This is a genomic window from Microvirga sp. GN3, from assembly GCF_055792825.1.
Window position 1 is genome coordinate 1 of the sequence record NZ_JBVVAK010000071.1, and the last position, 43,288, is coordinate 43,288.

Annotated in this window: 32 protein-coding genes and 5 pseudogenes; 17 read left to right on the plus strand and 20 right to left on the minus strand. The window is 60.8% G+C overall.

The window, feature by feature from the left end; all coding sequences use genetic code 11:
* The first annotated feature begins 623 nt into the window (after positions 1-623).
* Positions 624-1,592 carry an IS5 family transposase gene (locus ACS5Q1_RS27625; protein WP_473101185.1) on the plus strand — a complete coding sequence of 323 codons (969 nt, stop codon included), beginning with the start codon at positions 624-626 and terminating at the stop codon, positions 1,590-1,592.
* Positions 1,593-1,757: 165 nt separating this feature from the next.
* On the opposite strand, the gene ACS5Q1_RS27630 is transcribed toward ACS5Q1_RS27625, so the two are convergent.
* Entirely contained in the window at positions 1,758-3,140 is a 1,383-nt protein-coding gene (locus tag ACS5Q1_RS27630; RefSeq protein ID WP_473101186.1) for a peptidoglycan-binding domain-containing protein, read from the minus strand.
* A gap of 120 nt (positions 3,141-3,260) precedes the next feature.
* Here ACS5Q1_RS27630 and ACS5Q1_RS27635 point away from each other — a divergent pair, with 120 nt between their 5' ends.
* Together ACS5Q1_RS27635 and pbpC are read left to right on the plus strand one after the other, a co-directional pair.
* Complete coding sequence (locus ACS5Q1_RS27635; RefSeq protein WP_473101187.1) at positions 3,261-8,495, plus strand: alpha-2-macroglobulin family protein; 5,235 nt, start codon at positions 3,261-3,263, stop codon at positions 8,493-8,495.
* Positions 8,496-8,497: 2 nt separating this feature from the next.
* Entirely contained in the window at positions 8,498-10,600 is a 2,103-nt protein-coding gene (pbpC, locus tag ACS5Q1_RS27640) for a penicillin-binding protein 1C (protein WP_473101188.1), read from the plus strand.
* A gap of 71 nt (positions 10,601-10,671) precedes the next feature.
* Here pbpC and ACS5Q1_RS27645 read toward each other — a convergent pair.
* The 8 genes and pseudogenes from ACS5Q1_RS27645 to ACS5Q1_RS27680 all read right to left on the minus strand — a co-directional run.
* Positions 10,672-10,836 (minus strand): annotated as a pseudogene (locus tag ACS5Q1_RS27645) (IS6 family transposase); the annotation flags it as partial.
* Between the two features lie 213 nt (positions 10,837-11,049).
* Positions 11,050-11,187, minus strand: a pseudogene (locus ACS5Q1_RS27650) (IS6 family transposase); the annotation flags it as partial.
* 79 nt (positions 11,188-11,266) lie between these two features.
* On the minus strand, positions 11,267-12,040 hold the full coding sequence (locus ACS5Q1_RS27655) for an SDR family NAD(P)-dependent oxidoreductase (protein ID WP_473101189.1): 774 nt from the start codon (positions 12,038-12,040) through the stop codon (positions 11,267-11,269).
* A gap of 140 nt (positions 12,041-12,180) precedes the next feature.
* Positions 12,181-13,035, minus strand: coding sequence for a sugar phosphate isomerase/epimerase family protein (locus tag ACS5Q1_RS27660; protein ID WP_473101190.1), 855 nt, complete (start codon positions 13,033-13,035; stop codon positions 12,181-12,183).
* Positions 13,036-13,066: 31 nt separating this feature from the next.
* Positions 13,067-14,098 carry an ABC transporter permease gene (locus ACS5Q1_RS27665; RefSeq protein WP_473101191.1) on the minus strand — a complete coding sequence of 344 codons (1,032 nt, stop codon included), beginning with the start codon at positions 14,096-14,098 and terminating at the stop codon, positions 13,067-13,069.
* A complete protein-coding gene (locus tag ACS5Q1_RS27670) occupies positions 14,095-15,102 on the minus strand; it encodes an ABC transporter permease (RefSeq protein ID WP_473101192.1) in 1,008 nt (335 codons plus the stop codon). The genes ACS5Q1_RS27665 and ACS5Q1_RS27670 overlap by 4 nt, the downstream gene beginning before the upstream one ends.
* Positions 15,095-16,612 carry a sugar ABC transporter ATP-binding protein gene (locus tag ACS5Q1_RS27675; protein WP_473101193.1) on the minus strand — a complete coding sequence of 506 codons (1,518 nt, stop codon included), beginning with the start codon at positions 16,610-16,612 and terminating at the stop codon, positions 15,095-15,097. The genes ACS5Q1_RS27670 and ACS5Q1_RS27675 overlap by 8 nt, the downstream gene beginning before the upstream one ends.
* Before the next feature lie 106 nt (positions 16,613-16,718).
* Positions 16,719-17,723, minus strand: a complete 1,005-nt coding sequence (locus ACS5Q1_RS27680; protein WP_473101194.1) for a substrate-binding domain-containing protein — start codon at positions 17,721-17,723, stop codon at positions 16,719-16,721.
* Positions 17,724-17,901: 178 nt separating this feature from the next.
* Here ACS5Q1_RS27680 and ACS5Q1_RS27685 point away from each other — a divergent pair, with 178 nt between their 5' ends.
* From ACS5Q1_RS27685 to ACS5Q1_RS27695, 3 genes are read left to right on the plus strand one after another with little or no spacing between them, the layout of a single operon-like run.
* The gene (locus tag ACS5Q1_RS27685; RefSeq protein WP_473101195.1) at positions 17,902-18,939 is read left to right on the plus strand and encodes a LacI family DNA-binding transcriptional regulator; all 1,038 of its coding nucleotides are present in this window, start codon (positions 17,902-17,904) and stop codon (positions 18,937-18,939) included.
* Between the two features lie 38 nt (positions 18,940-18,977).
* Positions 18,978-20,426, plus strand: coding sequence for an FGGY-family carbohydrate kinase (locus ACS5Q1_RS27690; RefSeq protein WP_473101196.1), 1,449 nt, complete (start codon positions 18,978-18,980; stop codon positions 20,424-20,426).
* Positions 20,427-20,439: 13 nt separating this feature from the next.
* The gene (locus tag ACS5Q1_RS27695) at positions 20,440-21,138 is read left to right on the plus strand and encodes a class II aldolase/adducin family protein (protein WP_473101197.1); all 699 of its coding nucleotides are present in this window, start codon (positions 20,440-20,442) and stop codon (positions 21,136-21,138) included.
* Between the two features lie 344 nt (positions 21,139-21,482).
* Here the strand turns inward: ACS5Q1_RS27695 and ACS5Q1_RS27700 are convergent, their stop codons facing one another.
* The 4 genes and pseudogenes from ACS5Q1_RS27700 to ACS5Q1_RS27715 form a co-directional block, all read right to left on the minus strand.
* Complete coding sequence (locus ACS5Q1_RS27700; RefSeq protein WP_473101198.1) at positions 21,483-21,941, minus strand: SgcJ/EcaC family oxidoreductase; 459 nt, start codon at positions 21,939-21,941, stop codon at positions 21,483-21,485.
* Positions 21,942-22,155: 214 nt separating this feature from the next.
* A complete protein-coding gene (locus ACS5Q1_RS27705; RefSeq protein ID WP_473101199.1) occupies positions 22,156-22,422 on the minus strand; it encodes an outer membrane protein in 267 nt (88 codons plus the stop codon).
* A complete protein-coding gene (locus ACS5Q1_RS27710) occupies positions 22,401-22,820 on the minus strand; it encodes a hypothetical protein (RefSeq protein ID WP_473101200.1) in 420 nt (139 codons plus the stop codon). Before ACS5Q1_RS27710 ends, ACS5Q1_RS27705 begins: the two co-directional genes overlap by 22 nt.
* Positions 22,821-22,960: 140 nt before the next feature.
* Positions 22,961-23,931, minus strand: a pseudogene (locus ACS5Q1_RS27715) (IS5 family transposase).
* A 69-nt stretch (positions 23,932-24,000) separates the two neighbouring features.
* On the opposite strand from ACS5Q1_RS27715, the gene ACS5Q1_RS27720 reads away from it, so the two are divergent.
* The 3 genes from ACS5Q1_RS27720 (at position 24,001) to ACS5Q1_RS27730 (ending at position 26,348) form a co-directional block, all read left to right on the plus strand.
* Positions 24,001-24,594: a DUF1612 domain-containing protein gene (locus tag ACS5Q1_RS27720; RefSeq protein WP_473101201.1), complete on the plus strand. Its 594-nt coding sequence runs from the start codon at positions 24,001-24,003 to the stop codon at positions 24,592-24,594.
* A gap of 339 nt (positions 24,595-24,933) precedes the next feature.
* The gene (locus ACS5Q1_RS27725; RefSeq protein WP_473101202.1) at positions 24,934-25,452 is read left to right on the plus strand and encodes a hypothetical protein; all 519 of its coding nucleotides are present in this window, start codon (positions 24,934-24,936) and stop codon (positions 25,450-25,452) included.
* 266 nt (positions 25,453-25,718) lie between these two features.
* Complete coding sequence (locus tag ACS5Q1_RS27730) at positions 25,719-26,348, plus strand: NAD(P)-dependent oxidoreductase (protein WP_473101203.1); 630 nt, start codon at positions 25,719-25,721, stop codon at positions 26,346-26,348.
* Positions 26,349-26,621: 273 nt separating this feature from the next.
* Here the strand turns inward: ACS5Q1_RS27730 and ACS5Q1_RS27735 are convergent, their stop codons facing one another.
* The 7 genes and pseudogenes from ACS5Q1_RS27735 to ACS5Q1_RS27765 form a co-directional block, all read right to left on the minus strand.
* Entirely contained in the window at positions 26,622-27,590 is a 969-nt protein-coding gene (locus ACS5Q1_RS27735; protein WP_473101204.1) for an IS5 family transposase, read from the minus strand.
* Positions 27,591-27,808: 218 nt separating this feature from the next.
* Positions 27,809-30,088, minus strand: a complete 2,280-nt coding sequence (locus ACS5Q1_RS27740; protein WP_473101213.1) for a xanthine dehydrogenase family protein molybdopterin-binding subunit — start codon at positions 30,086-30,088, stop codon at positions 27,809-27,811.
* A gap of 29 nt (positions 30,089-30,117) precedes the next feature.
* Positions 30,118-31,104: an FAD binding domain-containing protein gene (locus ACS5Q1_RS27745; protein WP_473101205.1), complete on the minus strand. Its 987-nt coding sequence runs from the start codon at positions 31,102-31,104 to the stop codon at positions 30,118-30,120.
* A complete protein-coding gene (locus tag ACS5Q1_RS27750; protein ID WP_473101214.1) occupies positions 31,101-31,661 on the minus strand; it encodes a 2Fe-2S iron-sulfur cluster-binding protein in 561 nt (186 codons plus the stop codon). Before ACS5Q1_RS27750 ends, ACS5Q1_RS27745 begins: the two co-directional genes overlap by 4 nt.
* Positions 31,662-33,592: 1,931 nt before the next feature.
* Positions 33,593-34,132 (minus strand): annotated as a pseudogene (locus ACS5Q1_RS27755) (transposase); the annotation flags it as partial.
* Between the two features lie 328 nt (positions 34,133-34,460).
* Positions 34,461-34,568 (minus strand): annotated as a pseudogene (locus ACS5Q1_RS27760) (sugar dehydrogenase); the annotation flags it as partial.
* An 18-nt stretch (positions 34,569-34,586) separates the two neighbouring features.
* Entirely contained in the window at positions 34,587-35,303 is a 717-nt protein-coding gene (locus tag ACS5Q1_RS27765) for a GntR family transcriptional regulator (protein ID WP_473101206.1), read from the minus strand.
* Between the two features lie 551 nt (positions 35,304-35,854).
* On the opposite strand from ACS5Q1_RS27765, the gene ACS5Q1_RS27770 reads away from it, so the two are divergent.
* From ACS5Q1_RS27770 to ACS5Q1_RS27805, 8 genes are all read left to right on the plus strand, one after another.
* A complete protein-coding gene (locus tag ACS5Q1_RS27770; RefSeq protein ID WP_473101207.1) occupies positions 35,855-36,664 on the plus strand; it encodes a FadR/GntR family transcriptional regulator in 810 nt (269 codons plus the stop codon).
* The gene (locus ACS5Q1_RS27775) at positions 36,661-37,644 is read left to right on the plus strand and encodes a sialic acid TRAP transporter substrate-binding protein SiaP (protein ID WP_473101215.1); all 984 of its coding nucleotides are present in this window, start codon (positions 36,661-36,663) and stop codon (positions 37,642-37,644) included. Before ACS5Q1_RS27770 ends, ACS5Q1_RS27775 begins: the two co-directional genes overlap by 4 nt.
* A gap of 97 nt (positions 37,645-37,741) precedes the next feature.
* The gene (locus ACS5Q1_RS27780; protein ID WP_473101208.1) at positions 37,742-38,314 is read left to right on the plus strand and encodes a TRAP transporter small permease; all 573 of its coding nucleotides are present in this window, start codon (positions 37,742-37,744) and stop codon (positions 38,312-38,314) included.
* 38 nt (positions 38,315-38,352) lie between these two features.
* Positions 38,353-39,759 carry a TRAP transporter large permease gene (locus ACS5Q1_RS27785; protein ID WP_473101209.1) on the plus strand — a complete coding sequence of 469 codons (1,407 nt, stop codon included), beginning with the start codon at positions 38,353-38,355 and terminating at the stop codon, positions 39,757-39,759.
* The gene (locus ACS5Q1_RS27790; protein WP_473101210.1) at positions 39,756-40,805 is read left to right on the plus strand and encodes an L-idonate 5-dehydrogenase; all 1,050 of its coding nucleotides are present in this window, start codon (positions 39,756-39,758) and stop codon (positions 40,803-40,805) included. The genes ACS5Q1_RS27785 and ACS5Q1_RS27790 overlap by 4 nt, the downstream gene beginning before the upstream one ends.
* Positions 40,806-40,896: 91 nt before the next feature.
* Positions 40,897-42,429 carry a UxaA family hydrolase gene (locus tag ACS5Q1_RS27795; protein WP_473101216.1) on the plus strand — a complete coding sequence of 511 codons (1,533 nt, stop codon included), beginning with the start codon at positions 40,897-40,899 and terminating at the stop codon, positions 42,427-42,429.
* A gap of 34 nt (positions 42,430-42,463) precedes the next feature.
* Positions 42,464-42,748 (plus strand): hypothetical protein, encoded by a 285-nt coding sequence (locus ACS5Q1_RS27800; RefSeq protein ID WP_473101211.1) that lies wholly within the window; start codon positions 42,464-42,466, stop codon positions 42,746-42,748.
* Positions 42,749-42,981: 233 nt separating this feature from the next.
* The coding region (locus ACS5Q1_RS27805; RefSeq protein WP_473101212.1) for an HWE histidine kinase domain-containing protein at positions 42,982-43,288 on the plus strand (307 nt) is incomplete at its 3' end.

The following is a 43,288-nucleotide window of genomic DNA, read 5'->3' on the forward strand; positions in this document are numbered from 1 at the left end:
CAACTCCTGCCAACGCGTTCCCCATATTCCAGACCTCATCGCGATGAAACAGACGCAACGAGCGCCCGCGATCGCAGTCCAGAACGGCAAACATCAACATGTCTCATGAATAGGGTGGGCTAGAATGCTCCTTGGATGCGAGCTGCGCAATTCACTCACCGCATCCTTAATCTGTTCGAGATCCACGGGAGAAACTGTCGCCCTCTGATCACCTCTGGGCCCCTGTGCCAATGTCATTCGTCGTCTCCAAGTATGCCGACGATGCGGCGGAAAAGCCCCAGCCCAACAGTCATCTCAAGATAGGAATGGCACTTGGCGGTTTCTATTGAGCGCAGGATTACGAATTCGTTATCTCGCCGGCTCACCTCGGACATGCGCACGATAGCCAAGGGCCACAGTGGCGTCGATTACATCACAAGTAATGGAATATGGTTGATCGCAGCGGATCAATTAACTGGATGTACAAGCAGGGCATTTTAGCGGGCCCACGCAGCAACGGAATGGATCACGACCCCAAGGGCGAAGAACACTGTAATCAGAACGCTTTGTTGCACGAATAGGCGAGTTGGTAATGGGAGCCGGATGCCATAGGAGGACTGTACCCTTCATGTTGGATATCTGCCGTGCCGTTCAAAGCCAATGCCACTCATCGGCACCGAATTCCCAAGCAGCGGTACCGGGTGACGAATTGGGCCGAGTACGACAGCGCCCTGCGCCAGCGCGGCAGCCTCACGGTCTGGTTCTCTGACGAGGCGATGGTCGCCTGGCGAGCCGAACCGCGCCGAACTCGCGGTGGTCAGCCGCATTACTCCGCCCTGGCGATCAGGACAGCCCTGACCCTGCGGGCGGTGTTTCGGCTGGCACTGCGTCAGACGGAGGGCTTGATCGGCTCGATTCTAAGGCTTCTGGGCCTCGATCTCGCGGTGCCAGATCACTCGACCCTGAGCCGCCGCGCCCAGATCTTAGAGGTGCCAGGACCATGTCCGTGCTCCAGAGGACCTGTGCACCTGCTGGTTGACAGTACCGGCCTGCGGCTGTGCGGCCCTGGCGAGTGGCTGGTCGAGAAGCATGGAACCCGGAGACGCCGGTCCTGGCGCAAGCTTCACATCGGAGTCGATGCCGTGACCGGACAGATCCTCGCGACTGAGTTGACGACCAGTGATGTCGATGATGGCTCACAGGTCGAGCCCTTGCTCGACCAGATCACGGCCCCACTCGCCTCTTTCATCGCTGATGGCGCTTACGATCAGGCTGACATCTACCGCACTGTGGCCGAGCACTATCCTGATGCTGACGTGATTGTTCCTCCACGCTCAACAGCGGTGCCAAGTGATACGGCAGGGAGCACTCCGACCCAGCGTGATCGTCATCTTCAGAGCATCAACGAGCATGGACGCATGGGCTGGCAGAAAACATCCGGATACAATCGTCGAGCCCTGGTGGAGACCACCATCAGTCGACTTAAACGAGTGATCGGCACGAGCTTACGCTCGCAGACGGACTCCCGGCGCGCGACTGAGACTGCCATCGCAGTTCATGTCCTCAACCGCATGCTTGAGCTTGGACACCCGAAGTCTGTTCGCATCGCTTGAATGCAGGCCTGGGAGCATTCAATCCGTCTACAGTCCGATCCATGCAACAAAGCCTCTCCATGCCCCATATATGCTTGGCTGGCAGTGAACTGTAAGGACTGCTTCTGCTCCCCGCTTCGACGTCTCAGGCTGCCCTCCTGCTAATCAATTTCTGCGATTGAAGATTTACGACCCACATGAAATCGCTACTAAAGCCGGCTGCACCGACCTAACAATATCGGCCATTTTGGGATTTTGCGTCTCGGATTCACCTTGCCGCCCGAGACGATCCCATACCGTCCCGGTCAGATCGGTGATCGGAACGACCGGATAGCTCGAAGCTGGTGTGATGCCCGCGATCGTTCGCCGTTCCATCGGAATGGGGCCGACCAATCCGACAAGTGCGCCATGCAGGTCGAGAACGGGCGCTCCGCTCGTTCCAGGCTGCAGAGGACCCGAGAGCAGACCCGCGGCCAGGGCCTGCGCCGGCAGGGCGACGAGGCTTGCTTCCCCGCCTTCGTCGACGAAGCCGACCACAAGCAGAGAGGCACCCTCGACAAGCTTCCCGCGCTTGGCCTTCAACGGCTGCGCCTTCACAGTATCGGCGAAGTCCAGCACGAAGGGGCCTCGGCCGGTGATCTGACGAGGCTTGAGGCCGGACACCTGCCCATCCTTGCAAGATGCGACGGGGGCCATGGTCACGATCTGCGAGTCGCCGGTTGCGATCCCTGTTCCGATGACAATCCGCGCCTGGGGCTTGTTCTGACCCTGTTGCTGCGCAGGGACCGGATTCTGGGCAATCGGCGCTGGGGAAGCCTGGGCCGGGAAGGGCGTGAAGCTGTTGGCGATGGCAACGACAAGCCGGTCGAACTGAGCGGCGACCGCTTTGTCGTAACCGATCGCGAAGCCGCGCAGGCCTTCAGGACCGCTGCCGTAGCGGGTATAGAATTTTCCTCCTGCCGTCTCTCCCGCGACGACGAAGAAATCGGGACGCAGCACCTTGTAGCTCACCACACGGCCGGGAGACTGAGTCGCGATGCTGCGATCGTAGAGCGATTGCAGGGTCGCATCCGGCGGCGCCGACCGCGTATCAAGCGTCACCCGATCATCCGCACTCTGCCAGCGGCCGCCACCGCTTGGATTCACACTCCGCTTCGGAAGGATCTTCGTGGGAATGCCAATCCGTATCCCGGTTTTCGCATCGTCGACCAAGGTGAACCCGGCTGCACTCCTGGCCTGCTGGGCGGCGGCAAGCAAGGCGGCGCGGGCCTGAAGCGCCAGAATTCCATTCGGCGGTTGCTGCACCCGTGTTTGGTAGGCCGCAATGGCCGCAAAGGTCTGACGCCCGAAAGTTCCGTCCGCCACGCCGCTGTAATCTCCGGTCCAGATCAGAGCGTCCTGGATCGCCTTGCGATCTGTCTCGGCCAGAGCCTCGAAGGCGCTCCGCGCGGCATCAACGGTGGCATCGGGGGAGGGCGCTTGCGCCCTGACAGGCGGGGGACTGATCGCCAGGAGGGCGGCGAGCATGAGAGACGACAGCACCAATGCTCGCGAGCGGGGATGGTCCATCAGCGAAACCTCCGAAATCGGATCATTTTCCCAAATTCTGTTGCGCTGCGCTAGTGTGGGCTAGGTGGCCTGGTGCTAAGATCGAAGCATCCGTCGACAGGTGAATGCGAGGAATATCCCATGGTCCGGTCTCTGCTGTGCGCCGTTCTGATTGCTGCCGGCCTGACGGCCTCCGCATTTGCCGCCCAGGCGCAGAAAAGCTTCAGCCAGGGCGATCTGGCAAGTCAGGCTGTCCGGCTGGAGCGGGCCCTGACCGCCGAGGGCGCGCGCCTGATCGCGGGCAAGCCTGCCCAACAGCTGCGGCGCGAGGGCGACACGGCTCTGGCGCGGGGCAATGCACGGCAGGCCCTGAACCTGTTCGCCGCCGCCGTCGCGGCCGAGCCCGGGAATTCCGCGAACTGGTACGGCTATGCCCGCGCGGCGCTCGCCGTCGATCCGGGCAACAACTGGGACGAGCGATCCAAGCTTCAGGAACGGCAGGCGACGGCAGCCTATGCGGCCTATCTGCGGGCCGCGACGCCTGCCGATGAAGCCGCGGCGCTTGCGCTCCTCGGTGAAGTCTATGCTGCGCGGGAGGAATGGCGCCCGTCTCTGAACGCCTATGCGGCGAGCCTCAAGGTTCAGGACGATGCCAATGTGCGCGCGGCCTATGAGCAACTGCGCGAGGAGCATGGCTTCAGGATCACGGGCTTCACAGTCGATTCCGATGCGGCCTCTCCCCGCGTCTGCTTCCAGTTCTCGGACCCGCTCGCGACCGGGAAGGTGGATTTCGCGCCCTATGTGGCCGTTTCGGGCAATGCCAGTGCCGCCGTGTCGGCGGAGGGGCAGCAGCTTTGCGTCGATGGGCTTAAGCATAGCGAACGCTACGCCGTGGTGCTGCGACAGGGCCTGCCGTCGTCCGTGGGCGAGAGCCTGCTGAAACCCGCTGATTACGAGATCTATGTCCGCGACCGCTCGCCCCAGACGCGCTTCACTGGCCGCCATTACGTTCTGCCGAGCACGGGGCAGGAGGGCATTCCGGTCGTCTCGGTCAACACGTCCAAGGTCGATGTGGAGGTCTATCGCATCGGCGACCGCAATCTGCTGCCCACCGTGCGCTCCTACAACTTCCCCGGTCAGCTCACCCGCTCCTCCGCAGCCGAGATCGCGCGCGATAAGGGCCTCAAGATCTGGAACGGTACGCTCGATACCGCATCCGACCTCAACCAGGACGTGGTCACGGCTTTCCCCGTCATGGAGGCGGTCGGACAGCTCCAACCCGGCGTCTATGTCATGACGGCCAAGCCCCATGACGGCACGGCCATCGACAACGAAAACGCCGACGACTGGAGCAACATCGCCACGCAATGGTTCGTGGTGTCCGATCTCGGCCTCACGGCTTTCACCGGCAAGGGCGGCGTGCAGGTCTTCGTCCGCTCGCTTGCCAGCGCCGAGCCCCAGGCCGATGTGGAGGTCAGGCTGATCGCCCGCAACAATGAGGTACTGGCAGCGAAGAAGACCGATGCCTTGGGCGTGGCTACCTTCGATCCCGGCCTCGCCCGCGGCGAAGGCGGGCTTGCTCCCGGACTTGTCGCGGCGACGGAGGGTGTCGATTACGGTTTTCTGGATCTCGGGAGTGCGGCCTTCGATCTGACGGATCGGGGCGTGAAAGGACGCGCCGTCTCGGGCGCCATGGACGCCTATCTCTACACCGAGCGCGGCGTCTATCGCACCGGCGAGACGGTGGCGCTGACGGTGCTGTTGCGGGACGGCAAGGGTGTGGCGGTGGCGGGATTGCCGTTGACGATTGTGGTGCGGCGCCCGGACGGTGTCGAGTATCGCCGCGATCTGGTGCAGGACCAGGGTCTCGGCGGCCGGGCTCTGTCGATCCCGATCCTGCCGGGCTCGCTGCGGGGCACCTGGCGCGTGGCCGCCTATACCGATCCCAAGGGCTCCTCGATCGGAGAGGCGAGCTTCCTCGTCGAGGATTACGTGCCCGAGCGTCTGGAACTGACCCTGACGCCGAAGGTGGACGCCCTGCGGCCCGGACAACCGGCCGCCATCGACCTGGCTGCGCGTTATCTCTACGGCGCACCGGGAAGCAATCTGGCCGTCACAGGCGAGGTTTCGGTGGCGGCATCTTCGTCCAGCGGCATCAGAGGATTGGAAGGCTACGTCATCGGGCTCGACGACGAGGCTGTGGAGGCTTCGACCACGGAGATCGAGCAGAATGCCACCACCGACGCGCAGGGACGCGTCAGCCTGCAGGTTCCCGTGCAGGAGATGACAGCGCCGCGGCCCACAGAAGCACGGATCATCTTGCGCGTGGCCGAGGCGGGCGGACGAGCGGTGGAGCGCAGCGTGACGCTGCCGATCCTGCCCAAGGGCCCGGTTGTGGCCATACGCAAGACCTTCGGCGGGCAGCTTGGCGAGGGCGCGAATGCGGGCTTCGATGTGCTTTTGTCCGATCCCGCGGGCCGGCGTCTTGCCAGCGGCAATGTCGCCTGGAGCCTGTACAAGGTCGAGCGGCGCTATCAATGGTACAATCCCGACGGGCGCTGGGGCTACGAGCCGATCAAGTCCACACGCCGCGTGGCCGACGGCCGCATCGCCGTCGCGCCCGATGGGCCCGCACGCATTTCAACTCCGGTGGAGTGGGGCACCTACAGGCTCGATGTGAGCGCTCCCGATCTCGGCGAGACCGCACAGACCAGCCTGTCCTTCACGGTCGGATGGTCGGGCGACCAGACGGCCGACACGCCGGACCTTCTCGACATGACTCTCGACAAGGCGAGCTACCGCGCGGGCGAGACGATGCAGCTGCGCCTCAACCCGCGCTTCAAGGGCAAGGCGACGCTGGCGGTCATCAGCGACCGCGTGCACGATATCCGTGTTGTCGATGTCGCCGCGGGCGGCTCGACCGTCAGCCTGCCGGTGCAGGCCGCCTGGGGACCGGGCGCCTACATCGTCGCCATGGCCCATCGCCCCCTCGATCAGGCGGCGAAGCGGATGCCGGGCCGTTCCCTGGGAACGGCTTGGTTCGAGATCGACCGGGACTATCGTGATCTGCAGGTGAGCCTCCATGCGCCGGACAAGATCAGGCCGCGGGGCAGCCTCACGCTGCCGATCAAGGTTGCCGGGTTGGCTCCCGGCGAGGAGGCGCGCATCACCGTCGCGGCGGTGGATGTCGGCATTCTCAACCTGACCCGCTACGCGGCGCCCGATCCGCTCACCTATTTCTTCGGCCAGACGCAGCTCGCGTCGGAGATCCGTGATCTCTATGGCTATCTCATCGACGGCATGCAGGGCACCCGCGGCGCGATCCGCTCGGGCGGCGACATGGAGCCGAAGCCTCTCGAGGGAATTCCACCGACGCAGGAGCCGCTGGCGCGGTTCTCCGGCGTGGTTAAGGTAGAGACGGACGGATCCGCGAAGGTGGATTTCGACATCCCTGCCTTTAACGGTACCGTGCGCGTCATGGCCGTCGCCTGGACGAAGGATCGCGTCGGCAGTGCGAGCGCCGATGTGATCGTTCGCGATCCCGTGGTGCTGGCCGGCACGCTTCCGCGATTCCTCTCCATCGGCGATCGCTCCCGCTTCTTCATGCAGATCGACAATGTGGAGGGACCGGCAGGCGACTACACGGTTGAACTCGATATCCGCGGCCCCATCCTCGTGGCGGCGGATGCCCTGCGGTCTACCGTCCGGCTTGAAGCCAAGGCCAAGAACGGCATCACCATTCCGGTCACGGCAGCCGGTCAGGGCACGGCAACGATCAACGTGACCCTGAAAGGGCCGAACGTCGGCGAACTGACGCAGAGCTTCTCCGTCGCCATCCAGCCCGGAACCGGAGCGCTGGCACGCCGGACGGTGCAAAGCATTGCACCGGGGGCAAGCCTCATCCTGTCGAAGGATCTCGTGGCCGATATTCTCGGAGGCACCGGGACCGTGTCGGTCTCGGTCTCGCCGCTCGCGAGCCTCGATGTGCCGGGATTGCTCAAGGCGCTCGACCGGTATCCCTACGGTTGCACGGAGCAGGTCGTGAGCCGTGCGCTACCGCTGCTCTACGTCAATCGCCTGGCCGAGGAGGAAAACCTCTCGCTCGACGACAAGGCAGACGAGCGCGTGCGCCGGGCCATTGAGCGCATCCTGGCGCGGCAGGATTCCAACGGCTCGTTCGGCCTGTGGTCGGTGGGCGGCGATGACCTATGGCTCGATGCCTATGTCGGCGATTTCCTGACCCGCGCGCGGGAGCAGGGTTTCGCAGTCCCGCAGGGTGCGTTCAATCTCGCTCTCGACCGGCTGCGCAATTTCGTCGCCAACACCACTCAGGTGGAGGACAACGCCGCGAACCTCGCCTATGCGGCTTATGTGCTGGCGCGCAACGGACGCCCGGTGATGGGGGATCTGCGCTATCTTGCCGACACGAAGATGGAAGCCTTCACCTCGCCGCTGTCGCGCGGCCAGATCGCGGCGGCTCTCGCGCTGCTCGGCGATCGCGCCCGGTCACAGGCGGCGTTCACGGCGGCCGTCGATCTGATCCGCAGCACCCGCGACACGGGCGAGTATCGCGCCGATTACGGCTCGCGCCTGCGCGACGGCGCCGGGCTTCTGACGCTGGCGTCTGAGGTGGAGAATGCGTCATCCATCGTTCAGCCGGTGGCCAGGATCGTCGAGGAGGAGCGCGGCACCCGGCGCACGAGCACGCAGGAGGAAGCATGGTTGGTTCTCGCCGCCCAAGCGGTCGCCCGCAGCGCAGACGGCATCGTGCTGCGGGCCGACGGCAGGGACCATCGCGGTGCCTTCTACCGCACCTATAAGGACGCGGTGCTCGAACGCGGCGAGATCGTGCTCGCCAATGCCGGATCGGCACCGGTTCAGGCGGTCGTGACCGTCTCCGGCAATCCGATCGAGCCGGAACCGGCGGTCTCCCACGGCTATGCGGTGGAACGCAGCTACTACCGCCTCGACGGCAGTCAGGTTCAACCCTCTTCCGTGAAGCAGAATGACCGCATGGTGGTGGTGTTGAAGATCACCGAAGCGGAAGCCAAGGAGGCGCGACTGCTGCTGGTGGATCGGCTGCCGGCCGGGTTCGAGATCGACAATCCGAGCCTCGTCGACAGCGACACGGCGGCAGATCTCTCCTGGATCAAGAGGGATGTAGAGCCCGCGCACACGGAATACCGCGACGACCGGTTCGTCGCCGCCTTCGACCGCAAGCCGGATCAGCCTGCCTTCTTCACGGTGGCCTACATGGTCCGCGCCGTCTCGCCCGGCACCTACGTGCACCCTGCGGTGCAGATCGAGGACATGTACCGCCCCGAGCGCTACGGGCGAACGGCCTTCGGCTCGGTCGAGGTCGGTCAGGCGCGATAGCGATGGCGGGCTTTGGCAAACAGCAACGGCTGCGGCGGGGGATCGTCATCGCGGCAGTCCTCATGGCCGCCGTTCTCATCTCGGCGCTGGCGCTGTGGCGCTTCGCCGAGAGCCTGGGGCCGCTCGACCTGTCGGTTGCGGAGAACCGCTCGACCGTGGTGCTCGACCGGCACAGGCACTTGCTGCGCCCGTTCACGACGCAGGAGGGACGCTGGCGGCTTCCGGTCGCGACCTCCGATGTCGATCCGCGCTATCTCGCGATGCTGAAGGCCTATGAGGACGCGCGCTTCGACAGGCATCCCGGCATCGACCTCCTTGCTCTCTTGAGAGCATCGGCACAGGTCATCGGCAATGGTCGGGTCGTGTCCGGCGGTTCGACGCTGACCATGCAGGTGGCACGTCTCCTCGAGCCGCGCGAGGAGCGGACACTTTCCGCAAAGCTCCGTCAGATGGTGCGGGCGCTGCAACTGGAACAACGCTTCTCGAAGGAGGAGATCCTGCGCCTCTATCTCATGCTGGCACCCTATGGTGGCAATCTGGAGGGATTGCGCGCGGCGAGCCTGTCCTATTTCGGTCGTGAGCCGAAGCGCCTGTCCTTCAGCGAGGCCGCACTTCTCGTCGCATTGCCGCAATCGCCAGAATCGCGCCGTCCCGATCGCTTCGCTGACGCGGCGCTGGCGGCGCGCAACCGCGTCCTCGACCGGGCCCGGGACCGCGGTATCGTCTCCACGGCGGAAGCCGAGACTGCGAAGGCGGCGCCGGTGCCGTCAGCACGGCAGGCGTTCCCCATCCTGGCCGCCCATGCGGCGGAGGCCGCTGCAGCGGATCGGCGCGGCCAGAATATTTTGCGCCTCGCCATCGATGCCCGCTTGCAGGCAAGTCTCGAGCAATTGGCGCGGGAGCGCATCGACAGGCTCGATCCCAGATTGTCCGTCGCAATCCTGGTGCTCGACAATGCGACCGGCGAGGTGCGGGCGCAGGTCGGCAGTCCGGATTACTGGGACAAGGGACGCGCCGGCGCCATCGACATGACGCTTGCTGTGCGCTCGCCCGGATCCGCCCTGAAACCGTTGATCTATGCACTCGCCTTCGAAAGCGGCCTGGCTCATCCCGAGACGCTGCTCGATGACAGACCCTCCCGTTATGGAAGCTATCAGCCGGAAAATTTCGATCTCGCCTTCCAGGGCACGGTCACGGCACGAAAGGCATTGCAACTGTCTCTCAACGTGCCTGCCGTCGAACTGTTGAACGAGTTGGGGCCTGCTCGCCTGCTTGCACGCCTGCGGGAGACAGGGATCGCCATTGCACTGGCGAAGGAGGCGGCGCCAGGGCTCGCCGTTGGCCTCGGTGGTCTCGGCATCACTCTCACCGATCTGACGCGGCTTTATGCCGGCCTGGCGCGGGGAGGAGAGATGCCGGGCAATGTGCGCTATGCGGAAGCCAACTCCGCGCCAGCACGGCAGCTGCGGATCGTCGATCCTGTCTCGGCTTGGTATGTCTTCGACATCCTGCGTGGCGCTCCGCCACCGGACAACGCGTTGGCCGGGAGGATCGCGTTCAAGACGGGAACATCTTACGGCTACCGCGATGCCTGGGCGGTCGGATATGACCGGCATTTCACCGTGGGCGTTTGGGTTGGTCGGCCTGACGGGACAGCGGTGCCGGGTCTCATCGGCCGCCTCGTGGCCGCGCCGATCCTGTTCGATGCCTATGGTCGGATTGGAGCTGAACCGGAACCTTTGCCGATGCCGCCCTTCGTGCTGCAAGGAACCACTGCAACCCTGCCGCCACCCTTGCGCCACATCCGCAATGATGTGCCAAAGAACATCGCATCGACGGTTCAGGCTCCTCTCAGGATTGCATTCCCGCTTGATGGATCGCGCGTGAATCTCGGATTGTCGCAGCCGGATGAGGAGAAGGGCAGCCTCGCCCTTAAGGCATCCGGCGGCGTGCCTCCTTTTACCTGGATGGTGGACGATGCTCCCGTGGAGATCGGCTCCCTTCGCAGGGAAACGTTCTGGCAACCCGAAGGAGTTGGCTTCGTCCGCCTGTCCGTGATCGACGCCAAAGGTGCGACGGACAGTGTGCTGGTGCGACTAGAGTAGGAGTGCATCAAGTTTTGGGTTCCGTTGCGAACCCCGGCGGAGATTAAGCGAAGGCTGGATAGGAGCTCAGGTTAGCCAGCAGCGTTGAAGAGACCGGCAATGAAGTCGCGCTGCGCGCCCATATCATTCGCTGGTGCACTGACAACCTGTCCCTTGCGGATCATCGCCATCATCTCATAGCCTGCAACCGCCCGGGTGGCCGCCACAAAGCTCTTGAAGCCCAGCCCCGGCCTGACCTGGTCTTGCAATGGGTTCGTCTGCGCTGGCTTCCAAGATTTGCCGCCTGCACCGCCTGAAGGCAGCAACGCGCAAGGCATTCTGACCCAAGCGTCATATTTCCAGAAAGCATCTCCTGCACATCGACTGTGTTCTGTCTTGCTTGCATCACAAGAGCACGACATGGCCTGAGCCGCGCCAGTCAGTTCCTCGAACGGATTTTCTCACAGGTCGTGGATCGTAGCATGGTCGACCGAGATGCCCCGCTCAGCCATTATCTCCTCGAGGTCGCGCAGACTCAGGGTGTAGGCACGATACCATCACACGCACAGCAGGATCACCGACCGATCGAATTGCCTGCCTTTGAACATCCTGCTTCATCCTCTCCCGCCAGCGCAGGCCATACTCGCGCGACAGGAAAGAAAAAGTTGCGACAGATCCTCTATCCTCTCACCAGCAGGTGAAGCCGCCATCGACCGGCACGACGGCCCCCGTTATCAGGCTCGCAGCGTCAGATGCCAGAAACACCACCGCGCTTGCAACCTCATGCGCCTGCCCCAAGCGGCCCATGGGCGTGTCATGCAACCAGGCATTGATCCGGCCCTTGTTGGCAGGATTGGCCACGACCATAGGAGTTTCGATGTAGGTGGGCGCAACGGCATTAACACGCACCCCATGTGGAGCCCATTCGGCTGCCATCGAGCGCGTCATGTGGTGAACGGCCGCTTTCGAGACATTGTAAGGGGTCTGAGGCTGCGGCCTGTTGCAGATCGTCCCAGACATCGATCCGATATTGACGATTGCACCGCGATGAGCTGCGATCATGTGACGTCCGAAGGCCCGCGAGCACCAAAAGACACCATTGACGTTAACATCCATCATCCGCAGCCACTGTTCGTCACTGACATCTTCGGACGAGTCCCCGCTATGGCCGATGCCAGCATTGTTGACGAGGATTGAGGCCGGTCGGCCCTGGGCGGCAAGCATGTCCGCGATCTCGGTCATCCTTGCCGAGGAGGTGACGTCACCGGCGAGAAACTCGGCGTGATAGCCTTTTGCGGCCAGTTTTTCCTGCCCGGCATGACCGTCCTGTTCGTCCAGCTCGACGATGACCAACCGCGCGCCAGCCTCGCCCAAAGCTTCTGCGCATGCGAGGCCGATGCCCCGCCCACCGCCTGTGATCACAGCGAGTTCGCTGTCGACCCTGAAACGCTCTTGATACACGGCCAGCCTCCTGCTTGTATGAACCGGCATTCTGCGGTGCGACTGGATGGCTCTCTTTCAGCCTACCGGCGCACGAATGCCGAATTTCCCACGACGCGATCTTCTCGCGTCTGTTACGCACGGCAGATCCTGCGCTACTCTTAGATCAGACCGTACTGCTTCGCTTTATTCCGAAGGAATGGCAGGCCGTGGCCAAGAACTTCCTCCCGCGAGGGAGCAACCGGGCGCCAGACCGAGAGAGCGGAGGCGATCTGCGGAGGTACGGTGATGAAGCTTTCCATTGCCATCCCGCCCTTGAAGCCGATTGCGGCGAGCGCCGCGAACACCTCGTCCCAGGCGACCGTATCGGCGCCAGGCGTTCCACGATCACTAGCGGAGAGATGAATGTATTTCAGGTGCTCGCGAGCCCGTAGAATGCCATTCGCAATGCCCTTCTCCTCAATGTTCATGTGATATGTGTCGAGGTGCACGAAGACGTTCGAGGCGCCAACGCGCTCCACCATTTCGACCGCCTGCTCGGCTGTGTTGAGGATGTGGTTCTCATACCGGTTGACCGCTTCGAGGCCGTAATCCATGCCAAGCGACTTCGCGTAGGCCGCGGCCTTCTGGACAACCCGCGCGGTTGCGTCCTTCTCGGCCTCCGTGGGCGCAACGCCGGTGCGTTGTCCGATGGCCCCGTAGATGACGCCGCTCATGGCCTTCGCGCCGATCGCGTGGGACTTGTCGAGCGCTATCTTCAGGAAGTCGAGCGCACCCTCCGGGTTGTTGGTTGGCACCTTGTCGAGGGGGAGCCCGAGCGAACAGACGCAATCGACTTCGTGCCGTTCCAGCAGGCCGCGCGTGTGTTCGGCGTCGACACCTTCGGGGTCAAGCATCGTGATTTCGAGGAAGTCGATCTTGTGCTTGACCGCTTCCGGTATCGCGAACTCGGCCGCCTCCCGATTCCACTCCATAGCCCACATGGCCGTATGAACCCCAAAGCCGCTGACGCTCATCGTTTCTCTCCCTTCAAGGTTCGCTGTTCATTCAACTGCGCCGAAGCAACGGTCCGGCCTGCAGCCTCGCCCAGACATACCGGGCGATCATCACGATGATCAGGATGATGCCCCACAGGGCCGTGGCCAGATGCTGGTTCGTGCCGAGAAGATTGAGGCCGGAGGCGATCACCTGCAGGATGACGAGGGAGATCACCACGGGGATCACGCGGCCGAAGCCGCCGAAGGGATCGACGCGGCCGAGGAAACTCGCCAGCACGGTGATAAGAAGATAGGATTCGCCGTGTCCGACACGAACCGAATTGAACCGGGTCAGCATGACGATGCCGGCGATCGCGCACATGACGCCGGAGAGCGTATAGATCAGCATGATGGCCTGGTGCGTATTGACGCCTGAATAGCGGGTGGCTTCGGGATTCGAGCCGATCATGTGGGTTGCGAAGCCGAGGCGGGTCCGCTTCAGCAGGATCGTCCAGATCGCCACGCAGGCAATGAAGATGAGAAGCGGAATCGGAATGCCTAGGAGCGTGCCTTGACCCAGGTGAACGACGAAGGGCGAGAAGCCGGAGATGTCGCCGCCGCGGGTCAGGAACTCGCCGAGCCCACGGAGGAAGATCATCATCGACAGGGACACGAGGATCGGATGCGCGCCCGTATAGGCGATGACGACGCCCATGACGCCGCCGATGACGGCACCGCTGAGAAGCGCCGCCGTGACACCGAGCACGAAGGCCGCCACGCCGGCATCCGCGCCGCCATTCGCCTGCAGAATCCAGGCGAGCACGAGCCCGGCCATGTTCGCCGTGTAGGTGATGGCGAGATTGAAGCCGCCGGAGATCAGCGGCATGAGCATGGCGAGTGTCAGCAGGCCGAGCTCGGGAAGCTGGAAGGCGACCGACGTGAAGGTCTCAACGCTGAGGAAGCGGTCGGTCGTTAAGCCGAACAGCAGGAAAACCGCCGCGAGCACCACCAGCAAGCCGGCGATCTCGCCCCTGGCCGACGAGGCGCTCGCGCCGGCCGTGCCCGGCTTCTGTCCGAACAGAAGAGATGCGATCGAAGTCATCGGGCGGCTCCCGCGAGTTTGGGTCCGCCGAAGCGGCGGAGGATCCGTCCCACCGTGTCGCCGGAAACGCTGATGGCCACGAGAATGACCGCGCCGACGATCATGCGGAAGGCATAGGGCGATACCCCGAGCAGGTTCAGGCCGTTCTGAGTGATCGACACAAGGGCGAGGCCCAGGACGGCACCGAGCAGCGTGCCGCGCCCACCGCCGAGGCGCGCGCCGCCGAGAACGACGGCGGCAAGAACTTCCAGCTCGCGCCCATAGAGCGCATTCGGCACGATTTCCTGGGCATAATGCGCCTGCATCAGCCCGGCGATCCCGGCGCAGGCGCCAAGGCAGCCATAGGCCAGATAGTGCATCGCCCCGAGATTAATGCCCAGACGCCGCGCAGCCTCGGTATTGTCCCCCATGGCAAAGAGCTGGCGCCCGATGCTGAGGCGGCGCAGGAGCAGCCAGGTGAGCGTCACCACGATGATCATCGCCAGGACCGGCAGGGTGATTTCGGCATAGCCAGATCCGGTCTCGTGCTCGAACAGGACGACGCGCGTACTCAGCCAGTCGGGCAGATCGTAGATCGAGACGCCGCCCGTCACATACATCAGCATCCCGAAGAACAGGTTGAACGTTGCGATGGTAACGACAATCGACGTGATCCTGAAGTGATAGATGAGCGCCGCGTTCAGCGATCCCAGGCAGACGCCGAAGAAGCAGGCCAGGATGGCGCCGACGGCCCAGTTGCCGCCGCCGATCTGCATCAGGACAGTGGCCGTGAGATACTGAACGACCGAGGCCGCGACCGCAAACGAGATATCGATTCCGCCGGCAATCAGCACCACGAGCAGGCCGGCCGCGAATATGATGTTGACGGCTGAGTAGTTCAGAAGGTCAAACAGATTGACGAGGGTCAGGAACGTGTCGGTGGTCAGCGCGAGAAAGATGCTGATCAGGGCTATGACCAGGATGAGCCATTGCTCGGTCGGCCCGAGCCCTTTCAGCCTAGGCATGGATCTCTTCCTCTATCTTTTCCATGGGGGCCCGGCCCGGAACGTATTCGGCGATGATCGCGCCGTCGCGCATGTGCAGGATGCGGTCCGAATTGAAGTAGACTTCCGGGGTTTCGTCGGAAATCAGGAGGATTGCCATGCCCTCGTCGGCAAGCTTGCGGACGATCTCGAAGATCCCGTGGCGCGCCCCGACATCGACCCCGACGGTGGGAGAGTCGAGGATGAGGAGCTTCGGTTTCGTGGCCAGCCACTTGGCGAGGACGATGCGCTGCTGGTTGCCGCCTGAGAGCGTTGAAACCGGATTGTCAGGATGGCCGATCTTCACTGCGAGGCGTTTGATCCAATGGTCGACGAGGCTCTCTTCCTTCGCGGACGACAGCAGCCCGATGTTGTTCGTCAGATCGTTTAGAACCGTCACGATGGTGTTGTTGGCGATGGATTGCGGCTGCACGAGGCCGAGCGACAGCCGGTCCTCCGACACGTAGGCGATCCCGGCCGCCACGGCGTCGCGGTTCGACCGCATGAGAAGCGGCTTGCCGTTAAGGCGGATCTCCCCCGAATCCGGACGGCTCATGCCGAAGATCGACAAGGCCAGTTCCGTGCGGCCGGCGCCGAGCCGGCCGGTCAGGCCGAGGATCTCGCCCCTGCGGATATCGAACGAGATATCGCGGTATTCGCCGCGCCGCGTCAGGCCCCGGACCGACAGGACGGGTTCACTGGAGATTAATTGTCCGGCTCGGACCTGTTCGTCGAATTCCTTCCCGGTCATGAGCGCCGTCAGGCGGATCTGGGTCATGCCTTGGGTCGGGACGGTTCCCACGTAGCGCCCGTCGCGCAGAACCGTCACACGCTCGCTGACGTCCAGAACCTCAGCGAGCCTGTGGCTGACGAAGACGACGGCGATGTTCTCGGCCGACAGCCTGCGTACGATATCGAGCAGCGCGAGCGTTTCCGCATGGCTGAGAGACGCGGTCGGTTCATCCATGAACACGAGGCGTGCATCAGCCACGAGCGCACGCGCGATGGCGACCAGCTGGCGCTGCGCGATCGAGAGTGATCGCACCGGCCGGTCGAGATCGATGCTGACGCCGAGCTTATCCAGCATGGAACGCGCCACGCGTCGCATGGCGCCGTAATCGACGAGGTGCGGTTTCGGGCCGAGATTGCGTTCGAACGCGATATTCTCGGCCACGGACATCTCGGGGAACAGGGCAAGGTCCTGCCAGATCACCTGAATGCCGAGCTCCCGCGCCCGGGCTGGCGTGAGATGCTCCATCGGCTTGCCGTCGAATTCTATGACAGCGCCGGGCTCGGGCGTGTGAACGCCGCTGATGATCTTGATGAGAGTGGATTTCCCGCAGCCGTTTTCACCGGCAAGGCAAAGCACCTCGCCTTGGGCGACATCGAAGGAAATGTCCTTGAGAGCCTGCACGCCACCGAAACGCTTCGAAATATGCTCAAGGTGGAGAAGGCTCGGCCGTCTTGCGGCAACAGGTTCCTGGTCCGACATCACAGGAGGCCTTGATCAGTAAGATTTACGGTGCGGCGAAACCTAAGAAGCTTGAAGCCGTGCTGACGGAGCAGGACCCTGATCGATCCTGCTCCATGCATTTGGCTCAAAGACCAAGAGCCGCGAGTTCGTCCACCGTCTTTTCGTTGATCGCAACCAGCTTGTCGACAATGATGTCCTTGTTGGCGACGTCCGGGTGAACCACGCCAAGCCCGGGTATATCCGTCCCGTCCTTGATGGGTTCACCCTTGGCCAACATGCTGCCGAGTGTCACGAAGATTTCGCCGGCCTGTTTCGGATTCCACATGAATCCGCCCGTAAGGATGCCGTCATGGATGAGCTTGCGTCCCTGTCCTGGCGAGAAGGGGCCGAGGACGAAGATCTCGCCGCCCTTGCGGCGCTCGGCAACGGCGCGGCCCGCTCCGATCGGCCCTTGGCTGCCGAAGGCGAGGAATGCCTTCAGGTCCGGATTGGCCCGCATGATATCCAGAGCCGTGCGGCGGGAGGCGTCCACATCTTCGGCGACGCCGTAGCGCTCCCCGACGAGCTGCATCTCGGGATGGTTCTTCTTGAGGTAGGCGATTGCCGCATCGGCCCAGGCATTGTGCAGCGGCACGGTCAATGAGCCGACGAAGACGGCGTACTTGCCTTTGCCGCCCGTCTTTTCTGCAAGCAGCTTGGCGTGAGCTTCGCCGAAGCCCTGGGCCGAGGCGAGTTCGAAGTCCCAATCGACATTTTTCTGACCAGGGGATTCATGGGTGATCACCTTGATGCCAGCATCCATCGCCCGTTTCAGGATGGGCTCCAACACCTGCGCGTCGTTCGGAACGACGCCGATCACATTGACGCGCTGAGCAATCAGGTCTTCCACGGCACGAACCTGGAGAGCAGGGTCAGCGCTGGTCGGGCCGACCATGAAAGCCTTGACCCCGAGATCCTTAGACTTCTCCTTGATGCCGGCTTCCATTGCGTTGAACCATGGAATGCCGCCGATCTTGACCACGACGCCGATGGTTGGTGCGTCCTGCGCCAGGGCCGGCATTGTGCCCATCAGAGAGAAACCGGCGAGTGCGCCAAACAAGGTCCGGCGGCTGATAGTGGCTTTGAGCATTGTTTTCCTCCCAAGGAAATTCAACGAATGCGGGAGCCATTGTTTGTTGTTTGCCGGAGGACTGGCTCAAGCCCACTGACTTGACGAAAAGCTAAATCTATTTAGCAATTACGTCAACGCAGGTTGCAGGTGGTCGCGGCGCCAGTGCAGCATGAAACACCCGAGTGAATGCAGGAGCATGCCCAAGAGACAGCGAAGACGGTCGACGATATATGATATAGCAACGCAGGCAGAGACTTCGGCCTCGACAGTCAGTCTCGTCCTGAACGGATCGTGGCGGCGCTATCGGATCAATCCCGAAACAGCCAAGCGCGTTCTCGCGGTCTCGCGCTCGTTGGGGTACAATATCAATCTTCGGGCAAGGGGATTGCGGCTGAAGCAGTCGCGCCTCGCCGGCATGGTCATTCCCCACTACCGGAACCGTTTCTTCGCCGGACTTGCCGAAACATTCGAGCACGAGGTGCGCCGGCGTGGATTGTGTCCGGTGGTTGTCAGCACCCAACGCGACCCGGCTACGGAGCGTACGGTCATCGAGACTCTCGTCGCACAGCAGGTCGAATTGCTGATCATCACAGGTGTCGACGATCCGGACGAACTCAATACGATCTGCTCGAATGCGGGGGTTCCCTGCGTGAACCTTGACCTGCCCGGGCGTGGCGCCCCCTCGGTCGTATCTGATAATCGCGGCGGATCGTACAAGCTAACGACTCTGCTGATTGAAGCAGTCCGCGAGCGGGGAGGTGATCCCTCGACAATCCGCTTCGTCGGCGGCCGCCCCAATGAATACGCGACAGAGGAGCGGGCCAAGGGATTTTCGCAGGCGCTCGAGGACGCTGGCATCGCGGCCAAGGATGAGTGGATCGTTCGATGTGGCTACCAGCCGATCGCCGCTCGAACCGTCATGCAGAATTTGGCACAGGAACAAGCGGGGTTCCCATCCGGCGTCTTCGTCAACTCGATCACGAGTCTGGAAGGCTTCGCGGAATTCATGAGATCGAACTGGGAGGTCTGCCAGGACACCGTTCTATGCTGCTTCGACTGGGACCCTTTCGCTGCATCGCTGCCGCTTCCAACGATCATGATGCGCCAGAATGTGGAAGAGCTCATCCAACAGAGCTTTGCGATCTTCGACGGGACGATTCCGAACACACCGGATCCGGTCGTTGTGCAGCCGACCCTGGAGGTTAATCGAACAAAGTCAAACGTTGCCGCCTGACGCCGCGCTCATGGGGAGCATAGGAGAGGGACCGCAGAATGCAATACGAGGGGAGTGCCTCAAGCAAGCAGAAAGCTGTTGCTGTCTTTGACGTCGGCAAGACGAACGTCAAACTGAGTATGGTGTCGCCGGAGGGAAGCATTCTCGAGACCCGGTCGCTGCCGAATGCCACGATCGACGATCCGCATTGGCGACGTCATGATTTGGCCGCAACCGAGGCATGGCTCTTGGCGTCCCTGGCTGCATTCGCGACCCGGTTCGAGCTTCTTGCATTCGTAACCTCCGGACACGGATCGGCAGGGGTTCTCGTCCGTGAGGTGGAGCTGTCAGATAAAGCACCAGCCCTGCCGATGATAGACTATGAACAGGCGCTTCCGGAAACCATTCGGAATGCCTATGCCCCGCAGGCAGGCAGCTTCTTCGATCGCGGTAGCGCCGTCATGCTTGGCGCAACCCATCAGGCTCGCCAGATACTCTGGATCGAAAGTGCGGCAAAGTCAGATTTTGAAAAGGCAGACTGGTTTCTTGGTTTGCCGCAATACTGGGCGTGGCGTCTGAGTGGCGTTGCAGCTTCCGAAGTTACCTACTTGGCAGCCCAGTCTCACCTCTGGAACGTTCCCGCCGCTCATTGGTCTGAGATCGTCGATCGGCGCGGCTGGCGCCGGCTCATGCCCCCATTTCATCCGGCTTGGGATCGCCTAGGCAGCATCCGGCCGGAGCTCTCACTTCATTACGGGCTCCCGCCTGATCTTCCTGTTCTTACTGGCGTTCACGATTCCAGTGCTAATTTCTACCGGTATCAGGCAGCAGGTCTGTCCCGGATGACGGTTGTTTCGACTGGCACATGGATCGTGGCGCTCAGCGATCATGCGGATCTCACGAAGCTCAACGAGGCTCGCGGCATGACCTGCAACGCCGATGTGTGCGGACGCCCATTGGGAGGCGCCTTGACTATGGCCGGGCGTGAGTTCGCTGTCCTTACCGGCGACGGTGCAGGCAATGCAAAGTCATCCGCGAGAATTCTTCAGGCACTCATTGCGCAGGGGACTATGGCCATTCCGTCATTTGGACAGGACGACGGTCTTTTTCCGGGAAGCGCCGGAAGGGGACATATTGTCGGGCCGTTGCCGAAGAGCGATGATGAACGTCTCACACTCGCGGTGCTCTATGCCGCACTCGTGACAATCGAGTGCCTGGAGGCCTTGTCCAGCGAGGATCTTGTCATTCTCGACGGGACATTCCTTCGCGAGCCCCTCTATGCAAGCCTTGTCGCTGCGCTGCGCCCCCAATGCAAAACAGCCTTCAATCTGGACAGCAGCGGCGTCGCTTCCGGGGCGGCGCTGTTAGCCATGCACGGTATGTCCGACAAGGTAACGCCTATTACACTCAGAAAGCCCGAGTCGCTGGATTGCCCGCTCTTGCCCGAATACGCGCAGGCATGGCGTTCGCTAGCGAGCCTCGGACAGCATCATTTCCAACACACCTAGAGGGAGAGACCCCATGAATGAGGAAACACTCGCATTGCGACGTGAGATGGTCGACATCTGCCGCCGCATGAACTCCTCCGGCATCAATCAGGGCACCGCCGGAAACCTCTCTGTCCGTCACGGAAGTGGTTTCCTGATCACGCCGTCCTCGCTGCCCTACGACATCATGCGACCTGAGGATCTTGTCGAAATGGACTTCGACGGCACTTACGTGGGCCGCCGACCGTCCTCCGAATGGCGCTTCCATCGGGATATTCTGCGCGAGCGTACGGACATCAATGTCGTTCTTCATTGCCATTCGATTTACGCGACGACGCTCGCCTGCCATCACAAGACGATCCCGAGCTTCCATTATATGACCGGCGTTGCAGGTGGAACCACAATACGCTGCGCAAAATATGCCACCTTCGGCACTCAGGATTTGTCCGACAACGCTCTTGAAGCGCTGAGGGAGCGCAAGGCCTGCCTTCTTGGACAGCACGGCCAGATTTCTCTCGCTGAGAACCTGGAGGCCGCTCTCTGGCTCGCCATCGAAGTGGAAGCGCTTTCCAGGATCTATGTTCAGGCGCTGACGCTTGGAGAACCGCCAGTCCTCCCGGATGAAGAAATGGCACGTGTGATCGAGCAGATGCGCAGGATGAGCTATGGGCTGGCTCCCGACGCCGAGGGTGTCGCCGACGTGGCACGCCCGCGTCCTCAGGGGAATGCTTGAGCCCGGCCGGTTCCATAGTCAGTTTGATCCAACTCCTGTTGATCCAGCTCCTGGACGATGGATTCTGATGCGCGCTCGATCCCAGACATGACGATGCCCCCTTCACACCGATGTCCGATGAAACACGTCCTGCCCATCTGTTCGGCTGACACCGACGGAAAGTATGGATTGATCCGACTTGCTTGCTCCCACCTGGCCACCCTTCAGCAGGGCGGCCATAAGTCTCCACATGAGAACAAAGTAGTGATGGGCTAATGATGTGGGGGGTGATCATCGCGCCACCGCGGCGAAAGTCTCGGCGAGCTATTGAAGCTGTGGCCCTATGGTCACTCTAGGTCGTGCCCTTAATGCTCGGGCATCATCGAGGAATGGTGCGAGGAGATCAGCCACTTTCCGTTCTTGTATTCATAGGTATAGGTGTAGCGGGCCGGAACCTGCGAGCCGTCCTTGAACGTGAAGGTGTAGGTGCCCGCATCCACCGCCACGTTGCAGCCAACTTTGATGACGCGGCTATCAATTGTGCCACGCGGCTGGTTCTGCAGGAAGTGCTCAAAGTAGTCGATGCGCTCGGCCTGGGTCAGACGCGGCTTGTTCGACAGGGTCGGGAGCAGGATGGCATCGTCGGCATAGTTCTTCGCTACTTCCGTGGCCTTCAAGGTGACGAGGGAGGCGTTCCAGCGGTCGAAGAGTTTGGCGATGTCGGCCTCGCTGGCCGCGGCGCAGGTTTGGGACGCGGCCGCTGCCGCGGCGGGCTGGGCCTGGACGACAGCCAGGGCGAGGGTGGCGGCAATCACAAAACGCATGGGTAGGCTCCTGTCTGACGGTCCCGCCGGGCACGCCCCAGCAGCCGACCGCCATAGTCTCCTTAGTCTGGCAACCGTGGCCGAGCCCCTGTCAGATCTCACAGGCTGACGCCGTGATGACACACCTATCTTTCGGCGATAAGCCGTTAAGCTTTGGGAGAATGAAAAAGGCCCGGGGAAGCCCGGGCCTGTTCTGCCTCGAATGAGACGGGTCTTAGAAGGTATTGAAGCGGAAGTTCAGGCCAGCGCGCACAACACCGAACTCACTGTTGTTGCCGCCGCTGGTCGCAGCCGGGAAGAGAATGTCGCGGTCGCGATCGAGGTTGACATAGAGGCCCTCGATCTTGGCCGACAGGTTGTTGGTGAAGGCGTACTCGCCGCCGCCGCCCACGGTCCAGCCGTTGCTGCCATCCGCAAAGGCGAAACCGCCGGTACCGTAGATCAGGGCGCGGTCGAAGGTCACACCGGCGCGAGCCCGCACGGTGCCGAACCAGTCGTCGCTGTTGTCCTTCTCGTAACCCGGGATGGCAGCGTTGAAGCGGTAGCGGTCGCCAGGTCAGCGTACTGGATATCGCCTTCGAGACCGAGCACGAAGGAGCCGATCTGATAGTTGTATCCGACCTGACCACCGCCGACGAAGCCGCCGTTGTTGTCATCGCTGGTGAACCCGAAGACTGCATCATCGATACGGTCGTCGCTGAGCCAGCCGTAGCCGGCGTTCACACCGCCGTAGAAGCCGGTCCAGGTGAAGAGCGGAGCAGCCGCAATGACCGGAGCCGGTGGAGCCGCGCGGAGCGGAAGGTCAGCAGCCGAGGCCACAGAAACACCAACCATCGTGAGCGCCGTGGCGGCGAGCAGGCCGAGAATACGGGCTTTCATAGCATTCATCCTTTGCGCGAGGAGTCACGGGCGAAGTTTATGGGGAGCAGAACAGACCTGCGGACCACCCTCAGGGGGAAAGAGGGGCTTTGTTGCATGAATCGGATTGCGGACGCATTGAACGCACCCGTAACCCAAGTTCAAGTGATGCGGACAGACTTTGGGCGTCCAAGCTCAAGCATGCGGTTAAGGGCATGAACCGCAATCGCGATCTCGGTGGTGCGACGTCGGTCTGTCCGCGAGCGCAGCGCTTCACCGAGCACTCGTTTGAAGCGGCTTATAGATACCTCCACCAGAGCCCGACGCGTGTACCCGGATCGCTTCTGCCAGCCCACACGCCCATGCTCCGCGATGCTTTGGAGATGCCGATCGCGCTGGGTTGGAGCGCTCTCCACATCCTCGCTCAACACCGCCGTTGATCGGGGTGGAACGATCACGTCGGCATCAGGATGACGCTGGGCTACGGCGCCGTAGACGCCGGCTTGATCGTAGGTTCCATCGCCGATGAAAGAGGCAAGTGGAGCTGTGATCTGGTCGAGCAACGGCTCAACCGTTGAGCCGTCATCAACATCGCTACCCGTCAGCTCTGAGGTGAGGATCTGCCCGGTCTCAGCATCGACGCCGATGTGCAGCTTGCGCCAGGACCGGCGTCTGCGGGTGCCGTGTTTCTCAATCCGCCACTCGCCGGGGCCGCACAGCCGCAGGCCTGTGCTGTCGACCAGCAGATGAACAGGTTCGCCGCGGGGCACTGATCCTGGCACCTGCAGGGTTTCGGCACGGCGGCTCAGGGTCGAGTGATCCGGCACCGCCAAATCCAGGCTGAGGAGCCGCAGAATGGAACCGATCAGGCCCTCGGTCTGCCGGAGTGCCAGCCGAAACACCGCCCGGAGCGTCAGGGCTGTTCGGATCGCCAGAGCCGAGTGATGCGGTTGACCGCCTCGTGTCGTGCGGGGCTCAGCCCGCCAAGCGGCAATGGCTTCCTCCGAGAACCAGACTGTGAGGCTTCCACGCTGGCGCAGAGCAGAGTAGCATCGTACTCTGACCAGTTCGTCACCCGGTGCCGCTGCCTCGGAATGCGGTGACGGCGAGCGGCATTGGCTTTGAATGGCACTGGAGACATCCGACAGGAAGGACACAGGTCTCCTATATCAGCCGGTTCCGGTTACCAACTCACCTATCCATGCAACAAGGCGGCTCGCATCTGGTCTACGATCCGGATCAGGACGAGGCCGAAAACGAAGATCTGTGGCTCGACCTCGTCAAACGGACATCCCACTGGCCGGCGGTCGCTGCGGCAGCAGTCGCCTGGAATGCGTGGCTGGATCTCAACCTCTATACCCGCCTGCCGTGGCTCGGCCTGACCATGGCCGCCGCGATCCTGCGGGCACGAGGCCTGACCCATCACCTGCTGCCGCTCGCGGCCGGGTTCAAGCGCTCGAAGTTCCGGCCGCAGGCCAGGGAAGGGGCGACAGAGAAGTTGGAGGGCTTCTGCCAGGTGCTCGAGGCGGCGCTGAGCATCGCGCACAAGGATCTCGACCGGCTGATCCTCGCCCGCGAGCTGATGAGCCGGGTGACCAGAGAGTGCCGCAGCAACTCGCGGCTGCCCGAGCTGGTCGAGCTGTTCCTGTCGCGCCCGCTGGTGACGGTGCCGTTGGGCGCCAAACTGCTCAAGGTGACGCCAAAGGCCGTCGACCTGATGCTGGCGCAGCTGGGAGGCGCGCTGCCGCGGGAGCTCACCGGCCGGACCCGATACCGGGCGTGGGGTATTGTTTGAGGATCTCCTTAATCTTGACGCGGTGTTGTCATTGGCGGGCCATCTTCGGCCATCTAAGACTATGTCCCGTTCAAAGGGACGGTTGCGCATGTTGATGTGGGCTACAGTCGTTGCTTTTCTGCTCTCCCTTGCAGCTGTGGGTCCGCTACGGGAGATCTCGCCATCCTGGCTTCAAACAGGAGCTGAACTGATGGCGGTTTTCAGCCTCTTTGTCCTGGTGTGTTTTCTCGAATCCAGCGGCAGTCACTCCGACCGTTCCAAGCAGGCCTCCTGAAAATTTGGTAAGGACTCGCCGACTACGGTGCTGATCCGTCACCTTGCCTGATTGGAGACAGCGCCATGCGAAGCCTTCTGCTTGCCGCCATCGGGATTGTCCTCGTGTCCCCCGCGGCTGTTGCGGACGGCCTGAGCCTTGCAGGTTCCCTCTGGCAATGCACCCGCGCCTCTGATCGGTCCCAGTTCGTGATCACCTTCTATCCAGGTGGTGGCGTCGGGGGAGGGGAGTTCGAGAACGGTGAGGTGAGCCCCTACATTTTCGATGCCTCCCGGACGAAACCGGGCGAATGGCCGGGCAAGTGGGAGCAGACAGGGCAGCGTTTCACCTGGACGTTTCCTGATCAGAGCATCCGGATTGAAGGAAGCCTTTCACGTCCTGGGCAGGCAACTGCGCGGCTTACGGGCACCGAGACCTCGTTGGGAGAGCGCTCGGCTATCATCTGCACTGACCTGTCCAAGCTGCCAAAGATCGGGGATGGATTGGTCATCCCCAAGGACAATCGCTTCATCGACTTGGATCAGGAAGACGGCGAGCTGAAGGTGCCGGCAGGGATCTCGCTTCAGCCCGAAGATGCACGATAACGGCCAGCAGCGGGCGTTATTCACGGTGCGGTTAGGAGAATCCGTAAGTGGCTTGACGACACGCAATCAACCTTGGTTTGGCGATCGCATAAACCAATAAGCGATATCAGGTGCACCCAGTATGCGCGTCCGACGCGATCAATGCGGTCGTTGCGGCAGTCGGCTCATCGTGTAGCCGCGTGTTCTGCGGCACCGACAATAAGACCAGAACGGGGCAATCCTTCGGACCCGATCACGCTTCAACCAACCAATACGGAGAGCGATCGATGAAGGTTCTAATCGTCGGCGCGAGCCGGGGAGTGGGTCGCTGCCTTCTTGAGCGCGCTCTCGCACAACACCATCAGGTCACGGCAGCTGTCCGGAATCCCGCTGCAGTCGACATTCAACATGCGCAGCTTCACATTGTACCCTGCGATGTACTGGACACAGAGTCGGTGACCCGCGCACTCGCAGGACAGGAAGTGGTGTTTTGCACCATAGGCGATAAGTCGAGGGGACCTGCAACCCTCTATTCAACAGGTGCTCGCAACATTGTGCAGGGGATGCTAGCGCAACAGGTGCGGCGGCTCGTGTTCCTGTCGAATTTTGGGGTTCTTGGCGAGACGGCACAGGATCTTCGGGGAGCAGCGCTCCTGTTTCTTGCCAAACGCCTGATCCGTCACACGCTGGCCGATCATCGGCGGGCATTGGAGGAAATCCAGGATCATGCGCCGGAGTGGATCGCCGTGCGCCCCCTGCCTCTGACCAATGGTCCGTGGACTGGTCAATACCGGACTGCCGTCGATGGCATTCCCGCCAAGAGCACCCACATCGCGCGGGCCGATGTTGCTGATTTCATGATGCGACAAGCGACGGACAACAGCTTTCTGAATAAGGCCCCGGCTATCGCCTATTGATGGTCACCGCCGCGCGGGCTCGGGCTCAGGTCTTTCGCCAAGCGTTTGTTCGCTTTGCGATGTCTGTCTCGGCGACCTATCCTGGACTTGGGGTGATCTGCTGTCATCGCGAGAAGGCCAAAGAGCCACGCCACCCCTGCATCCATCATTGCGGCTTTCGTCGCGACAGCGCAGATCCGATAGCGTCTGAGGGGGAACGGTGCCTCAGTGCTCGTCAGGGCCTTGTTGCACGGATCCGATAGTGCACGCATCGAACGCACTGCTAAACCGATTTCAGGCGATGCGGACGGACTTCGGGCGTCCAAGTTCAAGCATGCGGTTCAAGGCATAAACGGCAATAGCGACCTCGGTGGCACGCCGGGATTCCGCCCGTGAGCGTAAGCTGTCTCCCATCACTCGTTTGATGCGGCTTACTGCGGTCTCCACCAAAGCACGGCGATTGTAACCTGACACCTTTTGCCAGCCCATGCGTCCATGCTCAGCAATGCTTTGGAGATGCTGGTCGCGCTGGGTCGGAGTGGTCTCCACATCATCGCTCAGCACTGCGGTTGACCGGGGTGGAACGATCATGTCAGCCTCAGGATGGCGCTGGGCGACAGTGTCGTAGACGCCGATTTGGTCGTAGGCACCATCACCAGTGAACGAGCCGAGTGGAGCTGCGATCTGGTCGAGCAAGGGCTCGACCTGCGCGCCGTCATCGACATCGCTCGTGGTCAGCTCTGAGGCGAGGATCTGTCCGGTCTCGGCATCAACTCCAATGTGCAGCTTGCGCCAGGCGCGGCGTCTCCGGGCACCGTGCTTCTCGGCCAACCACTCGCCAGGTCCACATAGCCGCAGGCCCGTGCTGTCCACCAGCAGCTGAAGCGGTCCTCCGGAGCTTGGACATGGCTTCGGGATCTCCAGAGTCTCGGCGCGGCGGCTTAGGGTTGAATGATCCGGCACCGCCAGATCAAGGCCAAGCAGCGTCACGATTGAGCCGATCAGCCCCTCGGTCTGCCGCAGCGCCAGCCGGAACACCGCCCGCAGGGTCAGGGCTGTCCTGATCGCCAGGGTCGAGTAATGCGGTTGACCACCGCGTGTCCTGCGGGGCTCGGCCCGCCAGGCGGCAATGGCTTGCTCGGTGAACCAGACCGTGAGACTGCCCCGCTGGCGCAAGGCCGCATCGTACTCCGCCCAGTTCATCACCCGGTACCGCTGCTTCGGAATGCGGTGACGGCGAGCGGCATTGGCTTTGAAGGGCACAGTCGAAATCTTTGGTCAGGAGCCGAATAGGCCCCCTACGCTACCCAGCCGCGGTTACCAACCCGCTCATCCATGCAACAAGGCGGCACGCTCCGGCAGCAGCCTGAGGGGGAGCGTAGTCAGCTTCTCTTCGGCTCCTTGCAGATTCCCGTGACAGTGCCCTGGCGCCGTCTATAACTGATACAGTCGTCTTCGGATGCTCGATGGTGGAACGATCCTCACATCAGCTTGTCCAGCGTAATTGGCAGCTCGCGCACGCGTTTGCCGGTAGCATTGTAGATTGCGTTTGCCACCGCTGCGCCAGTCCCGGTGATACCAATCTCACCGATGCCGCGCGCGCCCATGGGCGTGTGGGGATCGGCGATGTCGGTCCAGATCACGTCGATCTCCGGTACGTCCATGTGGACGGGCACGTGGTACTCGGCGAGGCTGGGATTCATGATGCGACCGTTGCGATCATCGAACTGTGTTTCCTCCATCAGTGCAAGCCCTAGCCCCATGATGATGCCGCCGCGGAACTGGCTGGCGGCCGTCTTAGGATTGAGAATGCATCCACAGTCGAAAGAGCCGAGGAAGCGATTGACCCGCGGCTCGCCCGTGATCGCATTCACGCGCACTTCGCAGAACATCGCACCGAAGGAATGCATCGACCAGTGCAGCATCTCAAGCGGCTGCGGCGCACGGCCCTCAACGGTCACCCCGTCACGCTGAGCACGCGCCAGGATAGACGCGTAGCTCTCGTAGCGCTCCGGCTCGTCAAGCTTGCACAGGCCGCCGTTGCGCCCACCGACCTCGTCCGCCTTGAGGCCGGCGAGCGGCGAGTCGTTCCCGGCAAGCTTCAAGAGTTTGGTGACAAGCGCGCGATGGGCCGCAATCACGGCGGCTCCAACTGAGGCGGTCTGCGACGAGCCACCGGCGAGGATCGTGCCGGGAAACGACGAGTCGCCATAGGTCACGGTCACCTGCTCGAGCGGCAAGCCAAGCCGCTCGGCCGCGACCTGCGTCTGCACGGTCGCGGTGCCCATGCCCATCTCATGGGCGGGAACCTCGACAACGATGCGCCCACCCTTCGACAGGGTGATCCGCGCAGCCCCGCCGGGCATGCGATAGTAGGGGTAGGTTGCGGTCGCACAACCCATGCCGATCAGCCATTCGCCCTCGCGCTGAGTCGCGGGTGTGGAGATTCGCCTCTCCCAGCCGAAGCGCTCGGCCCCCGCACGATAGGCTTCCACGATGTGGCGTGAGGAAAATGGTAGGCCGGAGGTGGGATCCTTCTGTGGCTCATTCCGAATCCTGAGGTCAATCGGATCGATGCCGATCTGCTCGGCCAGCTCATCGATGGCCGCCTCCAATGCGAAAGTCCCGATCGATTCGCCTGGTGCGCGCATAAAGGTGTTGGCGATCATGTTCATGTCCGCCACCTGCTGCACAATCTTGAAGCTGCCGGCCGCGTACAGGTGCCGCGCAGGAAAAGTGAACTGTTCGGGACAGTCGTTATGCGGTGTCATCGCCGCGGTGCCGGTATGGATCAGTGCGTCGAAACGCCCGTCCGCCTGGGCTCCGATCGCAACCCGCTGCTCGGTGGTGGTGCGACCGCCGACCGCCCTGTAGACGCCTTCGCGTGAAAGAACGATCCTGACCGGACGCTCTGCAAGCTTCGCCGCCGCAGCACCCAGAACTTGGTGGAACCACAGCGTCTTGCTACCGAACCCCCCACCAACATAGGGCGATGAGACGTGCACCTGCTCCTCCTCAAGTCCAAAGACCTGGGCAAGCGTCCAAGCGGCTTGGACGACGCTTTGCGAGGCGTCATGGATGGTCAGCTCGTCACCGTTCCAAGCCAGTGTCGCCGCGTGCAGCTCGATCGCATTGTGATTGTAACGCGGGGTGCGATAGATGAGATCGACCTTGTAGGGCGCGGCGGCGAGCGCGGCCTCGGCGTCACCGATCTCCAGCTTGGTCGGCTCACCCAGAATGGACTCCGGCAGGCGCGCGTGGTGCTTGGCCTCCTCGAACACAGTCACGGCTGGCTCGGTCTCATAGGTGGCTCGGATCAGTGACTTGGCGTAGTCCGCCTGCTCCTGCGTCTCGGCGAGCACGACTGCGATCGGCTGGCCGTTCCAGTGGATTCGGTCATCCTGCATGATTGGTAGGTCGCTGGGGCCGGCAGCCTTGGGCTGCTCGTTGAACACAGGCGTCGGCTTCATCCTGGGCGCATTCTTGTACGTCATCACCAGCACGACGCCAGGCGCGGCGTCCGCTTGGCTCGTGTCAAGCATCGTGATGCGGCCCTTCGCGATCGTGCTGTAGGCGAGCGCGGCATAAACCAGGCCGTCCATCGGAAACTCGGCCGCGAAGCGGGCCGCGCCCTTGACCTTGAGCTGTCCGTCAAGCCGCGATACCGGCGCGCCGATCAGTCCGTGCTTGTGATGAATCAGGGGATCGGGCTTGCCACCCGGCATCCAATTGTCCGGCGCGAGCTCGATGGCCTTCTTCATCACTGCCGTCGCGGCATCTTTGATGACGCTCATCCGCTCATCTCCACCAGTTCGGTCAGCACTGCCGCGATCGTGCGCCTGGCCAGTTCAACTTTGAACCCGTTGTACTCAAGCGGCTTGGCGTCCGCGAGTTCCACCTCGGCCGCCTTACGAAAGCTTGCCTCGGTCGCCGGCTGTTGCTTGAGCGCATCTTCCGCCTTCCAGGCACGCCAGGGCTTGGGCGCGACTCCGCCCAGTGCGATCCGCACATCCTTCACCGTATCGCCATTAATCTCGATGGCCGCGGCGACCGAGACCAGCGCGAAGGCGTAGCTCGCCCGGTCACGCACCTTGCGATAGGTGGAGCGTTCAGCAAACGGCAGCGCGGGCAGCTCGACCGCCGTGATCAGCTCGCCGGGCTGCAACACCGTCTCAATCTCAGGATGGTCGCCGGGCAGGCGGTGCAGATCAATGAACGGCAGCTGGCGTTCACCGCTCGTGCTCCTGAGGTGGACGACCGCACCGAGGGCTGCGAACGCGACGCACATGTCCGATGGGTGCGTGGCGACGCAGGATGGCGAGGTTCCCAGGATCGCGTGATAGCGGTTGAAACCCTCCGTCGCATCACAGCCCTGACCTGGCGCTCGCTTATTGCAGCGCGATCCGTCGTCATCATAGAAGTAGGTGCAGCGTGTGCGCTGAAGGAGATTGCCGCCCACTGTTGCCATGTTGCGGATCTGCGCCGAGGCTCCGGCGAGAACCGCGCGGGCGAGCACCGGATAGCGTGTCCTCACCGCGCGGTGCTCGGCGACCGCGGTGTTCTTCGCCGCTGCGCCAATCAGGATGCTGCCATCCTCGCGCTCCTCGATAGTATTTGATAGGCCGGTGACGTCAACCAGCGCCTGTGGCCGTTCGATCGTCTCGCGCATGAGATCGACGAGATTGGTGCCGCCGCCGAGATACTTGGCCCCGGCCGTGCTTCCCATATGAATTGCCTCGGCGGCGTCAGTGGCACGAGTATAGCTAAAGGGAGTCATTCAGTTGCCTCCGGATAGGTCGCGCTGATTGCCGCCACAATGCCGTTGTAGGCGCCGCAACGGCACAGGTTGCCGCTCATCCGCTCGCGCAACTCGTCATGGGTGAGTGCGATCCTCTCGGCCTCGATGTCGGCCGTCACATGGCTCGGCACTCCACGTCTGATCTCTTCGATCATGCCGACTGCTGAGCAGATTTGACCCGGGGTGCAGTAGCCGCATTGAAAGCCATCATGCTCGATGAACGCTTGCTGGAGAGGGTGCAAGTGGCTGTCATGCCCAAGTCCCTCGATCGTCGTGATTGAGCGTCCCTCGTACTGCACTGCGAGGGCCAGGCACGATAGGATGCGTTCACCGTCGACCAGTACCGTGCAAGCGCCGCATGCGCCCTGGTTGCAGCCCTTCTTCGTGCCGGCCAAATGTATATGCTCACGGAGCAGATCGAGAAGCGAGACCCGCGCATCGTCCGGCAACCGCACTTCCGACCCATTGATATTGATGAGCACGGCTGATGTCCTTTCCGGTTTGTGACGTTTAAGGCCGTCAATCCAACGGCTCAGCTTGAACAAACACCGTCCGATGCGTAAGCCACTACCCCCGCACTTGCTCGGTGGCGTGCTCATGCTCCAACTACCGAGCGTCTGGACATCCCCAGCAGACTGTTGGTGCAAAGGATCATAGCCGCCATGACAGGCACCAGCATTCCGGGTATGTTGGTCGCCACCGCAGCCTCCTGCCGATGCATCTCGCAGCAATGCATAGGCGAGTGCTTGACCCGGATTGTCGGCCGCTAGAAGCTCAGCTTCACCATATCGCCCATCCATGCTCATGAGCAGATTCGTAGCAACAGGCGGGCGGAGATTTGCAACGTGTTGCGCCCATTATGGAGCTTGGGGCGGAGTGTTCAAGCCCAAGATTAGGCAAAGTACGTTCCTAACGAAACCGCAAAAGGTCTCTGCGAAGAATACGATCACTCAGCGATTGCGGCCCGAGGCCATTCGGTCGCAGCCGCCTGGAAGTGAAGCAGAACAAGGCAGGAGTTGAGATAGCGCAGGAGGCTGAAGGTGTTGTAAACCGCGGAATGGATGTTGAGGAGTTGCTGAGCAGATCCAGATGATTTGACGCTTTGTATCTTCTGTTCTTGTCGTCGGACCACCTGATGCGAGTTCTCTACTCCGTTGTTATTGCGCAACCCCCGCTCATGAAAGGGGATGTCACGTTACCTGAGTAGAGCGGCGCTGACGGCCGATGAGGTCGGTTTTTGCACAGCCCAAGGCGCTGATGTCCCTCGACACGAGGTTTTCCCTTGACGAGCACAGGGCAGTATTTGTCGTTAATGTGCCAACCCCGTTTTCCCCATTCCTCGCCCCTCGCGCATGTCTGGGCGCGGGACGTGGCTGGGCGCGGGAACAGCTCACGGGCGCACACGCAGGATATCGTATACACACGCGCGGTGAGATAACACCTTGGGCTCTAACTAGAGGGTAAACCTGGAGACCGCCGCACGGCTGGCGCTAGGTATCAGACGTACCAGCCTCGGCTGTTTAATAGGTCAGCCCAATAGCGACGGCAATTAACACACCCAGCGTAGTCAGCCCGGCGGCTGCGCCTAGCGGCACGGCAACAGACTTCAGATCTTCAAGCATCTCAAAACATTCCAGACGTTTGATCGAATTGCTTAACAATGTGTGAAGACTGAAGGCCCAGCGTGGCCATACAATGGCAACAGGCAGCGGGACGGAAATAACAGCTTAGTTACTGGCCCTGTCTACTCCCCACGAACGCGTCTCAATCGGAACAACACAGCTTCCCGTCACAAGCTGCCGAACGTGCGTCGCGACCTGATGCTGGAACAAACATTCCACGAGAGCAGGAGGTCTATTGGACCGTTAGACAAGTCCTTGACTTCGGTTCATGCTGTGACAATGCGAGCCGCTATCGTTATGGTCAGCCTTCTCGGCATCGCGCCGGCAACCTCGCAGGAGGCTCCATCGATCTGGCGAGATCCGGATGGGGGATGCACCTACTTCAAGCTGGGAGACACTCTCAGCCTTCGCTATCAGCGTGACGGATGGCCAGACTGTCCCGAAGTGAAACGTGAGGTCAGTTCATCGCCCATGACCACTACCGGCCAACCACCTTCGGTTACCCATGACGATGTTCGAGACGTCACGCAAGCAATTGAGGGCCTGAGCCGACGCCTGGACGACGTGAAGAGGGAGGTTGAGCGCCGAGGCCGCTGGTAGTCCCGCCCGGACAGCCTCGTGGGAGCCTCAATGCTCCTTGAGCCGCCAACCCCGGCTGCGAGCATGCCGCTCCATCTCTTCGATGGTCTCCTTGAGTCGGGCGGCACCGTCAACTTAACGCGTTTCCTTGCTCTTTCCGGTGTTTAGGTCCGGAGCGGGCCACGCATTTTCAATCGCTTAGACCCGCCGGGGAATAGCGGAAAGCGCCAGAACACGGCCTTTACTCAGTTAAGTTGACGGTGTCGACCATGCCGTTTGGCCTGCCGTACCAGAGCCTGCAACGCCTTGAGATAGAGCTTCGCGTCGGTCGGATGAGTGATGGCCTTGGGCTGCACGGTGGTGTCGACGCTGATCCGCTCCAAACTGGAGGGCCGCACCGCGCCGCTTTCCAACCCGGCCTGGATCGTTTCAGCCAGCAGTTTCTCCAGTCCGTCGGGTCCGAGCCGTTTGCGCCAGCGGGTGAGCGAGCTGGGATCGCAGGGCAAATGATGCTGGAAGTACTCGCAGCCGCAGAACCATTGCCAGTACGGGTTCTCGATCCAACGCTGCACCACCGCCTCATCGGACAGGTTGAAGGTGTGCTGAAGATACGACAGCCCAACCATCAGCCGGGTCGGTTTGGCAGGCCGTCCGAGCGGGCGATAGAAGCGGCCAAACTCGTGATCGAACCTGCTCCAGTCGATCAGACCGGCCAGGCGAAAGAGCTCGTGCCGGGAATCGAGGATCTGATCGAGCCGGCTGCGGTAGAGATCGCCGGAGCTCGGCAGCGTCGGTTTGGGTCCCATGAAATACACCAGCTTTGTGCGGGTCAGCACCCAGGAACCAGCATTTTACGATGCTTCGCGAGGGCGAAGAATCCTTCTGCCCCAAGAAGTTGTGGGTTATTCAGGGCCGACTAATGTAGTGCAAGCCGGACCCCATGACTGTCGATTCCAAGGCGCGACGCGTGCAGCATGGCACGAGTGGCTGCACCGGCTGAAGCTTCGTCGGCGCCGGCGTTCCGGAGTCCGGCAAACGTTTGGATTTCAAGCTGGTCCAGTGGAGCAGTGATAAGGTCTGCCACATCAATCTCTTTTGATTTCCCCCGTTCGAAATTCCGCTCGTCTATGATGCCTAGTTAATTTTGAAATCGGCGAAGAGACTAACTCCGCCGCAAGCATAAAGTGTCTGACCCGTCACATGCGAGGCATCGTCGGATGTCAGGAAAGCGAAAAGAGCCGCAGCAAACGTGCTGTTTCCTTATTCCGGCGTGAAGATCTCAGGGTTCTGACCTGACACACGTTCCAACTCCTCCATTACCGCTTCCAAATGGATTTTCATGGCGCGTCGTGCTGCCTCAGCGTCACGAGCCTCAAGGGCATGGAGCACCTCGCGATGTTCAATAAGGGTAGCCATGTGCCGACGCGGCGAAGAGAGAAGGCGACGAGCTCGATCAATGTTTGCACGTGATACCTCGATGATCGCTGCAATCCGCGGAAGCTCCAGGGCCTCTACCAGAGTGTTATGAAAGACCAAGTCAAGGCTATGAAACTCCAATGGGTCCTTCCGCGCAACAGCCTGCTCCTGAGCCTTCAGATTACCCCGAAGTACGTCCAAGGCAGAAGGTGATAGACGGTGAGCGGCAGTCGCAGCCACCAGTTCCTCCAAAGCTTGGCGGATTAGCATGAACTCCTTGATCACAGGCAGACTTATTCGAGTTACGCGGGTGCCGCGTTGTGGCAGAACCTCAACGAGGCCTTCTATGGCTAAGCGCGCGAGCGCCTCCGAAACGGGAAACATCGAAACGCCAAGTCTGGCGCAGACGGCTCTTTTGTCAATAAATTCGCCTGGGGCGAATTCTAAAGAAATAATTGCAGTTCGCACCGACTGCTCCACCTGCTCCAAAGTACTTCCGCGGGGCCGATGCTCAAGACGAGAAAGGAACGTATATTTATCATTCTTGTCGGGCGCTTGCATGGTGCGGGAGTGTTAACAGTTACATACCTCAGACACCATAGTCGGATTAAAACGGTGATGCTCGCAACCTATTCCTCAAAGTCCAGAAAGCAGGGCAGAGTTTCTATATAGTTTGTCACTGACAAGCTGTTTTATGGATCAGATAAACGTCGTAAGCCGACCAGATTTAATCCCTGCTCGCACAACGGCCAAATACCCGGCATGGAAACTTACATGCTTGACTGTGTAAGGCATGCAGGATCTAGGCTGCTCAATCACCGAAAGTCTAAGCTGGATCGGGCAGCTTCCTTCGTGTTCTGAAGGTTGTTGGCTCCACCGAGTTCCTCTAGCTCGATCTCCATTGCCGGTAACTCCAGAGAGGACAAATTATGACGATCCTAGTCGCCTAATGTCGATAGATCAGGCGCACTATCAATCTCCCACGTTGAACTAATCTCACTTGACACACTACAGATATTGCTATCTTTTTTAAAAAAATTGGCCGGACCAATCTAGAAAAGACGGCCGTAAATAACCGGCTTGGGGCGGGAAACGATCGCAGGAGGGAGACCTTGTCACTCAAGGTCGATGAGTCACGGCGGCTTTACCGACAAATTGCCAAGCACTTACGCGATCTGATCGATAGCGGTGAGTACCCAATTGGCGGACGGTTGCCTTCTGAGCGCGAACTTGCCGATCGCCTCCAGGTCTCTCGCACTAGTGTGCGAGAAGCGCTCATTGCCCTTGAAGTCGAAGGTCTTATTCGCATCAATGTCGGTTCCGGCATCTACGTTCTGGGAACGTCAGCCTTGAGGTCGACAATACCTTCTGGCGAAACTTCGATCGAAGGCCCATTCGAAATTCTGCATGCCCGTGAGATCTTGGAGCCCTCCGTGGCAGCGGAAGCGGCCATCCTCGCAGATCCTGAGCAGCTCCGTACCCTTGATCGAATTCTTGCCCAGATGGAGAAATCTGGTGGCAATGATAAGTGGATCGCGCTTGATCGCGAATTCCACGTAGCAATCGCAGCGTCGCTGTCGAATGGGATGCTAGCCCGTTTCATTGGGCAGCTCTTTGATCAACGGATGAATCCCTACTTCCGGCGCCTCGCAAGTTATTTCGAGGATGCGAGCACGTGGAGCCAAGCGCTCGCTGAGCACAGGGTCGTCCGCGACGCCATTGCAGCCGGCGATCCTGAAGCAGCGCGGAAGGCGATGAGACAGCACTTGAGGCTTTCTCAGGAGCGCTTTTCACGAGGTTTCGGCGAAACTGCAGCGCCGTCACACCGATCGGGTAAGGTCACGCCCGTACTTCGCAGTCGAGCGGAAAGCCCGCGCGAGCTGCAAACGAAAACCAGCAGGAGGAAAATATGGCGACAATGAAATGGTCGGCGGTTGCAGCAGCTGTACTTGGCTTCGCGATTACAGGAGGCGCTGCCCAGGCCCAAACGAAGCTGAAATGGGCTCACGTGTACGAGCCTAACGAGCCATTCCATACGCAATCCGTTTGGGCCGCGGGCGAGATCGCTAAACGCACCAATGGGCGTTACACAGTCGACGTTTATCCTTCCTCGCAACTCGGCAAAGAAACCGACATCAACCAAGGTCTGTCCCTCGGCTCGGTTGATATGATCATTTCAGGTTCCAGCTTTGCGGCGCGCAGCTATCCGCCTATTGGCGTTACGTACTACCCATACGTTTTCCGGGACGCAAGCCACCTCCTGGCCTACACCAAGAGCGACGTGTTCAAGGAACTCGCCAAGGGCTACACGGACAAGACCGGGCACCAGATCCTCGCGGTAACCTATTATGGCGCACGTCACACATCCTCAAATAAGTCCATCAAGAACTGCGCCGACATGAAGGGCTTAAAGATCCGCGTTCCCGATGTTCCAGCCTACCTTGCGATGCCGCGCGCATGCGGCGCGAACACCGCTCCTATCGCCTTCGCAGAAGTGTACCTCGCGCTTCAGAACGGAACTGTCGAAGCTCAGGAGAACCCTCTGACTACGATCGAAGCGAAGAAATTTTACGAGGTACAGAAACACATCGCTCTGACGGGACACATTGTCGACCATCTTAATACTGTCGTGGCCGCTAATTTGTGGAAGAAGCTCTCCGATGAAGACAAGAAGATCTTCTCGGACGTCGCCCAAGAAGCTGCAGCCCGAGCAACCGCCGAAATTCAGACAAAAGAGAAAGAACTCGTCGGCTTGTTCAAAGAGAAGGGGTTAACGGTTTCCGAAGTCGATAAGGAAGATTTCAAGCAAACTGTCTTGAAGAACGTAACGTTCGAGTCTTTCGGGTATCGGAAGTCGGACTACGACAAAATCCAAGCCATCAAGAGTGAGCCTGCATTGTAAAAGTGGTGTTAGATCTGCCAGGGACTACAATCTCTGGCAGATCGTCGAACTGTGACGCCAGTTCCCTCAATAATGAATGAGATCAGGAGTAAACGGGATGAAAACCGAGGTTCATACTGAGATTACGGCTGAGGAACTGGCGCACGCTTTTGAGGAGCCGACTCCTGAGGTCGATCTAAAGCAGTATGGGATTGAGGATTGGGTAACATTGGCGATTTTTTGGCTCATGGCCTTCGCGGTCTTTCTACAGTTCTTTACGCGATACGTGCTCAATGACTCCTTCGCATGGACTGAGGAGATTGCGACCTATTGCCTAGTAGCCGTGGTGTTCCTTGGAGCTGCGATGTGCGTACGCATGGGGCGTCATATCCACGTTGATCTGCTCTTCCGTTATCTGCCGGCAAGGCTCGCGAGGGCGTTGGCAACCCTGATCGACGCCATCCGCACGGTTTTTTTCGCCTACGCGGCCTATCTGGTGTGGAACTTCATGGCGATCGTCGAAGGCGAGACTATGACCACTATCATGCTGCCGAAGAACTGGGTTTATGCTTGCGTCTTCGTCGGGTTCATCCTGATGTTTATCCGATCAGTTCAGGTGTCCATCGACAATTGGCGTCGTGGCTACTCAATTCTCGAGAGGCCGGAGGCTTTCGACGCAGCCCCGATCTAACAGTAACCCGACGCCCCAAGATTTGACCGGGCCCCCCCATGCTCATCCTTATCGGATCGTTTCTCGCCTTGATGCTCTTAGGCCTGCCAGTCGCCTTGGCCATGGCTGTATCGTCCGTAATTTACATCCTTGTGACAGGCACCGCGCCTGACGTCGTCATAGCTCAACGCATGATCGCTGGCGTGGAAAGCTTTCCATTGCTTGCCGTGCCGTTCTTCATCCTTGCTGGAAACCTGATGAATATCGCTGGCGTCACCGGCCGGATCTACAGCTTCGCGGTTGCACTGGTCGGCTGGATGAAGGGGGGGCTTGGACAGGTTAACATCATTGGCTCTGTGATTTTCTCCGGAATGTCCGGAACAGCAATCGCTGATGCTGCCGGCCTCGGCACGATTGAAATTAAGGCCATGAAGGACCATGGCTATTCGACCGAGTTCGCAGTGGGTGTGACTGCAGCGTCGGCAACGCTTGGGCCAATCATACCGCCGTCTTTACCGTTCGTGATCTACGGCATGATGGCCAATGTCTCCATCGGAGCGCTTTTTCTTGGTGGATTGATCCCCGGAGTCGTCATGACCCTCATGATGATGGCGACGGTGGCTTACTTTGCTCATAGGAATGGTTGGGGTAGCGACAGTCCATTCTCCTGGCGCCAACTCGCGAACGCCACGATTGAGGTCATCGTCGTCCTGATGTTCCCGGTTGCGATCTGGGCGATGGTTCAGTTTGGCCTATCAACCAATGTGGCCATTGGCATTGCCCTTGCGGTTCTGCTCGCGCTCGACTGGTACTTCGACTTCTCCGCCGTTATGGCCCTGATGGCGCCCGTTATCCTTATCGGCGGCATGACGCTCGGGCTCTTTACACCGACTGAGGCGGCAGTCGCGGCAGTGATCTGGTCCTTGTTTCTCGGGCTCGTCCGCTACCGCTCCATGACACTGAAGACCTTGGCCAAAGCGACCTTCGATACAATCGAAACCACGGCCTCCGTGCTGTTCATCGTCACAGCGGCTTCAGTCTTCGCGTGGCTCCTCACGGTAAGCCAAGCCGCTCAAATTCTATCGGATGCGATCCTTAGCATCACGCAGAATAAATGGGTTTTCCTGTTCTTGGCGAACTTGCTGATCCTGTTCGTTGGCTGCTTCATCGATACGATCGCAGCCATTACGATCCTTGTGCCAATCCTTCTCCCGATCGTTCTTAAACTCGGTATCGACCCGATCCACTTCGGCCTGATCATTACGCTGAACCTGATGATCGGGCTCCTTCACCCGCCGCTCGGGATGGTCCTGTTCGTCCTCGCACGGGTGGCTAGGCTGTCAGTGGAGCGCACCACAATGGCGATCCTGCCGTGGCTGGTTCCATTGTTGCTCGCACTGGTGGCGATTACCTACATTCCCGAGCTGACCCTCTGGTTGCCGCGAACGATGGGAGTGGCAAAGTGACTGAGACTGTCCTTTCCGCAACGCTCTTCGGAGCCGAAGATCTTCGCCTGGTGGAAGCCCCGATTGGTCCTTTAGCTCCCGGCATGGTTCGGGTGCGCTTCGGCGCAGGCGGGATCTGTGGGTCAGACATGCATTATTATCGACATGGTCGAACCGGCGATTTCGTCCTGAAATCCCCCTTAATCCTTGGTCACGAGATCGCGGGCGAGATCGTGGACATTGCCGCAGACGGTGGGAACCTCAAGATCGGCGACCGCGTCGCAGTCAACCCATCACGGTGGTGCGGTCACTGCGCGAGATGCCAGGAAGGCCGTCCGAACCTATGCGAGAACATCTATTTCATGGGATCGGCATCAAAGACGCCGCACATGCAGGGGGGCTTTGCCACATATTTTGATGCCCTCCCGGCCCAGTGTGTCAGAGTTTCGGACACTACACCAATGGCCGCTGCAGCGCTGGCAGAGCCCCTTGCTGTTTGTCTTCACGCCATCGGTCGGGCTGGCCAGGTGGAAGGGCGAAAAGCAATTGTGTTTGGCGCGGGTCCTATCGGTCTTCTGACCTTTCTGGCGGTTCGATTGGCCGGAGTATCGGAGGTCGCGATGGTCGATGTAGCCGCCGCTCCGCTTGCCTTTGCGCAGCGTCTAGGCGCTGATCATACCGTTGATATCTCTGGGGGCGAGGATGCTCTGAAAGAGCTTGCGAAAGCCAAGTCCTTCGACTTGGCCTTTGAGGTCTCTGGAACGGCCTCCGGTTTATCTTCCGCGATATCCAACGTGCGTCGCGGTGGTGCTGTTGTCCAAGTGGGCAATTTGCCTGGCGGCCAGATCCCGGTCCCTGCCAACGCTGTGATGGCTAAGGAAATAGACCTCAAGGGCTCCTTCCGCTTTGGCGAGGAATTTGAGCAAGCTGCCCGGCTCATTGACGACAGCAAAATCGATGTCCTTTCGATTGTCACCTCCGAGTGCCCGCTTTCCGAAGCTACAAAAGGTTTCCGCGCAGCTCTAGACCGGTCGCAGAGCGTTAAAGTCGTCCTGACAGCTTCTTAAGCCGGATTGCCTAATGTAAGAAATGGTTGATCGCCATCATTGTGCACCAGAGATGCTCTTCGTGAGCGGTGAGGAAGTATCTTCTATGACTATGCATCCTGCCACGTCCCATCCGGTGATTTGCCTTCACCCCCACGATCACGTGGTAATAGCGCGCGCGACGCTGTTACCGGGTGCGCAAGTTGCAGACGGTATCGCAGCCTATGACCGGATCCCGGCTGGACACAAAGTCGCTGTGCGTCCGATCGCTGCAGGCGAGGCGGTACGGCGTTACAACCAGATCATTGGCTTCGCCACAGCCCCAATCGCCCCGGGCCAGCACGTGCATGTTCATAATCTCGGCATGGGTGAGTTCACGAAGGACTATGCCTATGGCCAAGATGCCAGGCCGACAGAGTATGTCGACACCCCGGCCACCTTCGAGGGCATCCGCCGCCCGGATGGGCGTGTGGCGACCCGCAACTATATCGGCATTCTTACCTCGGTAAACTGCAGCGCCCATGCAGCCAGCCTAGTGGCAGATGTCTTCAAGCGCCACCCTTTCACCGGCTTTGATCCTCTCGCTGAATACCCGAATGTTGATGGCGTGGTTGCATTGACGCACAAGACCGGCTGCGGCATGCCGGAAGGCGAGCCCCTTCAGCTCCTGCGCCGCACACTCGCCGGTTATGCCCGCCATCCGAACTTTGCCCATATCGTGGTGCTCGGCCTCGGCTGTGAGGTGAACCAGATCAGCGGGATGTTAAAGGAGCATAAGCTCACCGACCGGATCCGCAACATGGATATCCAGAGTATGGGTGGCACCCGCAAGACAGTTGAGGCTGGCATAGCCTTCGTGAGAGAGGTCTTGGCCGTGTCGAACAGGGTGCAGCGCCAGATGGTGCCTGCGAGTGAGCTGAAGGTGGCGCTGCAATGTGGTGGCTCGGATGGCTATTCCGGCGTCTCGGCCAATCCGGCCCTTGGGATCGCGAGTGACCTTGTCGTGCGCCACGGAGGCACGGTGATCCTGTCCGAAACAACCGAGACGTATGGTGCCGAGCACATCTTCACCCGTCGGGCGGTAAGCCGCGAGGTCGGCGAGAAACTAGTCGATCTGATGCGCTGGTGGGAGGAGTACACGCACAAGCACGGAGCGGAGATCAATGCCAACCCGTCACCTGGCAATAAAGCTGGTGGGCTGACTACAATCCTGGAAAAGTCGCTCGGCGCCATGGCCAAGGCCGGCAGCACCAACCTCGTTGACGTGATCAAGTATGCCGAGCCTGTGACAGCGCGCGGCTTTGTGTTTATGGACACCCCGGGCTTCGATCCCGTCTCAGCCACGGGTCAGGTGGCCGGTGGCGCCAACGTGGTCTGTTTCACCACGGGACGCGGCAGCGTCTTCGGGTGCAAGCCGTCGCCATCGATCAAGATCGCGACCAACACGCCTCTGTACCGGCGCATGGAAGACGACATGGACGTCAACTGCGGCACAATCGTTGATGGTGAGGAGACCGTGCAGGAGGCTGGAAAGCGCATCTTTGACATGATCCTACGGGTTGCCTCCGGAGAGCGCACGAAAAGCGAGCTGTATGACTTTGGCTCCGCTGAGTTTGCGCCATGGCCGCTCGGTGTTACTGTTTGATCACGGGTACAATGCCTCATGAGAGGAGGGCAATGTGGCGGATCGCAAGCAAGGTCAGGCTAGTCTGGACCTGGGCTCAGCGGCGCAGGCTCGCAGACTAGCGGAACAGGGCCTGCATGAACAAGCAATCGGTCATAACGAGGAGGCTGATCGTTTGCTCATCCAAGCCCAGGAGATTGACCCTGAAGCTGTCGCCGAAGTGCTGCGTGAGCACGACGCTGCACGAGCACCCGATGCAAGGCTGCAATCGACGGCGGATCAGGATGTGGAGCGCGTTCTCCCGCGGATCAAACCCGGACCAGAGCAGTCCAGCGGATGATCCGAAGAGTAGATAGGACCTAGTCCTTGCACGTTCCCTGAAGGTGAACTGCCGATTTCGGTACGTTGGTCGATCGATCTTGGATGATCCTTGGCAAAACTGTGCAAGAGCCTCACGGCAGGCTCTGTTGCATTAACCTCGTGAGGCACAATCAGTAGTGCGTCTGCCGGTCTGAACACCTACTATATCCTGCGGCTTGACGGGTTAATGCAACAGAGCCGGCGCAGCAGGTGATGTCACAATTCGAACTGCGTCGCATCATCGCCGAGCAGAATGAAAGGCTGGCAGCCAATCGTCAGGTCGAGCAGCGGCAAGCTTTGCTGGTTCGCGAGCTTCATCATCGGGTGAAGAACACCCTGGCGACGGTTCAGGCGCTCGTTGGAGCCACGGGCCGCTCCACCGGCAGCTTTGACGAATTTTATCGGTCGTTCTCGCGCCGCATCGCCGCATTGGCGAAGACCCATGATTTGCTGACCGAAGACTACTGGCAAACAGCCCCGCTTCGCCAGATTGTCCTCAACGAACTCAAGCCATTCGCTG

What these genes read in the sequence shown, in the direction of transcription:
- ACS5Q1_RS27630 (WP_473101186.1), bottom strand. Translation starts at nt 3,140, where the DNA reads ATGGACCATCCCCGCTCGCGAGCATTGGTGCTGTCGTCTCTCATGCTC.
- ACS5Q1_RS27635 (WP_473101187.1), top strand. Translation starts at nt 3,261, where the DNA reads ATGGTCCGGTCTCTGCTGTGCGCCGTTCTGATTGCTGCCGGCCTGACG.
- pbpC (WP_473101188.1), top strand. Translation starts at nt 8,498, where the DNA reads ATGGCGGGCTTTGGCAAACAGCAACGGCTGCGGCGGGGGATCGTCATC.
- ACS5Q1_RS27660 (WP_473101190.1), bottom strand. Translation starts at nt 13,035, where the DNA reads ATGAGCGTCAGCGGCTTTGGGGTTCATACGGCCATGTGGGCTATGGAG.
- ACS5Q1_RS27665 (WP_473101191.1), bottom strand. Translation starts at nt 14,098, where the DNA reads ATGACTTCGATCGCATCTCTTCTGTTCGGACAGAAGCCGGGCACGGCC.
- ACS5Q1_RS27670 (WP_473101192.1), bottom strand. Translation starts at nt 15,102, where the DNA reads ATGCCTAGGCTGAAAGGGCTCGGGCCGACCGAGCAATGGCTCATCCTG.
- ACS5Q1_RS27675 (WP_473101193.1), bottom strand. Translation starts at nt 16,612, where the DNA reads ATGTCGGACCAGGAACCTGTTGCCGCAAGACGGCCGAGCCTTCTCCAC.
- ACS5Q1_RS27680 (WP_473101194.1), bottom strand. Translation starts at nt 17,723, where the DNA reads ATGCTCAAAGCCACTATCAGCCGCCGGACCTTGTTTGGCGCACTCGCC.
- ACS5Q1_RS27685 (WP_473101195.1), top strand. Translation starts at nt 17,902, where the DNA reads ATGCCCAAGAGACAGCGAAGACGGTCGACGATATATGATATAGCAACG.
- ACS5Q1_RS27690 (WP_473101196.1), top strand. Translation starts at nt 18,978, where the DNA reads ATGCAATACGAGGGGAGTGCCTCAAGCAAGCAGAAAGCTGTTGCTGTC.
- ACS5Q1_RS27695 (WP_473101197.1), top strand. Translation starts at nt 20,440, where the DNA reads ATGAATGAGGAAACACTCGCATTGCGACGTGAGATGGTCGACATCTGC.
- ACS5Q1_RS27700 (WP_473101198.1), bottom strand. Translation starts at nt 21,941, where the DNA reads ATGCGTTTTGTGATTGCCGCCACCCTCGCCCTGGCTGTCGTCCAGGCC.
- ACS5Q1_RS27710 (WP_473101200.1), bottom strand. Translation starts at nt 22,820, where the DNA reads ATGAAAGCCCGTATTCTCGGCCTGCTCGCCGCCACGGCGCTCACGATG.
- ACS5Q1_RS27720 (WP_473101201.1), top strand. Translation starts at nt 24,001, where the DNA reads ATGCAACAAGGCGGCTCGCATCTGGTCTACGATCCGGATCAGGACGAG.
- ACS5Q1_RS27725 (WP_473101202.1), top strand. Translation starts at nt 24,934, where the DNA reads ATGCGAAGCCTTCTGCTTGCCGCCATCGGGATTGTCCTCGTGTCCCCC.
- ACS5Q1_RS27730 (WP_473101203.1), top strand. Translation starts at nt 25,719, where the DNA reads ATGAAGGTTCTAATCGTCGGCGCGAGCCGGGGAGTGGGTCGCTGCCTT.
- ACS5Q1_RS27740 (WP_473101213.1), bottom strand. Translation starts at nt 30,088, where the DNA reads ATGAAGAAGGCCATCGAGCTCGCGCCGGACAATTGGATGCCGGGTGGC.
- ACS5Q1_RS27745 (WP_473101205.1), bottom strand. Translation starts at nt 31,104, where the DNA reads ATGACTCCCTTTAGCTATACTCGTGCCACTGACGCCGCCGAGGCAATT.
- ACS5Q1_RS27765 (WP_473101206.1), bottom strand. Translation starts at nt 35,303, where the DNA reads ATGCAAGCGCCCGACAAGAATGATAAATATACGTTCCTTTCTCGTCTT.
- ACS5Q1_RS27775 (WP_473101215.1), top strand. Translation starts at nt 36,661, where the DNA reads ATGAAATGGTCGGCGGTTGCAGCAGCTGTACTTGGCTTCGCGATTACA.
- ACS5Q1_RS27780 (WP_473101208.1), top strand. Translation starts at nt 37,742, where the DNA reads ATGAAAACCGAGGTTCATACTGAGATTACGGCTGAGGAACTGGCGCAC.
- ACS5Q1_RS27785 (WP_473101209.1), top strand. Translation starts at nt 38,353, where the DNA reads ATGCTCATCCTTATCGGATCGTTTCTCGCCTTGATGCTCTTAGGCCTG.
- ACS5Q1_RS27795 (WP_473101216.1), top strand. Translation starts at nt 40,897, where the DNA reads ATGCATCCTGCCACGTCCCATCCGGTGATTTGCCTTCACCCCCACGAT.